The following is a 40510-nucleotide window of genomic DNA, read 5'->3' on the forward strand; positions in this document are numbered from 1 at the left end:
GCTTACCCTCGCTGTTCTCCTGCTCGAGCACGCATTGGGCCGTGTGGATTTCCCACGGGTTGCCGGTGCGCTTCGAGATACCGCTACGGGCGATTACTTGGAGAATGGTCAACTTTTGCTTGCTCATAAACGGCTCCTTTTTAGGACTGCTATTGGTAATGACTAGAGCCACTCAGGCTCGTGACACATGCGCAACGAAGGCGCTAATCAAAAAGGTGGACGCTATGTCAGCCGTCCACAAAACACCGCACTATCCGAGGGCGGAGAGTCGCGCGGCGCACTACAGGGGGAATGGATTACGAGACTGGGAGACTTCCACCGGAACCAGCGTGCAAAAATCCGGCTTGCGGCCTGCCCGCAGCAGTTCGGCGCGGGCCTTTTCGCGAGCACCGTCGGCACTCCGAGCGCTCACATCGATGACCGCAACGCGGTTGTTACCGCACTGCGTGTAGGCATGAACTTGGTATTTCGGCAAGACCTACCCCCGCTTGGTTGCGATCTGACCCCGTCAGCGCGGGGTTTACCTTTCCGGGCAGCCTGATAGACTGCGATCTACACGGCCTAGAATCTACATGGCCTAGATTAATCTACATGCCATAGATCGTCAAGGAGAGACGTATGCGGATCGCAAAATATCTGGACGAACTGCAAAAGGTACTTGGAGTAGAGAACGATAAAGAACTGGCTCAGCGCATGGGATGGTCGCATAGCGTCCCGAGCCATTGGAGAAATGGACGCAGCAGCATGAACAACGAAACCTGTCTGCGAATCGCTGAAGTGCTAGGGATGGAAAATCCGTTGCCAGTCATCATGGCCGCAGATATGGACCGTGCCGAGAAGGCCGGCCAACATTCGCTTTGGGAAAGTTTTTTGCCGAAGCTGGCGGGCGTTAGTCTTGCCACTCTTCTGCTCGCGAGTGTCACAAATTTTATGACACCTACCACCGCGAACGCCGCCACGACAATGGAAAAGGGGACGGCCTTTTTACAATCTATCAATTATCGAACTTTTAGATTGTAGTGGCTAGATTGAAATGTCCGCTTTCGTGCCGCGTAAGCTGTTCGGCCGCCGGGTGTCCGGCGCCGGAGGCTGCGATGGCTGCAACGGAGCGAATCACGATGACGGCGCGCGAGCTGGCGCAGCGGCACGCCGCGCATCATGCAATGGGCAGACGCACCGTAGCCGCGAGCCCGCCGCTGTCGCGCAGCGACAGATCGAGCCGGCCGCCGTGCTGACGTGCGATGCGTTCGGCGATCGCGAGCCCAAGGCCCGTGCCGCCCGATGGACGGTCGGGCCGCTCGACGCGCCGAAACGGTTGCGTAAGAAGCGGCAGCGCGTCTTCCGGCACGCCGGGCCCGGCATCCTCGACGCGGATCACGACCCGCCCGCCCTCCACCGAGGTGCGCACCGACAGCCCGACCCGCCCGTGTATCGCCGCGTTGTGCATCAGGTTCATCAGCAGACGCTGCATGCCGACCGGACGAAACCGCATCGCCGGCAGCGGCGCGAGCCGCATGCCGAACCGATATCCGAGGCCGGTGTAGTCCGCGACGAGCTGCTCGATCAGCGCATTCAGGTCGCCCGGCAACACCGCTTCGCCGTCCCCGCTGCGCGCGAAATCGATGAACTGCTCGACGATCGCGTCGATCTCCGCGACGAAGCGCTCGGCGCTCTCTCGCGGCGAATCGAATGCCTCCGGCGCGGCGATCGCCATCCGCAGCTTCGTGAGCGGCGTGCGGATGTCGTGCGAGATACCCGCCAGCATTTCGGCGCGGGTCGTCTCCATGACGGCGAGCGACGCGACCATCCGGTTGAACGCATCGGCGACCATCGCCAGCTCGACGGGCCCCGAAACGGGCACGGCGTCGGGCCACTTACCACGTTCGATCGTCGCCGCAGCGCGCGACAGGCGTCGCAGCGGCACCGTCGTATCGCGCTGGATCATCCAGGCGCCGAATACCGGAAAGGTCGCGAACGCCAGCAACAGGCACGCGATACTCCACGGTTGCGCACTTCCGATATGCGTCGTGACGGGCAGCGCGACCCAGTAGGTGTCGCGGTCGATCGCGAGCCTGACCCAGAACCGGTGTTGCGGGCCGCCCTCCCACAGCACCAGCGTACCCGGCGTCAGCCGCGCGGCGAGCTGTGTCACGAAGCGGCGGATCTGGTAACCGCGCGGCACGGCGGTCAGATCCCGCTCGGGCGGGCTCTGCAGACCGCCGTTCATCGCGATGACTTCGCGTCGACGCTCCGGCTCCGGCCGCGCGGCCAGCAGCCGTTCGACGGTTTTCGTCTGCGAAGCGACCACCGACGCGATCTCGTCGATCCTCGGCAACTGGATCAGCAGGAAATAGATCACGGCCGTCGTCACATGACTCGCGACGACGATGCAGACCAGCAACAGCAGGTTGCGCCCGAGCAGCGTGCGTGGCCACGGCACTTTCATGATTCCAGCTCCGCGACGAGCATGTAGCCGATACCCCATACCGTCCGGATATGGCGCGGCGCCGACGCGTCGGCTTCGATGATCTGTCGCAGGCGCAGTACCTGCACGTCGACGCTGCGCGTGTTCGCATCGTAGTTCGGACCGCGCGCCCGCTCGATCAGGTTCGCACGGCTCACGGGCCGGTTCGGGGTTTGCGCGAGCGCGCACAGAAGACGCATCTCGGCCGACCCGACCTCGACCGCGACGCCGCTGGGCCCGCCAAGTTCCTGGCGTCCGGTGTCGAGTTGATATCCGCCGAAACGCAGTATCGCCCCCCCGCTTTCCTGCAGCACGCCATCGCGCAGATCGCGCTGACGCAGCGTGACCTGCTGACGGCGCAGCATCGCGCGAATGCGAGCCAGCAGCTCGCGCGGCAGGAACGGTTTCGCCAGATAGTCGTCCGCGCCCAGTTCGAGCCCGACCACACGATCGACCGGATCGCCGCGCGCCGTCAGCATGAGGATCGGGATCGTTTGTCCCTGCGCGCGCAGCCGTCGGCAGACGGCCAGCCCGTCCTCGCCGGGCATCATGATGTCGAGAATCAGCAGATCGTATGGCTCACGCTCGAGAAAGACGTCGAGCTGGGCGCTATTCTTCGCCGACCGAACATCGAAGCCGTGCGACGCCAGAAAGCGCTGCAGTATGTTTCGGATCTCCGCTTCGTCGTCCAGGACGATGATGCGGCCCGGCGGGATGTCATTCGGGCGAGCGGTGGTGTTCGGCATCACGGCCGGGCGATTTCCTGTGCTGAAAAGATGAACGGGCGCCGTCACGCCCGATCAACGCGGGTTGCGCGCGGCGAACTGCTTGAGATCGGCGAGCGTGATGTAACCCTTGTGCGCCGTGTCGATCTGGTCGAAATGCTGTGCGACGCGAGGCATGCCGGCCTGCGCTTCCGCGCGTGTCAGCTTGCCATCGTGATCGACGTCAGCCGCCGTGAAGCGCGCCTCGAGCTTCTGCTGCATGGCAGCATCCTGCTGCGCTATCGCGTTCGACACCAGGACGAAAGACGCGCCAAGAGCGGCTACGAGCATCAGACTAAAACGGTTCATTCTATTCTCCTTGGTAAAGATGGCAAAAAAAGTCGCTTTTCGCCAGTGGCGAATTGCGGAACGCTAAAGTGAGTGGCGATTTCGGTCTGTTACAACTCGATGTCAAGTCATGTCACGGTACGCCGCGACGAGCCCATCAGAAGCGGTAAGCGACCCCCATCGAGCCGAACACGCTTGCCCGCCGCTCGACGATCGGGCTGTCGGCCGCGTCGCCCACGAGCGTGCCTACGCCCACGCTCGCGCGTGCTGACCAGTGCGCGTCGAGCCTGTGCTCGAGCGACACCCGCAGATCCGTGCGCTGGAAGCCCGACGACGGCGTATAAGTCGGCAGATGGGCGGCACTGGCCGCCGCCTGCGCGTCGTCGATGCCGAATTCGGTTTGCGCGGCCGAGCGGTTGGCCCAGACCGTGCTCAGCGACGCGGTCACGCGATCGCGCGGCCCGTCGAAGAGCCGGTATGCGAGCGCCAACGTTACGTGATTGCCGTAGCCTGAATGGGCCGACTGCAGGAAGCGCACGTTGGCGCTCGCCGGGCCCGCTTGCCAGCGAACGAACGCGCCGTAGAGAAAGCTGTTCGCGATGTCGCCGGTGCCGTTCAGGACCGCCGCGTCGTCCTCCTTGCGACCGAGCCCCAGGCCGACGAGCGGACCGATCGAAAGGTTCGGCGTGACCGACCACGCGGCGCCGGCCTCGAGACCGCTCGCGAAGACACTCCAGTTCGACGCGGAACGGCCGGCCAACGCCACCACCGGCAGTGGTACCACGCGATAGCTGCTCGCGCCCGCGTAGCGCGGCACCGCGACCAGGTCCAGGCCGACGCTGCCCGTCGCGGAAGACTGGGCGAATGCGTGAGTATTGCCGACGAGGGCCTGAAGCGCGAGCGCGGCCGCGACGGCGCCGCGACGCGCGGCGACGCGCGCCGGCCCGTCGAATCGAGTCGTACGAGTCAACATCGAATGGTATTCCTTGCAAGGCGTTCGGATGGATTGCCAGCGGTGTCGCGCATGCCCCATGTCCGGGCTCGGACGCGCACCGTATCCGGCGGTAGGAAAGAAAGCGGCGCGACGCTGTCGTGACGGTCGGGGGACGCGTCCGCCTGCCGCGCCGATCGGATCGGCCGATCCGATGCTCAGGACCAGTGTCCCGTGACCCAGACGCCCCCGACCCAATGTTCGGGCACCCAGACGCGCGGACGGACGACAACCGCGGGCGCCGGGGCCGGCACAACCGCAACTGTGGCCGGTGCCGCGACCACGGCGGGCGCCACGACGGTGACAGAAGGCGGTGGCGCGACGACGGCGACGCGCGGAGCGCCCGCGACCACCACACCACCCGTCGCCACTGTCCCGCCGCGCGGTCCCGTCACGCTGGTCGTCGTCGTCACGACGCCGGGCGCGACTCGCGTCGCCGTGTCCGTCCAACTGACGGAATGGCCATTGGGGCCGCTGGCACTCGCCGAATGCGTACACCCGCCGCCAGCGCAATTCGTGCTGGCCGTATGCGTATAGGTGCCGTTCGCCCCCGTGACCGTCTCGGTCGACGAATAGTGGCCGGGCGACGACCGCGTGACGCTGCCGGCCGTGTCGATCGTCTGCCCGTGGGGCGTGGTCACGCTGCCGTCGTGCGTGCAAGTGCCGCCGCCGCAGTTCGTCGTCCCGCTGTGCTCATAGCGGCCGCCGCGCGGACCGACGGTCGTTCCCGTATTGGCGAACTGCCCCGGCCCCGTATGCGTGACCGTGCCGTAATTCGTCGTCAGGCCGCCGCGCGGGCCGACGAACGCGCTACCGTGCGTGCAGCTGCCGCCGCCGCAGGATGCGCCCCGGACCGACGCCTCGCGACCGTATCCGGATACGCCGGCGAGGGCCGGCTCGATGCCGAGCGCGATCAGCAGCGATGCGCAGGCGGCCAGATGGATTTTCTTCATGCGGACTCTCCCGAGACGGATTGGGTGACTCGATGCCTCGCAATGTAGAGAGTCCGGTCCGAAAAAGCTGTTAGCAATTCATGTCAGACAATGTCGTGAATCCGTTGAAACGAGATGACATGGTTTCCCAACAGATTTTCATCGGTATTGCTTCTAGTCTGCCGATGTCGTCCTGGCCGCGGCCAGCCGATCCCTTTCTGATCAAGGAACTGCCATGAAACTGCATGCATCGTTTGCCGCCGCAAGCGGCCTCGCGCTCGCGCTGGTTGCCCCCTCCTCATTCGCCGGTGTCGCCGTCGGCATCACGGTGCCGGTCGCTGTGCCGGTCGCTGTGCCGGTCGTCGCGGCGGCGCCCGCGGTGCCCGTCTACGTCGTGCCGCCCGTGATCGCGCCGCCTCCCGTCGTCGCCCCGCCGTCGGCTGTCGTGGTGACGCCCGCGTATGTCGCGCCCGTGCGGCCGGTGGTCGCGGGCCCCGTCGTCACGGTCCGTACGGGCTATTGGGTGCGCGGCCCGGTCGTCGTACGCTAAAGACATGCGTGCGGCGTTCCTCCCGGCCGCCCTCAGTGCAGCACCGCATGCCGCGCCGCCGGACGTTGCCGCGCTCGCGCAACGATACGGCTGCACAATATTCCTCGATGCGATCTGCGATCCGTCCGCGCAACTGCATGATTCGAGGTTGACGAAAGCGCTGTTATCGAACTCGTGTGCTATTCGCATTGAGTGGTAGCGAATCCTAATCGACGCTGCCCCGCCAGTTCGATCTTTTCCGACTGCGGGGCGTTTCTTGGGTTGTTGTTCAGGCCGTCCATGACCGTGACGATGCCTCGGCGCCATCCCCGCAAACCACAGATTTCAGACCGGCAGTTCGACGTCAGTCGTCTCGGCTTGCCCAAGCCGGTCCCACGGCGGAGTCGGCGTGAAATAGTCGGTCAGTTCTTCGACAACCGCCTGCACCTTCGGCGAAGGTCCGCGCGCGACCGGCCACAGCACGTGAATGGGCATGCAGCCGCCGGTGAAATCGGGCAGCACGATGTCGAGCCTGCCCGCGCGCAGATCGTCGGCAACGAGCCACGTCGGCAGGTACGCGAGCCCGTTGCCCGACAACACCGCGTCGCGCAGCGCATCGCCCTGGCCGATCGAATGCTTCGCCCGGATGTCCGCCGTCACCGCCGCGTTCCGTACGTCGGAAAATACCCAAGGTATCGCCCGTCCGTCGCGCGCGAACACGATGCAATCGTGACCGGTCAATTCGTCGATCGTCGCGGGGCGCCCTCGCACCGCGAGATACGCCGGCGACGCACACAACACCGAACGCTGAATCCCGAGCGGGCGACGAGCCGTGTTCGCGCTGTCGCGAAGCTCGCCGAGCCGCACGACCACGTCGACGCCTTCGTCGATCAGATCGACGAACCGATCCGTGAACGACACGTCGAGTTGCAGCAACGGATGCCGTTCGGCCAAATCGATCAGGACCGGCAACACCCAGCGCCTGCCGAATGAAGTCGACAAGCTCACGCGCAGCGGTCCCGCAACCTCATGGCGCCGCTGCGCGAGCACCGCTTCGACGTGGACGAGCTGATCAAGAATGCGCAGGCAGCTTTCGTAATACAGGCGGCCTTCCGTCGTGAGCGTCAGCGCGCGCGTCGTGCGCTCCAGCAGCCGCACGCCGAGCCGCTGCTCCAGCCGTGCGACGTTCTTGCCGACGGCGGACTTGGACAGGCCCACTCGACAGGCGGCTGCGGTAAAGCTGCCTGCCCCGACCGCGTGCACGAACGCCACCATGGCTTGAAGATGAGTCACTTTGATTCGGTTCATGAAATTGGCGACGAAATGGCGCAGATATGAGGAGCAGATATCGCCACTGCCGAGCGCCGCGCGCTCGTAGAATGAATGACAGGAATTCGCGATGGCGCGGGTTCGTTCTCGGGCGGGACAACAGATGGCGCAGACGATGAAGATCTGGGAACTCGACGCATTCGGCATTGACCGCCTCGCACTGGCGCAAAGACCCGTGCCGAAACCCGGCGCCGGAGAATTGCTCGTGCGCGTGGCAGCTGTGTCATTGAATTATCGAGACAAGCTCGTGATCGAAGGTCAGTTGATGTCGACACCGCCTGCGATGCCCTTCACGCCCGTCTCCGACATGTGCGGCGAAGTCGTCGAGACGGGCGCAAACGTCGAGCGCTTCAAATCGGGCGACCGCGTGATGGGCAATTTCTGGACGCCGTGGATCGGCGGCACGCTGCCTCCCGAGATGCGCACGTCGGAACGTTCGCTCGGCGGGCCGTTGCCCGGCATGCTCGCCGAATACGTCGTGCTGCCCGAATCGGCGGCCGTCATCGCGCCCGCGTCGCTGTCCGACGCCGAGGCATCGACGTTGCCCGTCGCCGGCGTGACCGCTTGGGTTGCGCTCGTCGAACGCGGACAGCTCGCGCCGGGACAGACCGTCGTCGTACAGGGTACCGGCGGCGTCGCACTCTTCGGCCTGCAGATCGCGCGCGCACTCGACGCGAAGGTCGTCGTGCTGTCCCGTCACGATGACAAGCTCGCTCGTGCGCGCACGCTCGGCGCATGGGCGGGCATCAACACGACGCGCACGCCGAAATGGGAGGATGCCGTCCTCGAGCTCACCGCCGGCCGGGGTGCGAACGTCATCGTCGAGCTCATCGGCGGCGACAATGTGTTGCATTCTGTCAGCGCGGTCGCGGATCATGGTCATATCGTCCAAGTCGGCTTTCTGGCGAGCCCGACGGTGCGCATCGACGCGATTTCGCTGATGCTGACGCGCGCGTCGATCCACGGTGTCTCGGTAGGCAGCCGGCAGTCATTCGACGCGCTCGTCCGCGCAATCGATCGGCACGCGATCAAGCCGATCATCGACTCGGTCTATCCGTTCTCCGACGTGCGCGCCGCATTCGAGCACCTCGACCGGGGGCCATTCGGCAAGATTGTCGTCTCCGTTCGCGGCTGACGTCGGCGGCCGCCTGAGCGGCGCGTCGCGTGCGCCGTCAGGTCGTCAGGTCAACGTCGAGAACATGTCCTTGCGATACGGGACGATCCGATCGTACTCGCCCGCCCGCACTTTCGCGGGCCACGCCGGGTCGGCCAGCAAAGCGCGGCCGAGCGCGATGCAATCCGCCCTGCCCGCCTCGACTCGCGCCACCGCACGATCGAGATTCTCGACGCCGACCGACAGCCCTTCCGCGCCGCGCACCTGCGCCGCCGAGAATGCGCTGTCGATCCCGATGCTACCGACCATGATCACCGGCTTGCCGGACAGCTTCCGGACGAGCGACGCGAGATCGGCGTCGCTTTCGGACGGAAACGCGGGCTCCCAGAAGCGGCGCGTGCTGACGTCGAAGATGTCGACACCCGCGGCAACGAGCGCATCGAGCATCGTCTTGAGCTCGCCCGACGATTCGACGATGCGCGCGGTGTAGTCCTGCACCTTCCATTGCGAGAATCTGAAGACGATCGGCACGCTCGCGCCGACTGCCTTGCGCACCGCCGCAGCCACCTCGGTCGACAGCCGCAGGCGGTTCTCGAGCGAGCCGCCGTATGCGTCGGCGCGCCTATTCATGTTCGTCCACAGGAATTGATCGAACAGATAGCCGTGCGCGCCATGCAGCTCGATCGCGTCGAAGCCGGTCTCGACCGCATCGTAGGCGGCGCGCGCGAACGACGCCGCGATATCGCGCGCGTCGGCGTCCGTCATCTTCTCGATCGTGACCACGCCGTCTTCGACGATGCGCTCGGGCCCGATGCCGGGCCATTCCGGATGAGGCGGCGTGCCGCGCCGATGCACGTTGCCGAGGTGCCAGAGCTGCGCCGCGATCGCGCTTCCGGCATCGTGCACGCCTTCCACGACGCGCTTCCAGCCGTCGAGCGCTGGCTGGCCGAAGCAATGCGGCACGTCGGCGAATCCGCTCGCGACCGGATGATCGACGTACGTTCCTTCGGTGATGATGAAGCCGACGCCGCCTTCGGCGCGCTTCGCGTAATAGCGTGCGACTTCGCGGCCGGGAATGCCGTTCGGCGATTGCCGCCGGGTCATCGGCGCCATGACGATACGGTTGGGCACGCGCAGGCCGCCCAGCGAAACCGGTTCAAAAATGATGTCGAAATTCGAGATGTTTGTCGTCGACATGGAGTCCTCGCCGGCTGACTATGTTGGGCGCACGCGACGCACGACGAACCGGCGCATCGCGTACGGCGGATGGATCGCATAGGCAATCGCGCGACCGGTGAGCCGGATCACGCGGCTTCGTCGTGCTGGAGGCTTTCGCGCGGATCGCGCCTGGCCGACAGTTTTTCCGAAACCAGGAACGCGAGCTCGAGCGCCTGCGATCCGTTCAGGCGCGGATCGCAATGCGTGTGATAGCGTTCGCACAACTGATCGTCTCGAATCTGCTGCCCGCCGCCCGTGCATTCCGTCACGTCGGTTCCCGTCATTTCGAGATGCAGGCCGCCCGCATGCGTGCGTTCCGCCTCGTGGACATCGAAGAAGCGCTCGACCTCGAGCAAAATGCTCTCGAAGCGGCGCGTCTTGTATCCGGATGCCGACTTGATCGTGTTGCCGTGCATCGGATCGATCGACCAGATCACTTCGCGCCCTTCGCTCTTCGTCATTCGCACGAGGCGCGGCAGCAACTCGGGAAGCTTTTCGGCGCCCATTCTCGCGATCAGCGTGAGGCGGCCCGGCTCGTTGTCCGGGTTGAGCGCGTCGATCAGCCGCAACAGATCGTCGGGCTCGATCGTCGGGCCGCATTTGAGCCCGATCGGATTCGAGACGCCGCGCAGGAACTCGATGTGCGCGTCGTCGGCGCCGCGCGTGCGCTCGCCGATCCACAGCATGTGCGCGGAGCAGTCGTACCATTCCTCCGTCAGCGCATCCTGTCGAGTCAACGCCTCTTCGTAATGCAGGAGCAGTGCGTCGTGGCTCGTATAGAGATCGGTTTCGCGCAGCGAGCGCACCGACTCCGGCGATACGCGGCACGCGTTCATGAACACGAGCGCCTGTTCGATGCGGCACGCGATCTGCCGATAACGCTGCCCCTGCGGCGCGGACGCGACGAAGCCGGCATTCCATTCCTGCACTTGACGCATGTCGGCGAATCCGCCGTGGCTCAACGCGCGCAGCAGGTTGAGCGTTGCCGCTGCCTGGGAATAGGCCTTGAGCACGCGCTCGGGGTCCGGTCGCCTCGCGGCCGCCGTGAATTCGATGCCATTGATGATGTCGCCGCGATAGCTCGGCAGCGTGACGTCGCCGACCGTTTCGTCGGGCGAACTGCGCGGCTTCGCGAACTGCCCTGCGATGCGGCCTACCTTGACGACGGGAAGCCCGGTGCTGAATGCAAGCACCGTCGACATCTGCAGGAACACGCGGAGCAAATCGCGCACCGCATTCGGATGAAACTCGGCGAACGACTCTGCGCAATCTCCCCCTTGCAGAAGGAAGGCCTTGCCGCGCGCGACGTCCGCGAGTTGCGCCTTGAGATCGCGAATTTCTGATGCGAGCACGAGCGGCGGCAACCGCCTCAGTTGCTCCTCCGACGCCGCGAGCTTCGCCGAGTCGGGATAGCTCGGCACCTGGTGGATCGGCCGATCGCGCCAGGAGGACGGGGACCAGTCAGCATGCGTCATGGCGGCCCTCTTGCGTTCCGGCCGGCTCGACATGCGAACCGCGGTCGCCGCTCGACGTGCCGGAGAAGGATCGGCGGCCCGCTTCGGCGTGCAACTCCGCCTCGGGAGATGTCCGGTTCGCGGGAAGCGTTGCGCCAATCAACACATCGAAATCGTAGTGATCCACAGTCAGGCTCCGACAAAGCAGATGATCTCCCGCAGCACATGCCCGCGGGTCCTTGCCTCACTCCAGCCTACTTAATTTATTGCGACCGCCGTCTTTCTCCGCCGGCGCGGCCGCATTATGTCGGCGCGCCGACGCCGTCATGCGCGTTGGAACGCTTGGCTGACGACTCGCGCGCCGCATTCGCCGCGCGGGACAGCCGCAATCATCGCGTCGCCGTTTCCGGAAAAATCTGATTGACCACCTGGTATGCGAGCGCCGTCCAGTATTCGCTCGCATCGTCCGCGACGAGCTTTGCCTCTTCTTCGGCAAGCCGCACGACGCCGGGATCAAGCAGGAAATCCTCGAGATCGTTGATCGACGTGAACGCGAGGATCGACACACCGTCGATCGTGTGCCCGACCGGATGGAAGAACGGCTGCCCTTCCTGCGTCGGACCGATGTTGTGCAACTGAACGTAGCGCCTGACATAGCGGCTCGTCGCCGGCTGGGCGAGCACCTGCTTCGCGTGCTGGTTCAACCACGCGTCGTGGAAATCGGCGCGAGACAGCGATGCCTTGCGGCCCGCGACCCTGACGAGCAAAAACGACTCGCGCTGCGTTTCGCTCGGCACGATGATGTGCTGCCGAGCGAGCACCGGACACAGCTCGCGGAAAATCGCCTGATCCTCGGGCAAGACCTTTGCCGCGATTTCCGGCTGACTGAATACCGCCTGCAACCCTTCGACGTTCTCGAAGCCGAGGTATGCGATGCCGTCCCATTGCGGACGGCGGTATTCGGGAATATGGCCGATCACGGTATCGAACAGCTTGCCGTTACGGTCGACGGGCGGCTCGTAAGGCAGCGGCGCGCCGCTCGATGGGCCGGCTGGCAACCGGTGAATCTGGTCATAGCGCAGCAAATGCTGGATGCCGTTCGCTTCGGGCGGCTGAGCATAGACGAAGCGCGGTCCGTGCACCTTTCGCCAATATTCGGTCCATTTTTCGAACGCAAGGTTCGGGTTGCGCTCGAAGGCGCTCGTTTCGACGGCGGGATCCTTGATCAGTTCGCCCGTGGGGTTCAGCAGCAGGTTCGGATCTCTGCGGCGCTCGTCGAGCGGCGCGTTATCCGCGCGGGACAGCAGCGAGCAGATGACCGTCAAAGGCTCATCGTACGAACGGTAGGTTTTCAGATAAGGCGAACGAAACTGATTTTCGGCGGAAGTACTGGACACGACGGACTCCTGCTCTCCGGAATGGATGATCGCATTGCAGACGCTCACCCCGCCGCCGTGCGCCGCATGACCCACGGCAAACAGCGAGAACGCACGGGCGAGGTCTCGCAACAACTTTGCATTGCTTATCGTTTAATCAACGTGTTGAGCGAATCGAGCCGGCCGCGAGCGCGGTGCGCCCACGCATCACGACCGACTGCGCCGACCGAACGGCGGCCGCATGCGGCCTCTCGCTCACACCCTCGGGTTCTGGATGCGACGGAAGGATCGGCGAGCCGGGCTCGCGCCGATGGCACGGGCCCGAGCGACAGGGCCGGCCATTTCGCTCTGCCCGGCGAAATCGATCCGTGCGAACAATAATCGCACGAGATTAGATCGCATGCAATCTAATTTGATGGGCCGCTGATGCACCGACGCGCAAGCGGTCCCGCGCATCGGCGTGAGCCGCTCAAGCCGGTGACGCGGGGCGTGGGCGATACCCTTCTTCGTCTTCCGAATCGTCGTCCTGATCGACGCGGCTCGCCGGATGGACGACCGCTCGCGCGGCTCCGGACAGCACGGTCGCTCCATCGAGCTGCCACGCCCTGCCGCTGAAACGTACGACGTCGCCCCGGAGCCCGGCATGCGGTTCGACCGCCTCCACTCGCCACGCAAGCAGGCACGTGCTGCCGGGCTCGGGCGTGCGCCGGCAGTCGACCGTGAACGACAACAGCGAACTCGTGTCGTGCTCCGCCGCGAACATGAAGAACAGCCTGGAGAACGCGGACGCGAGCGCCGCCTGATCGGAGAGGCGATGCATCGACACGTCGTCTTTCGGCGGCCGAATCGCGCTGCGCGCGTCGTGTCGCGCGACTGTGCGCAGCGCAACCCAATCGCTGCGCGTTTCTCCAATCGAGTATCGGAACCGTGCCATTTCTTCTCCCGGAAATGAGGGGTGCATCAGCCGCCGTTTCGACGCAAAATCCACCTCCAAAGTCCCACTTTTACATCGTGGTGATATTAGTCGCTTGAGATGTATAGTGGCGAACATAGCGGAAATCGACAAACAATTTCGCGCTCGAGGAGGTATCCGGATGGGACGCTTTTCCGTCGAACGGTTCGACGTAGTCGGCATGGGGTTCGTGGATGGCTCGACCGCGCGCGCGGCCGGGAAACGCCGCCCCGGAAAAGTCGCAGGATCGGCTTGCGCGGGCGACGCGATCGGCGTGTGCGTTCGCATCCGTGAAGCAGCGCTTGGGCGAAGCCGAGAACGCGTCAACTCGGTGGTTACCAGTACCGGGCCCACACGAATGGCGACGACATATATGCTATATTGGAAAGATTGTTCTACAAGCCGTGCGCATGTTGCAAAGCCCGAGGGCGGCAGCATTCGCGGACGTTGCCCGGCAAGCGCGACGCACTGCGTCCCCCGCTATTCGCGGCGGCCCGCACGCGCCGAATACCGTTTATTTTTGAGTTGGTCACGTTGAATGTCTTCCAGTTTGCTCTCTCTCGCTGAAGATACGTTCTGCCTGCGCCTCCAGCGAGCAGCGCGCATGTGGCGCAAGGTCGCGGACGTCGAACTTAGCAAGCTGAATCTCTCCGAAGCAACCTCCACGCCGCTGTGGCTCATCTACAAGCTCGGGGAAGGTCTGCGCCAGCGCACGCTGGCCGAGCATCTCGGCATCGAAGGCCACTCGCTCGTCCGCTTGCTCGATCAGCTCGAGGAAGCCGGACTCGTCGTGCGCCGCGACGACACGTCGGACCGCCGCGCGAAGACGCTGTATCTGACCGAAGCCGGTCGTCGGGTCGGCGAGCAGGTCGATACGATGGTCAAGCACATCAAGGGCAAGCTGTTGCACGGCGTCGCCGCCGATCAGCTCGCGCTCGTCGATTCGGTGCTGAACACCATCGCGACTTCCGCCGAGGAGTAAGGGGTGCGGCGCTGAGCGCCGGCCTCCGCCTCGTCAGAATCGCTCCGCTTCGCTCTCGCCCCTCTTCTCCCGCCTCTCCCCTCCTGCCGCGCCGACATCGGCGCTCGTATCCGTTCATCGACTTCCATCCAACTGTCCGCCGCCTCGCCGGCGTGATCTTGGCATCGCGTTTTCGTGCTTCGTCGCGCGAGCCGGTCGAGCGCCGGTCACCACGCTGGACGCACTTTTAGGCGAACAAATTATGGTGTATTGCGATTAAATCGCTCATGATTTATTCTCGCTAGCGGATTGTTCCTGTGTTCAATCCGGACTCCCATTTACGCGAGCATCGTCGTTGACTCGTTGCTGCACCGGGCGAAGGACGGCGATTGCGCCATCGAACCATGTTCAGGGCGATTCGATGAGTGATCTTTCCGGTGTAGAAGAACGTTCCCGCGAACGGCAAGCGCAAGCGGCAGAGCCCCCAGCTCATATCCGGCGGATTCGGGAACTGCTGGACCCGGGCTCGTTTCGCGAGCTCGACGCCCTCGCCGAGCACGATTGCACCTGGTTCGGCGCGGATCGCCGAAAGCAGCGAGGCGACGGCATCGCGACAGGCCATGGCACGATCGACCAACGTCCCGTCCTCGTCTACGCGCACGACGGCGGCTTTCTCGGCGGCAGCTCGAGCCGCGTACACGCGCTGAAGATCGGCAAGGTGCTGGATCTCGCGCTGCGCATCGGCGTGCCGGTCGTCGCGCTCAATCATTCGTCAGGCCTGCGCATCCATGAAGGCGTCGACGCCGACTCCCAGTTCAGTCACGTGTTCTACAAGACGGTGCGCGCATCGGGCGTCGTGCCGCAGGTGTCGCTGATTCTCGGCGACTGCGTCGGCGGCGCGGCCTATACGCCCGCGCTCACCGACTTCATCGTGATGGTCGATCAGGAGTCCGCGCTGTTTCTGACGGGCCCCGCGGTGATTCGGCGCGCGACCGGCGAGGAAGTCACGAAGGAGGAAATCGGCGGCGGCCATCTGCACGCGGCCGAGACCGGTCTCGCGCACTTTCTCGCCGAATCCGGCGACGAGGCGCTCGCGCTCGCGCGCGAACTGCTTTCGTATCTGCCGCAGAACAACGCGTCGCCCGTTCCGCCGACGCACGGGCCGGCAACGCTGCCTCGCGCGCTCGACGGCATCGCCGACATCGTTCCCGTGAGCAAGACCGAGCCGTTCGACGTGCGGCAGGTGATCGAGCTGCTCGCCGACGACCGGGCGTTCCTCGAGGTGCACCGGCTCTATGCGCGCAACATCGTGGTGGGCTTTGCTCGCATCGGCGGCCAAAGCGTCGGCATCGTCGCGAACCAGTCGGCGTGGCTTGCCGGCTGCCTCGACATCGACGCATCGGAAAAGGCCGCGCGGTTCGTTCGCACCTGCGATGCGTTCGGCATCCCGATCCTCACGCTCGTCGACGTGCCGGGCTACCTGCCCGGCAAGCAGCAGGAGCGCTCGAACGTGATCGGCGCGGGCGCGAAGCTGATGCACGCGTACTGCGAAGCGGTCGTGCCGAAGGTCGCGGTGGTCTTGCGCAAGGCGTACGGCGGCGCGTATCCGACGCTCGCGAACCGGTCCGCGACGGACATGATCTATGCGTTTCCGTCTGCGGAGATATCGGTGATGGGGCCCGAGGCCGCGGTCGACGTGATCTTCCGCAAGGCGCTCGAGAACGCGCCGGACGCGGCCGAGCATCGCGGCCGCTTGATCGAAGAATATCGCGACGCGCATGCGAGCGCGCGCTATTCGGCGAGCCGCACCTATATCGAGGGACTCGTCGAGCCTGCCGAGCTGCGCAACGCGGTGATATCGACCTTCGCACTGCTTCGCGACAAGATTCCGGGCGCGCCGAGCCGCCGCCATTCGAACATTCAACTTTAAAGAGCGCGCCAATGGGCATTCCGAGGGATTCGCAAAACGACTACGCCGCGGCCCAGATCGAAGCGCGCTTGCGCTGGGTCGAGAATTTGACGGGCCGGCGCTACCCGCATCTCGGCGGCGAGCCCGTCCTGCCCGAAGCCGTCAAAGGCACGTGCGAGAACTTCACGGGCTTCGTCGGCATCCCGCTCGGACTCGCGGGGCCGCTCAAGATCAACGGCGCGCATGCGAGCGGCGAATTCGTCGTGCCGCTCGCGACGACGGAAGGCGCGCTCGTCGCATCCTTTTCCCGCGGCATGAGTCTCATCTCCGACAGCGGCGGTTGCACGACGACGCTGCTCGACAACGCGCTTCCGGACAGCGAGCGGCCCGCATACCGTTTCCTCGGCGATGCGCTCACAAAGGTCTCGGCGATCGTGCTGCGCTCGGCGAGCCACGCGAGCGCGTTCGACGCGTGGCTGCGCGCCCACATCGCGCGGATCGTCGAGGCCGCGAACGCGACGAGCCGGCATGCGCGGCTGCTCGAAGTCACGCCGCTGCTGCAAGGCGATCTGGTCGGCCTCGCGTTCACGTACGAAACGGGCAACGCGATGGGCCTGAACATGGCGACGAAGGCGAACGAGGCGGCCTGCCGATACATCGCCGAGCAATGTCCGCAGTTCGTCGAGGGCTACCTGAATACGCTCGGCGGCGACAAGCGCTTCGTCGCCGATCAGGCGAAGGGCCGCTACGTGTCCGCGAGCGCGCGCATTCCGGCCGAGCTGGTCGAGGCGCGATTGCGCACGACGCCTGCGCGCATGCGCCGCTTCCTGCAGGCGTGCAACACGTTGCTCGCGCAGCGCGGCGCGACCGCGCCGAACATTCACGTCGCCAACGCGTTGACCGCACTGTTCATCGCGTGCGGCCAGGACCCGGCGTTCGTCACCGTGTCGTTCAAGAACGCGTGCACGACGTTCGACGTGCTCGACAACGGCGACCTGCTGGCGGCCGTCACGCTGCCGAACGTGATCGTCGGCGTCGTCGGCGGCGGCACGCGCCTGCCCGCGCAGCAGGAATGCCTGCGCATGCTCGGCTGCGAGGACGACGCGCGCAAGCTCGCGGAAATCGCGGCGGCCGTCGCGCTCGCTGGCGAGGTGTCGGTCGCGGGCGCCGTGAGCGCGGGCGAATTCACGCGCGCGCACACGGTGCTCGGCCGAGGTCTCGAGCAAGCGGCGCGCGCGTCGTCGGAGCGCGCGACATGAGCATCAAGCGCGTGCTGCTGTGCTGCCGCGGCGAAATCGCGCTGCGCTTCGTCCGCACCTGCCGGCTGCTCGATATCGAGACCGTCGCGATCTACACCGACGACGATCGCAACGCCGGCTTCGTGCTCGCGGCCGATTCGTCGTTTCACATCGACGCATGGAATCCGGCGACGCTGATCGACACGGTCGTTTCGATTGCGCAGGCCGTGCGCGCGGACGCGCTCGCGCCCGGCTACGGGCCGCTTGCCGAAAACGCGGAATTCGCGGCCGCGTGCGCGGCGCGGCGGCTCGTGTTCGTCGGACCGCACGCGGAGGCAATCCGCCGCACCGGCGACAAGATCGAGGCGCGCGCCGCCGCGCAGCGGGCGGCGGTGCCTGTCGTGCCGGGTGCGGCCGTGTCGAGCGACGCGCAAGCGGCCGCCGCCGCGGACGAAATCGGCTTTCCGATCCTCATCAAGGCGGCGCTCGGCGGCGGCGGTCGCGGGATCCGCGTCGCCGAGCGCGCCGAGCAGTTCGAGTCGGCGCTCGCCGAGGTTCGCCGCGAAGCCAAGCTCGCGTTCGGCAGCGACGAAATCTACCTGGAGCGCTTCCTCGGCGAGCGGATTCGCCATATCGAAGTGCAGGTGCTCGGCGACCGCCACGGCAACCTGCTGCATCTCGGCACGCGCGAATGCAGCGTGCAGCGCCGGCGGCAGAAGATCGTCGAGGAGGCGCCAGCCCCCTCGCTGCCGGACGCGTTGCGCGAGCGGCTGCACGCGTCCGCGCTCGCCGTCGCGCGCGAGGTCGGCTATGACAGCGCGGGCACGGTCGAATTTCTCGTCGAGGGCGACGAGCGCTTCTACTTCATTGAGATGAACGCGCGGATCCAGGTCGAGCATCCGGTCAGCGAGGCCGTCACCGGCGTCGACATCGTCGAGCAGATGCTGCGCGCCGCGGCGGGCGAGCCGCTCGGGCTGTCGCAGGACGACGTGCGCTTTCGCGGCTGCGCGGTCGAGTTCCGCGTGTGCGCGGAGGACGCGCATGCGGACTTCCTGCCGACGGGCGGCGTAGTCTCGCACTACCGCGTGCCCGAAGGACCGGGCGTTCGCATCGACTCGGGCGTCCATGCCGGCGCACGGCAATCGACGCGCTTCGACAGCCTGTGCCTGAAGCTGATTGTCGACGGCGCGACGCGCGAGATCGCGCTGCGCCGCGCGCAGGACGCGTTGAGCGAACTCGTGATCGCGGGCTTCAGCACGAACCTGCCGTTCCATCGCTGGCTGATCGATCATCCGCCTTTCCGGCTCGGGCGCTACGACCTCTCGGTGACGCGCGATTTCCCGTTCGCGCATGGCGTGCCGGACGGCACGGCGCGCGTGCTGCACGCGCTCGCGGCGCTCGCGGCGCACGTCGGCACGCCGGCGCTTGCGCCGAGCGCGAGCGAGCCGGCGGACCGTGCGTCGGTTCCTTCCGCATGGGCGATCCGCAACGACCGCCGCTCGTGGCTGACGTGACGGCGCCCGTTCGACGAGTCCAGTCAACCACGACGAGGAGCGCTCGTATGAGCATCCCCCTGCTTCGCACAGCTTATACGGGCGCGTTGAGCGACGCGCCGGAAGACGAACCGCCCGTGCGGATCGACGTCCAGACCGTTGAGCCCGACGTCTATCGCGCGGCGTTCGGCGACGGCCACGCGCTGCTGCTTCGCCTGATATCCTGCGAATCGCTGCCGGACGGCGTCGTCAGGCTCGTCGCCGAAGCGGACGGCGCGTATCACGCTATGCTGCTGACGCCCGCCGCGCGAGGCGGCATGACGCTCGACTACGCCGGCATTCATCGGACCATCCGCACGCGCGGCGCACCGCGCGGCTCGAACGGAACGCGCCGCGGGGGCGGACGCGCCGCGCACGCGGCGATCACCGCGCCGATGCCCGCGCGCGTCGCCGAAATCCTGGTCGCCGAATCGGACGTCGTCGACGAAGGCGCGCCGGTCGTCCGCATCGAGGCGATGAAGATGCTGATGACGCTGACTGCGCCGCGTCGCTGCCGAATCGAGACCGTGCACGTCGCGGCGGCGGAGAACGTCGAGGCGGGCGCGTTGCTCGTCAGCGTGGCGGACGCCGATCCCGCCTGACCGCGCTCGCCGAGCGGCCGGACCGTGCGCCATGCCGGCGCGGCCGCTTCAATCGATTTCCTGACCTTCCACCATAGCGGAGTTGCCGTGAGTCTCGAATCCAACATCACGCAGTACTGCGACACCCTCACGTATTCGAAGATCGATCCCGCTGCGATCGAAATCGCGAAGCATTCGCTGATCGACATTCTCGGCGTGTCGATCGCCGGATCGCGCGACGCCGAAGTCGAGCTGCTCGCCGGCGTCATCGAGCATTGGGGCGGCCGGCCCGAAGCGCGCGCGATCGGCCGCGCGAGCCGCCTGCCCGCGCCGTCCGCCGCGCTCCTGAACGGCGCGGCCGCGCGTGCGCTCGATTTCGACGACGTCGCCGATCCGCTCGGCACGCATCCGAGTGTCGCGATTCTTCCGCCGCTGATCGCCGTCGCCGATCTGAAGGCCGACGCAATCGATCACCAGACATTCATCGCCGCCTACGTCGCCGGGCTCGATCTGTCGATCCGGCTGTCGCGCGCGCGCCGCGAGACGCTGCTCGAGAGCGGCCGCTACGATCTGTGCAAGGTGATCGCGGCCACCGCGGCGGCGGGCATCCTGTACGGGCTGAAGGGCGATCGGCTGCGCCACGCGCTCGGGATCGCGTACACGTCGGCGCTCGGCGAGACGCAATGCATGATCGACGGCGCGCCGACCGTGTTCTATCAGCAAGGGCTCGTCGCGGCCAACGCGGTGCGCGCGGTCGTGCTCGCGTCGCACGGCTTCACGGGCGCGCGAGACTTCCTGACGGGCCGCTGGGGCTATTATTCGGCGTTCGAGCCGGGCTCGGCCGTCGGGACGGTCGACGCCGATCTCGGCAAGACGTTCGCGAACGTCGACGGCGTCGCGTTCAAGCCGTTCCCGACTTGCCGCCCGAACACGTCGGCCGCCGCGCTCGCGCTGGCGCTGACGAACGGCGAGCGCTTCGACGCAACGCAGATCGAGCGCGTCGACATCCAGACCAATCAGCAGATCTACGATCTCGTCAGCGTGCCGGTGGCGCGCAAGCAGGCGCCGACGAGCGTCGTCGAGGCGCGCTTCAGCATCGCGTACAACGTCGCGACGGTCCTCGCGACCGGCGATCTGTTCATCGGCGACTTCACCGACGACGCGATCCGCCGCCCCCACGTGATCGCCGTGAGCCGCAAGATTCATCCGACCACCGATCCCGATTGCGAGCGCCGCGAGCTCGGCACGCACGGGAAGATTAAGATCGCGATCCGGCTCGTCGACGGGCGCGTGCTGTCCGGCGAAGTTTCGTACGCGAAAGGCAACCCGAAGAACCCGATGACGCTCGACGAACTGGTCGCCAAATTCGACAAGTGCGTCGCCTATTCGCGTCTTGCGCATGCGCAAGCGAATCGTGCCGGCATCGTCGATTGGGTAGTCGATGCATCGAATCGGAATCCGAAGTACGCGCAACTCGCGTCGCTGCTGCACGCGCCAGCCGCGGCCTGACACCGATCCCGCCCGCTCGCCGGGCGGGGCGGTTTCGCCGCCGCGTGCGAGCATGCGACACGGGACCGACGCGCGGGGCCATGCCGCCCGCGCATCGGTTTCGCGCGCCCTTCGGCTCACTCGACCGTCTCGGCGCCGCTCTCGTCGTGCGCCCGCACGGCGACGGGCGCCGCCGCCGGCTTCGCGTGTCCGCTGAGAATCCGCTCGACGAGCTCGGCTTGCCGTTCGCGCGCCTTCACGATCGCGCCCGCCTTCACGTAGCCGTAGCCGCGAATCGCGTCGGGCGTCTTCGCCCATGCGACGGTGTCGGCGAGCGTGTCGCGCGTGAGCCGTGGCAGCAGGCGATCGAGCGTCTCTTCGTATTCGCGCACGAGACGGCGCTCGTCGCGACGCTCGGCCGTCCAGCCGAACGGATCGAGCGGCGTGTGCCGAAGCACGCGCCCCGCCGCGAGCACGCGGAACGCCGGGACCATCCAGTGCGAGAACGCGCGCTTGCGCGGCGGCTGGCCGCCTTGTTTCGAGCGCGCGTCGAGCGTCGGCGGCGCGAGGTGGAAGGTCAGCTTCGCGCGGCCGGCGAAGCGCGCGCGCAAGTCGTCGAGAAACGCCTTCGACGTATGCAGGCGTGCGACCTCGTACTCGTCCTTGTAGGCCATCAGCTTGAACAGCATGCGCGCGACCGCGTCGACGAGCGTGACATCGCCGAGCGGCGCCGCAGCCGTGCGCACGCGCTCGACCATTCGCCGGTAACGGGCCGCATAACGCGCGTCCTGGTATTGCGTGAGAAACGCCGTGCGGGACGCGATCAATTCGTCGATGGTCTCCTTCTTGCGCCGCACGAAGTCGACGGGACGCCACGCGCCCGGCGGCGTCGTGCCGGCCGTGCCGAGATGGTGCGCGACGAATGCCGGATTCGCCGCCCACAGCCGTCCCCACGAGAACGCGAGATATTTTGCGTCGGCCTGGCCGCCCTGCAGGCCCAGCGCGTGGCGCAGCGACGCGAGCGACACGGGCACCGCGCCGCGCTGCCACGCGTAGCCGAACAGCAGCATGTTGGTCTGCATCGGATCGAGCAGCTCGGTCGCCAGCGCCTTCGCATCGATCGCGTCGTAGCGCTCGACGCCGACGACCTTCTCGATCAGCGACTGGATCGCGTCCGTCTCGATGCGCGCGTCGGCATCGCGCAACATCGCGCCCGTCTGTGTCTGCGCGGTATTCGCAATGACGAGCGTCTTGCCGCGTTCGAGCGACGCCAGCGCGTCGTCCTCGGTGGCGACGAGCAGATCGGCGGCGAGCAGCGCGTCGGCGCCGCCGCGATCGATCCGATATTGATGCAGCACCTCCGCCTCGAGCGCGATCCGGATGTGGCTGAGCACCGCGCCGCCCTTCTGCGCGAAGCCCGTGAAGTCGAGCACGCTGACCGAGCGTCGGTCCAGGTGGGCGGCGAGTCCGATCGCGTTCGCGACGGTGACGACGCCCGTTCCCCCGACGCCCACCAGCATGATCTCGAACGGCTCGTCGAGCGAGCGCGGCTTCGGTTGCGCGAGCGCGTCGGCGCGTGCGATCACGTCAGCGGGATCGGCCTTCGCGGGCCGGCGCTCGCGCAGCTTGCCCGTGACCGTCACGAAACTCGGACAAAAGCCCTTCACGCACGACAGATCGGTGTTGCACGAGTGCGCGTCGATCGTGCGCTTCAGGCCGAACGGCGTGTCGACCGGCACGACGGACAGGCAGTTGGACTTCACCTGGCAATCGCCGCACCCTTCGCACACGGCCTCGTTGATCACGACCCGGGTCTGCACCGCCGGCGGCGGCTGTCGCTTTTTCCTGCGCCGCGCTTCGGTCGCGCAGACTTGATCGAAGATGAGCACGCTCACGCCGCGCGTGTCGCGCAACTGGCGCTGCACGTCGTCGAGCGTGTCGCGATGATGGACTTCGACACCCTTCGGCACGCTGCCGTGCGCCTGGTAGCGGTCGGGATCGTCGGCCACGACGACGACGCGCCGCGCGCCCTCGCTCAGCACGAGCTCGGCCGCCTTGCGGACGGTGAGCTGGCCGTCGACCGGCTGGCCGCCCGTCATCGCGACCGCGTCGTTGTATAGCAGCTTGTACGTGAGGGTCGCGCCCGCGGCGATCGCCTGCCGAATCGCGAGATAGCCCGAATGGAAGAAGGTGCCGTCGCCGATGTTCTGGAAAATGTGCGGCGTATCGACGAAAGGCGCCTGGCCGAGCCAGTCGACGCCCTCGCCGCCCATCTGCACGCTGCCGCTCGTCGCGCGCTCGGGCATCCGCGCCGCCATCGCATGACAGCCGATGCCGAGACGCGCCTCGCTGCCCGCCGGCACGCGCGTCGACGTGTTGTGCGGGCAGCCCGAGCACAGATACGGGGTGCGCCGGATCCACGCCTGCGCGCGGAGCGCGGGCGCCGCGCCCCACGCGTGCGGGATGCGCAGCGGCACATCGAACGCCTTCAGCTGTCGCGCGAGCAGCGGCGCGACGCGCGACGGGCGCAGTTCCTCCAGTTCCGAGACCAGCGGGGCGCCCTTCTCGTCGACTTTCCCGACGATCGCCGCACGGCGGTCGTGCCGCGCGTTGTAGAGACAGTGCTTGAGCTGCTCCTCGACGACAGGCTGCTTTTCCTCGATGACGAACACCTTGCCCGCGCGATGCGCCCACGTTTCCAGCAGCGGCGACAGCGGATAGACGACGTTGATCTTCAGCAGCGCAACGCCTGCCCGCTCGAGCTGGTCGAGCGACACGCCCCCTTGCCGCAGCGCCTCGCGCACGTCGCGATAGGCCTTGCCGACCGCGGCGATCACGAGCACGGGCCGCGCGGGCGTCGTGACGGCCTCGTCGAGCGGATTGGCGCGGATAAACGCGCGCGCCGCCTTGAGCTTGTATGGATGGCGCCGCTCGATCTGCATGCCCGGCAGATCGGGCCATCGCCAATGCAGTCCGTCCGGGCCGGGTTCGACGGGCGGCTGCGTGAAATGCGGCGGCTCGAACGTCGGCACCGACGCCGACGCCTCGACCGTCTCGGTGATCGCCTTGAAGCCGACCCACAGACCCGATGCGCGCGACAGCGCCCAGCCCCATAGTCCGCAGCGCTCGTAGTCGGCGAGTCCCGACGGGTGGATCACGGGCAGGCCCCACGCGATCAGCGTGCGATCCGACTGGTGCGACATCGACGACGACACGCAGCCGTGGTCGTCGCCCGTCACGACGAGCACGCCGCCGTGCGGCGACGAACCGTACGCATTGCCGTGCTTGATCGCGTCGCCCGAGCGATCGACGCCCGGCCCCTTGCCGTACCACATGCCGAATACGCCGTCGTAGCGCCTCGTCGCATCGGTTTCGACGCGCTGCGTGCCGATCAGCGCCGTCGCGGCCAGATCCTCGTTGATCGCCGGCTGGAACCGGATATGCGCGTCCTCGAGTCGCGCTTTCGCGCGCCAGAGCTCGTGGTCGACGCCGCCGAGCGGCGACCCCCGGTATCCGCTCACGAAGCCCGCGGTGTTCAGACCCGCCGCGCGGTCGGCGGCGGCCTGCGCGAGCAGCAGGCGCACCAGCGTCTGCTGGCCGCTCACGAAAATGCGTCCGGGCGGATCGTCGAGTCCCTGGCGATAAATGGAATCGCTCCGGTATTCAGTAGTCTTGAACATGGTTTCGTGCCCTCGATCGCGGAAATCCCACATTGAAGATGTGGCGGCAGCGTCGTCTCGCGCGCTCGCCCGGAAAATCGGCCTCGTGGTGCAGCGGTCGAGGCCGGGCGCCGGATCAGTCGATGCCGGCGCGCGCGATCGCAATGGCGTCGCGCAACACGTCGGAGTCCGCGATGTGATGCATCAGCACGAGCACGAGCTGAGCATGGAACAGATGGCCCTGAGCGTCGTCGAGATCGCGGCATGCATCGGCCAGCATCGCAAAATAGGCATCCGGATCGGCGAGCTCCGGAACGCGCGCCCCCGTCACGGGCGTTGCAAAGCTGTCGCTCACGTTGCCATTCATGATTGCGTCTCTTCGAACGAAAGGGGAATCGGTGCGCCGACGGCTCGATCGAGGATCGCCCACAGCGCTCTCGAATCGACGCGCTCGAACGAGCCGAGCACGTGCTGATCCGGCCGCAGCAGCACCGCGTTGCCCGGCGCGAGGCCGTAGCGCAGCGCGACGAAGCCTTCGTGATCCCACAGCGTCGAGCATCCCGGTGCATCGTGCTCGTGCGCGGGCCGTGTCGGCGACGCAACGACGAGGTCGAGCAGCGCGGCGCGCGGCGCGGCGGTGAGCGCGGAGATCGCCGCGTCGTCGGGATCGCCGTAGACGAGCAGCGTGTATCCCGGCCCGCCCAGGTGCGCGAGCAGCCAGTCGGGCTCGCCGGCGCGCTTGACGGGCGCGTCGACGGCGGGCGAGCCGGGCTTCAGCACGCCGGGGTGCGCGACGGCGCCGACGAACTGCCCGACGCCCGTCAGCACGGCCGGGCGCGACAGCCGCCCGGAATTGACGAGCGCGCGGCCGAACGGCGTCGTGCGCGCGAGCGCGAGCGCCGCGCGCCGCAGCACGTCGACGGCCGGGCTTTCCGGCGAGATGAAGCGCGCGCTGCGCGTCGAGTTGAGGATATTTTCATCGGCGGCGAACACGCGCTCCTCCCCATACGAATCGATCAGCGATGCCGGCGCGCCGTGGCGAACGATCGCGGCGAGCCGCCAGCCGAGATTGTCGATGTCCTGCAGGCCGCCGTTGCCGCCCCGTCCGCCGAACGGACTGACTTCGTGCGCGCTGTCGCCCGCGAACACGATGCGCGAATGGACGAAGCGCGCGAGGCGCCGGCAGCGAAACGTATAGACGCTCACCCAGTCGATCCGGAACGCCACTTCGTCGCCGAACATCGCGCGCAACCGTTGCTCGACGCGTTCGGGCTCCCGTTCGAGTACCGGGTCGGCGTCGGCGCCCAGTTGGAAGTCGACGCGCCACAAGTTGTCGGGCTGCTTGTGCAGCAGCACCGACCGATTCGGATGGAACGGCGGATCGAACCAGAAGCGGCGCTCGGCGCGAAGCGACGCGTCCTTCATCTCGATGTCGACGATCAGGAAGCGATCGGGAAACATCTCCCCGACGAACGGCAGATCGAGCACTTTTCGCACGGTCGAGCGCGCGCCGTCGCACGCGATCAGCCAATCGCAATCGAGCCGGTACTCGCCGTCCGGCGTTTCGACCACGACCGTCGCGCCGTCGGCGCGGCCGATCACGTCGGTGACGCGGCTGCGCCCGCGCAGATCGACAAGGCCGCTCTCGGCGCACGCTTGCGCGAGCCATGCCTCGATATAGGACTGCTGCACGTTGATGAACGGGGGCCACTCGAATCCCGGCTCCGGCTGGAAGTCGAAGCTGAACACTTCCCGGGATTGGTGGTACAGGCGGCCGACCTTCCAGTTGACGCCTTGTTGGCGCAGCCGGGGGCCGAGCTTCATCCGCGCGAGGATTTCGAGACTGCGTTGCGCGAAGACGATCGCGCGCGAGCCGTCGATCGGCGCGTCGCGCGCCTCGAGCACCACGCTCGCCACGCCGCGCTGGGCGAGATCGCAAGCGAGCGCGAGACCGATGAGCCCGGCGCCCACGATCACGACCGGAACGCGCGCGGGCGCGTCGAGGTCGAGTTCGGCGGGCCGGGTGTAGGAAAAACGAGATGGGGGACGCATCCGCAGGCACTCCCGAAACGCCGTGTTAGCAAAGAAACGACTGGATGAGTTGTTTCGATTTCAACGCGATGCTGCGCAATATTAGATCGCACACGGTCAATTCGCAACAGCAATTAATTTGCCGGATGCCGGCGATTTTTTCGCCTAATTTCCCGTAATTTGGACGCAAAATCCGGCAATAACGCAAATTAGAGTCGATTCTCTTTATCGATATGCCCGTGTCGATTGATTGCGACAACGCACAAAATATCGCATAAGATTTATTTGCATGAGATCATATTCGGCCGCCTAATCGGCGAAAGGGCCGCATCGCGATTCGGCTGGTCGAGCCGGAATGCGCGTCGCGACATTCGCCGGCAGGCGTCGGTGCGCGGCGACGTCCGCGCGCCGTTCGCCCATGGGCGTTGTCCATTCATTCCTCGAAGCAAGGAGCACATCTTGACGACACCTGCCGCGTTATCGATGGGTCATGAAGCGCTGTCGCGACGTCTTGTCCTGCTGCTGGCAATCGGGACCGGGATCGGCGTCGCGAACGTGTACTACATCCAGCCGATACTCAGCCTCGTCCAGCGCGACTTCGACGTTCCGCCGCAGCTCATCGGCTGGGCGCCGACGCTCACGCAAATCGGCTACGCGCTCGGCATTCTGCTGCTCGCCCCGCTCGGCGACATGCTGAGCCGCCGCTCGCTGATCGTCTGCAAGGGGCTGCTGCTCGTCCTCGCGCTCGTTGCCGCGGCGCTGTCGCCGAACTATGCGGCGCTCATCCTGACGAGCGCCGCGATCGGACTCTTCAGCAGCGTCGGCCAGGATTTCATTCCGGTGGCGGCGCAGCTCGCGCCCGATGCGCATCGCGGCCGCATCGTCGGCACCGTGACGACGGGCCTGCTGACGGGCGTGCTGCTGTCCCGAACGCTCGGCGGCCTCGTCGCGCAGCAATTCGGCTGGCGCGCGATCTACGCGGTCGCGGCGGCGCTCGAAAGCCTCGTCGTGCTGGCGGTCTGGCGCTTGCTGCCGCCGCTGCCCGTGAGCGCGGCCGGCCGGTATTCGCAACTGATGGCGAGCCTCGTCAAGCTCTGGCGGCAGCATGCGGCGCTGCGCCGGGCGGTGTATACGCAAGGATTCCTCGCGATGTCGCTCGGCGCATTCTGGTCGACGCTCGCGCTCGTGCTTGCCGCGCCGCCCTACCATCAGGGCTCGGGCGTCGCCGGCGCATACGGCGTCGCGGGCGCCGCGGGCGCGCTCGCCGCGCCGCTTTTCGGGCGGTTCGCCGATCGCACGGGGCCGCTGCCCGCGATCCGCCTCGGCTGCCTGCTCGTCATCGGATCGTTTGTCGGCATGTGGATTTTCTCGGGCTCGCTGATTGCGCTCGCGATCGGCGCCGTTCTGTTCGATCTCGGCGTGATGGCCGCGCTCGTGTCGCATCAGACGATCGTCAACACGATCGATCCCATCGCGCGCAGCCGCCTGAACGGCGTCCTCATTACGGGCGCGATGTTCGGCGTCGCCGTCGGCGCGGAAGCCGGCAACGTCGAGCTGATCTATGCAGGCTGGCCCGGTATCTGCGCCGTCGGCGTGATCGTCGGCGGCCTGGCGCTCCTGCTGCGGCTCGGCAACCGATGACCGCGCCGGCGGTACGACTCGCGCCGAGCCGCGCCGCGTCGCCGGTGCGCGCCGTTTCGCCGCGATCCCGCCGCGATCCCGCCGAGGTCGCGCCGGCCGGCGCCCGGACGCGTCGCAATCGCGCGCGTGCGTCGCGCGTCCCGCCGGCTTTCGCGTGCGTCGGTCGTGGGCGGTCGTGGGCGGCATGTCACACGGTCGCTCGCTTCCTTGTCCACCGCATCACAACCGGAACAGGTACTCCATCGTGAATCGAACCTCACTTCGCGCCGGCCGACTGATCGGCGCGCTTGCGCTCGCCGCGCTCTCCTGTGCCAGCATCGCCCAGACCTCGAACGGTCCGGCGAGGACAAGCCCGCTGAAAGCGGCCGACGCGATCGAGATCCAGTACCTCATCGCGCAGTACGCGGCGACGCTCGACGCCGATACCGTCGGAGAACCGGCGCAAAGCCGCGTGGATCGATTTACGCGCCTGTTTACGCCGGACGGCGTATGGACCCAGCATGTGTGGAACGCGGGCAAGCCCGCGGACGACGGTCCGGGCTGCTTCGTGCGCGGCCAGGCGCAGCTCGCGCGATTCGCGCAGGTGCTGTTCGGCAACGTGACGAACCGGCCCGCCGCGACGACTCGACACAATCTCGTGACGCCGCTCATCGACATATCGGGGGATCGCGCTGAGGCGGCCGCCAATTGGATGCAGACGCGCGACGCGACGCTTTCCGAGGGGCGCGTCGAACTGCTCGCGACGGGCCGCTATTACCTGACGCTTCGCCGGCAGTCGTCGGGCTGGGCGATCGAAAAGCTCGATCTGATGAGCGATCATCCGCTGTACGGCACGCCGCTCGGGCCGCCGTGCACGCCGACCGGGCCGCGATAGGCGCGACTCGCGGCGCGCCCGGGCACGCGCGTCGGCGATGGTCGTGGGGCGCGACGCTGTCGATGCAGGCCCTCGCCGGCGACGGTTTCGTATTGGCGGCCGTCGCATGCGAAGCGGTGTTCATCTTGTTGAACCGACGGCTCGCCGCGCCGATCGAGCCGATCGTCCAGTCGACTGCGATGTCGGGACTCGGCTTCGCGCCCGCGCCGGCGGCGTTCGATGTGCGGAAGACGTGTGTGGAATCCGGTCGGGGCGCGCGGTTCGGCTCGCCGCGTTGGCGGATCGCCGACCGTGGGCCTTGGACCGTGGGCCATCCCGGCACGCGCGCATCGTCTGTCAACGACGGCCCGTACCTTCGCGCAACGCGACTCCCGCCGAACGTGTCATGGCGACGCGTTCAGCGTCGCGCGGCCCGCCGACACCGCTCGGCGGCGACAACCGCTCAGCTGACGAGTCCGATGTCGGCGGCCGCGATCAACCGCTCGATGTCGAGCAGAATCAGCATCCGGTCGCCGTCTTCGCCCGCGATCGAACCGAGGTCGGTGATGAACCCGGTGTCGATCGACGCGCCGAATTCGGGCGCCGGCCGCCGATCGGCCGCCGCGAGCTGGAGCACGTCGCTCACCGCGTCGACGACGACGCCCACCGTGCGCGCCGCGACGTTCAGCACGATGACCACCGTCGACGTGTTGTACTCGGCCGAATCGAGCGCGAACTTCAGCCGCAGGTCGACGATCGGCACGATCACGCCGCGCAGGTTGATCACGCCCTTGATGAACGCCGGCGCGTTCGCGATACGCGTCGGCTCTTCGTACGAACGGATCTCCTGCACGCGCAGGATGTCGATCCCGTATTCTTCGGCGCCGAGCCGGAACGTAACGAACTCCTGCGCATCGCGCGCCGCGTCGTGTCCGCCCATGCGCGCCGCGTGCGGCGCTTCCAGAATTGCATTCATTGCCTTCTCCTCCAAGCGCGTGACGCGCGTGTCGCCATCAGAACGTTTGCCAGTCTTCGGTCGCGCCCGCGACCGCCATTGCCGGCGCCGGCTTGCCGAACGTCGGCGCGGCGTGCGTCGGACGCGGCGTCGCCACGCTGCGCTTCGCCGTCGGCTTCGCCGGCGTTTGCGCCGCGTGCTGCGCATGCGGCGTCGCGACGCCCGCGTTCCCGCGGAAGAACGCGACGGCCTGCGTGAGCTGCCGCCCCTGCTCTTCGAGCGACTTCGACGCGGCCGCCGCCTCTTCGACGAGCGCGGCGTTCTGCTGCGTGACTTCGTCCATCTGCGAGATCGCCTGATTGACCTGCTCGATGCCACGGCTTTGCTCGCCGGACGCGGCCGCGATCTCGCCCATGATGTCCGTCACGCGCGCGACGGCCTGCGTTACCTCGGTCATCGTCTTGCCCGCTTCGCCCGCGAGCGTCGAACCGTCGTGGATCTTCTGCACCGACGCGCTGATCAGATCCTTGATTTCCTTCGCCGCGCTCGACGAGCGCTGCGCGAGGCTGCGGACTTCGCTCGCGACCACCGCGAAGCCGCGTCCCTGCTCGCCCGCCCGCGCCGCTTCGACGGCCGCGTTCAGCGCGAGGATGTTGGTCTGGAACGCGATCCCTTCGATGATTCCGGTGATCTCCGCGACCTTCTCGGAGCTCTGGCTGATGTCGGTCATCGTGTCGACGACCTGCCCGACCACCGTGCTGCCCTTTTGCGCGACTTCCGATGCGTTCGCGGCCAGCGCGCTCGCCTGCTGCGCGTTCTCCGCGTTCTGCCGGACGGTCGACGTCAGCTCTTCCATGCTGGACGCCGTTTCCTGCAGCGACGAAGCCTGGTGCTCGGTGCGCGACGACAGATCCTGGTTGCCCGACGCGATCTGGCTCGAGCCGGTCGCGATGCTGTCCGCCGCCGTTCTCACCTGCCCGATCAGCCGCACGAGACTCGCCTGCATCTCGCCCATCGAGGCGAGCACGCTGCCCGACGGCGCCGACTGCACGCCCGCGACCGGGCTCAGATCGCCGTTGGCGACGCGCCGCGTGACGTCGCCGAGCGTCGCGGGCTCGGCGCCCAGCGCCCGCATGAGGCCGCGCGCGATGAGGAGCGCCGCGAGCACCGCCGCGCCGATCGAAGCCGCGCAGAGGCCGACCAGCAACAGGCGCTGACTCGAGTAATGATCGGCGGATTCACGCACCATTTCCTGCGCACGGGTGCGCGTGTAGTCGCTGTACGCGTCCGTCGCCTTGATCAATTGGGCGAGAAGCGGCCGGCACTGGTCGTTCATCATCGTGATCGCTTCGTCGTGCCGATTGCTCAGCGCGGCGTTGACGATCGCGAGCGCGACCGGTCCGTATTGCGCCTCGACGCGATCGATATCGGCGACGAGGCTGCGCGCCTTGTCGCTCGAATCCGATCCACTCGTGACCAGCGCCTTCAGTTGGCGCAGATGCGCCTGCACGTCATCCTCCGCCTGCGTCACGGCGGCTTTCTCGAGCTCGACGTCGGCCGGCTTCGTCACGAGCACGAGATTGCGCGCGGCGATCGCGCGCCGGTCCACCGCCGTGCGCACTTGTTCGGCCGCCTCCGCGCGCGCGCTGATGCCGCCCACGTAGCTCGCGAAGCGGTCGTTCGCGTCGCCTAGCGCGTGCAGCGCGAGAACGGACACGATCAGCACCAGGCCGACCAGCGTGCCGAACGCGATCATCAGTTTCGCGCTCACAGTCATTTTCTGAAAATTCATTGTTTCACCTCGATTGATCCGACATCGGAACTCGCGTCGCGCCGCGCGACGCATTGCCGTCTTCTAACGGCCGCGATGAGGAATGCTTGAGATGCCGTTCGGCACAAAAATCGTTTGCATCAGGGTTTACGGCTCCGAAAAATCGCTTCGACCACCGAAGTGTCAGCCAATCGTTAACCAATCGGTGAGAATCTGTCACAAAACGGATCGCGGGCGGCGGTCAAACGGGGCTTGATCGATTCGCACAACAGATCGAGGCGAAGGGGGCGATTGCGTGGGAGCCGGGTCGCCGGGGAGCCGGCGAACGCGCTGTGGCGGCATCATTCGAGGCCAAAGGGCTCGATCGATGCGCCGCCGCGGATGACCGCGCAGATGACCGCGCAGGTGTCGGCGGAAGAGCGGGTCGGCGGGAGAGCGGCGCGGATCGGTCGACCCGTAAGACAAATGCAACCCGACGGCCAGCCGGGCGCCTTCCATCGCTGAAAGGGCACCGCGCTCGGGTGATATGTCAGGTTGTCGAAGCCGGATTTTCGTTTCAGTTTCAGATACACCGGCGGCATCGGCCAGCCGATAGCCTCACGGGTTTCGATGACGGCACCGTGTCAGGCACGGGAGCGCTGCCCGCGGCGCGTCGCTCGGCATTGCCGCCTTGCTGTCGTGCGGCCGCCGCTACGTGCTGTCGCACGCTCGTGCCGACACGTTCGCTGTACGACGGATTTTCGCCGCCGACCGGCAGTTGCCGCGCCCGCATCCGGCGCGGCGCCGATGCTCAATGCGTTCGATTGCGCAGCGTCTCCCTCACCCGCTTCGCGACGAGAACGGCCAGATAATCGCGTATCCGCGCGCCATCGCTGTATTCGGCCAGCGTTTCTTCATATAGCCGGGACACCGCCTCGGCAGGCGTGTGGGTTTCGGACGCGATCGCCTGGACGATCTCGTCGACGCGGTTCTGGACCATGTTTGCTCTCCACTGGGTGGGAAACGGACAAAACGGCTTGCACGCGGACGCCTATTGAATGACATCAAAAGCGCCGACGCAAATTGAATCCCTCTATGAATGCTTTGTTCACGCGACCCCATCTCTATTCGGACAAATCCGGATGCGAAGGGGCGGGCCGGCGCGCCGCCGAGCGGGCGCTGCGATGCCATGGAGGGTCGGATGCCGGTTGCCGGCGATTCGGGGCGCGACACGTTACACTCTCGTCGCATTCGCGACGTTGCGTCCCGGCGTCGCCCGAACGAACCGCGTCCGCGCGCAACATCGCCCGCGTACGGTTCGCCTCCTTTACTCGACTTTCGCAGTCCGACAGGAGTTCATCCATGGCGGTTCGCGACATCCACGACATCGAGCAGATCGAGCGCGTGCCGCTTCACGCGCGCGCGCTGCCCGCCAACACGCTGCAGATCTTCGACGAGCGCGCGGCCAAGACGCCCGACGCGCCCGCCCTCACCTTCTTTCTCGATGCCGACCGGCACGATCGGTCGCACACGTGGACCTTCGCCGAGTTGCGCGCCGACATCGTCAGGACCGCGAACGTACTCGCGAGTCTCGGCGTCGGCGCGGGCGACGTCGCCGCGTTCGTGCTGCCGAACCTGCCCGAGACGCACTTCGCGATCTGGGGCGGCGAGGCGGCCGGCATCGCGATGGCGATCAATCCGCTCCTCGACGGCGCGCAGATCGCCGAGCTCGTCGACGCGGCGCGCGCGAAGGTGCTGCTCTGCGTCGCGCCGACGCCCGGCGTCGACATCTGGCCGAAGCTCGCGCCGCATCTGGACGCGATGCCGACCGTCGAGACCGTCGTGTGGGTCGACCTGCGGCCTTACGTATCGCTGACGAAGCGCGCGGCGCTCACGTGGATCGAGCGGCGCGAGAAGGCGCGCGCGCCCCGCGCGCGGCGCCGGATCGTCAATTTGCATGCCGAAATGCGTCGGCAGCCGGGCGACCGGCTGATCAAGCCGCGCACGATCGCGCCCGACGAGCCGTCGTCGTACTTCTGCACGGGCGGCACGACGGGGCGCCCGAAGATCGCGGTGCGCACGCACGGCTGCGAGGTGTTCGACGTGTGGTCGGCAAGCGAGACGCAGGTGCGCGACGGTGACGACGCGCGAACGGTTTTCTGCGGGCTGCCGCTCTTTCACGTGAACGGCCAGCTCGTGACGGGCCTGATGGCGTGGCTGCGCGGCCATCACGTCGTGCTCGGCACGCCGCAAGGCTATCGCGGCAAGAACGTGATCGCGCGGTTCTGGGAGATCGTCGAGGCGTATCGAATCAACGCGTTCTCCGGCGTGCCGACGCTGTACGCGGCGCTCTTGCAGCAGCCGGTCGGCCGGCACGACATCGGCTCGCTCGAATACGCGGCGTGCGGCGCGGCGCCGATGCCCGTCGAGCTCGCGCGCAGCTTCGAGCGGACGACCGGCGTGAAGATCGTCGAAGGCTACGGGCTCACCGAGAGCGCGTGCGTCGCGTCGCTGAATCCGCTCGACGGCGAGCGGCGCATCGGCTCGATCGGCCTGCGCCTGCCGTATCAGCGGATGCGCGCGGTGATCGTCGACGACACGGGCCGCTACGTGCGCGATGCGCTCGCCGACGAGGTCGGACTGATCGCGCTGTCCGGGCCGAACGTGTTTCGCGGCTATCTCGATCCGGCCCACGAGCGCGGACTGTGGATCGACGTCGCGGGCGAACGCTGGCTGAACACGGGCGACCTCGGCCGCCGCGACGCGGACGGCTATTTCTGGCTCGTCGGCCGCAAGAAGGAGCTGATCATCCGCGGCGGGCACAACATCGATCCGCGCGTCATCGAGGACGCGCTCGCCGCGCACCCGGCCGTCGCGCTCGCGGCGGCGATCGGCCGGCCGGACGCGCACGCGGGAGAACTGCCCGTCGCGTATGTGCAGCTGAAGTCGGGCGCGAGCGCCGACGCCGACGCGCTGCTCGCGTTCGCCGCGGGCGCGATCCCCGAGCGCGCGGCGGTGCCGAAGCACGTGCGAATCCTCGATGCCGTGCCGACCACGGCGGTCGGCAAGATCTTCAAGCCGGAATTGCAGCGGCTCGAGATCGCGGACGTCGTCGCCGCATGCGCGCGCGACACGCAGGCGGCGCTCGAGCGGATCGACGTCGTGCAGGACGCGCGGCGCGGGCTCGTCGCGAAGGTCGCCGTGCGCGGACCGCGCGACGCGCTCGCCGAGCAACTCGCCCGCTATGCGTTCCCGGTCGATTGGGTCGACGGCGGCGAGCGGGCCGGCGGCCACGTGCTCGCCGCAGCCGCCTTCGACGCGGCCGCGAGGCGTGAGCCCACGTCGTGACCGCCCCCCCTTTTCCGTCGTCCGCTCCATCGCCCATCCGTCGATCCGTCATGCCGGCCGAATCTTGAAGCGTTCCGATAATTTCCGCGTGACGGCGGCCGTCGTCGCGAGCGCGCTCTTCATGCAGAACCTCGACAGCACGGTCGTCGCGACCGCGCTGCCGAGCATGGCGCGCGACCTCCACGTGAACGTCGTGTTCCTGAGCAGCGCGATCACGTCGTACCTCGTCGCGCTGACCGTGTTCATCCCGGTCAGCGGCTGGATCGCGGACCGCTTCGGCGCGAAGCGCGTATTCATCGCGGCGATCGCGATCTTCACCGCGGCGTCGGTGATGTGCGCGGCGGCATCGGCGGACGCGAGCACGCGAGCCAGACGGATTTCGCGTGGGCGTTCGTCGCGATCGCGCTCGTCGTGCTCGCATCGGTGCCGATGTTCGCGGCGCTGCCGGCCGATGCCGGCGAAGGGCTCGCGGGGCAGGCGCGGCGATCGTGGGAGTGACGGCGACTCGTTGCACGAACCACCGCGCGAACGCGGCAAGCCGCGGCGTCGAGCGCCGACGAACCGTCGAATCGTCGAATCGTCGGCGCATGCGTGCGCGGCGGCGCTTTGTCCGGCTTTCCCTGCGGATCGGATGACGGCGCGGTCTGATGCAATGGGTATTGACGAGGGTCGATCGGCGACCGTCAATCGGCGCGCGCAACGGCGTCGGCTCGAATCCGAGCGGCCCGAGCAGCGATGGGCCGACGACCGAGCCGCATGACTTCGTTGAATGGCCGCGTCCATGCGGTCATTTCATCGGATGCCGAACGATCAACGATCGTCCGCCATTTTGGCGAATCGGCCCGCCGGATGTCGGTCAGGTAGCGCTCGTGATGCTTGCCCGGCCGGTGCGCGCGACCGCCATTCCGCGCTCACGGCCGCGCTCCGAGGCCGCCACGGCCGCTCAACTCGCCGCGCGCGTCGCCGCGAGGAGCAGCACCGGCGGCCGCCGGCAGTCCGCTTCGAGGTCCGGCCGCACCGCGAGCGCATCGGGAATCGGCGCGGGCTCGCCGAGGTGCGTGAGCGTGAAGCCCGCCTTCAGCAGCGTGTTCACATAGGTCTCGACCGTCCGGTGGTACTTGACGACGCCGTCGACGAACCAGCGCGTATCGCGCCGCCCCTCCTGCCGGTAGCGATCGACGGGCCAGTGCTGCTTGTGGCCGTCGTCGTCGCGCACCCAGCCCGTCGGATACGCGGTGCAGATCGGATGCTCGACCGAGAACACGAAGCGGCCGTTCGAGCGCAGCGAGTCGTAGATTCGCGCGACCACGCCCGTGTAATCCTCGACGTAGTGCAGCGCGAGCGACGACACGACGAGATCGAACGCGCGCGTCGCCGCGTGGTAGGTCTCGATCGACCGCTGCAGATAGGTGATCGCGCCGTCTTCGGTGCGCGCGCGCGCCTCGGCGAGCATCCGCGACGACACGTCGATGGCCGTCACCGACACGGCGCCGTGCGCGCGCGCGTAGCGGGCGAAATCGCCGAAGCCGCAGCCGAGGTCGAGCACGTGCAGGCCCGCGAGATTGGGCAAGAGGCGCTCGAGTGCGGGAAATTCGAGTGCGCCGTTCAGGCCGGTGTCGCCTTGCCGAAGCGTACGGTAGCCTTCGAAGAACGATGCGTCGTCGTAGATGTTCTGCGGCGTGGACTGTGGCGCCGTGTTGGGATCGCTGCTCACGATGGACGCTCCTTGACGTAGACGGCAATCGGCGGAAAAGCGGCTCAAAGCGACGAATGACGGTGCAGTGCAATATCCGTTTGGAATGCTGCCTCGCCCGTCGCATTGTATCGCCACGGTGTGGAAATGCGCAGTCCAAAACAACCGTTTCCGCCGCGCCTGAATGCGCGCTCGTTTGCCAAAGCGCGCCTGCTCAAGTACCTTGAACCCCTGCCGCTTGCGATCGGCCCCCGCTTCGCCCCCGGCCGAATCCCGCCGGCCGGGCGCACGAACGCTATCGCATCCGTTCCTCCGCTGTCTGACAGGAGTGCCAGCCCCGATGAAAATTCCCCGTTTCAGCCGCACCCTGCGCGCGGCCGCCGCCGCGGTGGCCGTCTCGCTCGTTTGCGCCGCGCCCGGCGCGCGCGCCGCCGACGCGGTGACGGTCGCGTCGAAGATCGACACCGAAGGCAACCTGCTCGGCAACGTGATCGCGCAGGTACTGAAGGCGCACGGCATCGCCGTCGTCGACAAGATCGGGCTCGGCGCGACGCCGATCGTCCGCCGGGCGCTGACGACGGGCGAAATCGACATCTATCCGGAATACACCGGCAACGCCGCATTCTTCTTCAACAAGGCCGACGATCCCGCGTGGAAGAACGCCGCGCAAGGCTACGCGCTCGCGAAGCGGCTCGACTACTCGGCGAACCGGATCGTCTGGCTCGCGCCCGCGCCCGCGAACAATACGTGGGGCGTCGCGGTGCTGAGTTCGGTCGCGCAATCGCAGCACCTGAAGACGTTCAGCGACTTCGGCAAGTGGGTCGGCGCGGGCGGCACGGTGAAGCTCGCCGCATCGGCCGAGTTCGTCAACAGCGCGTCCGCACTGCCGTCGTTCGAGAAGGCGTATGGCTTCAAGCTGAAGCCGGAGCAGATGCTCGTGCTGTCGGGCGGCGACACCGCCGCGACGATCAAGGCCGCCGCGCAGCAGACGGACGGCGTGAACGCCGCGATGGTCTACGGCACCGACGGCGGCATCGCGGCGACGGGGCTCACGGTCCTCGACGACGACAAGCACGTGCAGCCCGTCTACGCGCCGACGCCGATCATCCGCGAGGCGGTGCTGAAAGCGCATCCGCAGATCGCCGATTACCTGAAACCCGTGTTCGCGAGCCTCGATCTGAAGACGCTGCAGACGCTCAACGCGCGAATCCAGATCAACGGCGAGCCGGCCGCGAGCGTCGCGGCGAGCTATCTGAAAGCGAAGGGCTTCGTCAAATGACGGCGCGCACGGCGGGCGGGGCGGGTGCGCCCGCCCCCGCGCCGCGTCCGGACGCGGCGCCGGCGTGGATCGCGCGCGTCGACAAGGTCGGCGTGCTGATCGCCGCGCTCGTCGCGTACGCGGCATTTTTCGAGCCGTTCGTCACGCTGCGCGCGAACCGGATCGCGGGCGGATCGGGGCTTGCGCTCGACGCGGTGTTTCCCGCGCGGCACGCGCATGCGCTCGCCGCGCTGTGGGCGGCGGGCGCGCTGTTCGCGCTCGTCCGCAGCCGCGCCGCTTTGCGCGCCGCCGTCGGCGTCGCGCTCGTCGTCGCGCTGTGCATCGCCGCCGGCGCCGCGCCCGCGCACCTCGTTACGCCCGACACGCCGCTCGCGCGCGTGTCGCCCGCGTCCGGCGCGTGGCTGCTGCTGTTCGCGTTCGCGGTGCTGATCGCCGATGCGCTCGCCCGCGTCGCGCTCGCGCCGGGCACCCGTCTGGCCGCGCTCGCCGCCGTGGTCGCGGCGCTCGCGGCATTCATTCACGGCGGCTTCTGGGACGGCCTGTCGGTGATGCAGGAATATGCGGTGCGCGCCGACACGTTCCGCAACGAGGCGATCCGCCATCTTGCGCTCGTCACCGCCTCGGTCGCCGCGGCGACCGCGCTCGGCGTGCCGCTCGGCATCGGCTGCACGCGCTCGGCCGCGCTGCGGGGCGCGCTGCTGCCGCTCCTGAACGTCGTGCAGACGATCCCGAGCATCGCGCTGTACGGCCTGCTGATGGCGCCGCTCGCGATCCTCGCCGCGCGCGTGCCGCTCGCCGCCGCGATCGGCGTGAGCGGGATCGGCGTCGCGCCCGCGCTGATCGCCCTCTTCCTGTATGCGCTGCTGCCGATCGTGTCGAGCGTTGTCGTCGGCTTCGCGCAGGTGCCGGCCGCCGTCATCGAGGCCGCGCAGGCAATGGGGATGACGGGCCGCGAGCGGCTCGTCGCGGTCGAGTTGCCGCTCGCGCTGCCCGTCGTGCTGTCCGGCGTGCGCATCGTGCTCGTGCAGAACATCGGCCTCGCCGCGGTCGCCGCGCTGATCGGCGGCGGCGGCTTCGGCACGTTCATCTTCCAGGGAATCGGGCAGTCGGCGACCGACCTGGTGCTGCTCGGCGCGCTGCCGACGATCGCGCTCGCGCTCGTCACGGCCGTGCTGTTCGAGGCCGCAACCGAGATCGCGAAAGGAGCGCGCCGATGATCGAGATCGAACGCGTGAGCCGGCATTTCGGCGATCTCGTCCCACAGGGACTTCCTCCCGTCATCGCGGTCGACGACGTGTCGCTCGCGGTCGCGCGCGGCACGGTGACGGCGCTCGTCGGCGCATCGGGCAGCGGCAAGTCGACGCTGTTGCGGATGATCAACCGGCTGATCGCGCCGACGAGCGGGACGATTCGCGTCGACGGCGTCGACACCGCGAGCGTGCCCGCCGAGACGCTGCGGCGCGGGATCGGCTACGTGATCCAGGGGCACGGCCTCTTCCCGCACTGGACGGTCGCGCGCAACATCGCGACGGTGCCGCGCCTCCTCGGCTGGCGCGCGGCGCGCATCGACGCGCGGGTGCGCGAGTTGCTCGAGCTGTTCGAGCTCGATTACGCGACGTACGCGCGCAAGCTGCCGCATCAACTGTCGGGCGGCCAGCAGCAGCGCGTCGGCGTCGCGCGCGCGCTCGCGGCCGAGCCGGCGATCCTGCTGATGGACGAGCCGTTCGGCGCGCTCGATCCGATCATCCGCGGCAAGGCGCAGGACGATCTCGTCGCGCTGCAGCGTCGGCTCAAGATCACAATCGTGATCGTCACGCACGATATCGACGAGGCGCTGCGGCTCGGCGATCAGATCGCGGTGATGGACGCGGGGCGCATCCTGCAGGCGGGCTCGCCCGCCGAGATTCTCGGACGGCCGCAGCCGGGCGTCGTCGAGCGGCTCGTCGCGGGTCTCGACAGGCCGCTGCGGCTGCTGTCGCTCATGCGCGTCGACGCGCTCGCCGAGCCGGGCGTCGCGCCCGGCGAGCCGATCCCGGGCGCGCTCACGCTGCGCGACGCGATCTCCGAGTTGCTGTGGCGCGGCGTCCCCGCGCTGCCCGTGTCGAGCGCCGACGGCGCCGTGACGACCCGCATCACGCTCGCGGCGATCGTCGCGCAAGCGAAGCAGCCGGCATGACGGGC

The 40510-nt window shown here is 67.5% G+C and carries 34 protein-coding genes and 3 pseudogenes; 18 read left to right on the forward strand and 19 right to left on the reverse strand.

Features of this window, described 5'->3' with window-relative positions; genetic code table 11:
• Positions 1 to 127, reverse strand: a pseudogene (locus WS62_RS38225) (cellulose synthase); the annotation flags it as partial.
• Between the two features lie 491 nt (positions 128 to 618).
• On the opposite strand from WS62_RS38225, the gene WS62_RS17345 reads away from it, so the two are divergent.
• Positions 619 to 1020 carry a Cro/Cl family transcriptional regulator gene (locus WS62_RS17345; protein WP_066573064.1) on the forward strand — a complete coding sequence of 134 codons (402 nt, stop codon included), beginning with the start codon at positions 619 to 621 and terminating at the stop codon, positions 1018 to 1020.
• A 136-nt stretch (positions 1021 to 1156) separates the two neighbouring features.
• Here WS62_RS17345 and WS62_RS17350 read toward each other — a convergent pair whose 3' ends face one another.
• The 5 genes from WS62_RS17350 to WS62_RS17370 all read right to left on the reverse strand — a co-directional run bounded on the left by WS62_RS17350 (position 1157) and on the right by WS62_RS17370 (position 5460).
• Positions 1157 to 2446 carry an ATP-binding protein gene (locus WS62_RS17350; RefSeq protein ID WP_066573067.1) on the reverse strand — a complete coding sequence of 430 codons (1290 nt, stop codon included), beginning with the start codon at positions 2444 to 2446 and terminating at the stop codon, positions 1157 to 1159.
• Positions 2443 to 3210: a response regulator gene (locus tag WS62_RS17355; protein WP_066573070.1), complete on the reverse strand. Its 768-nt coding sequence runs from the start codon at positions 3208 to 3210 to the stop codon at positions 2443 to 2445. Before WS62_RS17355 ends, WS62_RS17350 begins: the two co-directional genes overlap by 4 nt.
• Before the next feature lie 54 nt (positions 3211 to 3264).
• Complete coding sequence (locus WS62_RS17360; RefSeq protein ID WP_066573073.1) at positions 3265 to 3537, reverse strand: EF-hand domain-containing protein; 273 nt, start codon at positions 3535 to 3537, stop codon at positions 3265 to 3267.
• Between the two features lie 136 nt (positions 3538 to 3673).
• Positions 3674 to 4489 (reverse strand): MipA/OmpV family protein, encoded by an 816-nt coding sequence (locus tag WS62_RS17365; protein ID WP_066573075.1) that lies wholly within the window; start codon positions 4487 to 4489, stop codon positions 3674 to 3676.
• Between the two features lie 176 nt (positions 4490 to 4665).
• On the reverse strand, positions 4666 to 5460 hold the full coding sequence (locus tag WS62_RS17370; RefSeq protein WP_066573078.1) for a heme utilization protein: 795 nt from the start codon (positions 5458 to 5460) through the stop codon (positions 4666 to 4668).
• A gap of 214 nt (positions 5461 to 5674) precedes the next feature.
• Between WS62_RS17370 and WS62_RS17375 the strand changes: the two genes are divergently transcribed.
• The gene (locus WS62_RS17375) at positions 5675 to 5989 is read left to right on the forward strand and encodes a hypothetical protein (RefSeq protein ID WP_066573081.1); all 315 of its coding nucleotides are present in this window, start codon (positions 5675 to 5677) and stop codon (positions 5987 to 5989) included.
• A 324-nt stretch (positions 5990 to 6313) separates the two neighbouring features.
• On the opposite strand, the gene WS62_RS17380 is transcribed toward WS62_RS17375, so the two are convergent.
• Entirely contained in the window at positions 6314 to 7261 is a 948-nt protein-coding gene (locus WS62_RS17380) for a LysR family transcriptional regulator (protein ID WP_231748325.1), read from the reverse strand.
• Between the two features lie 151 nt (positions 7262 to 7412).
• On the opposite strand from WS62_RS17380, the gene WS62_RS17385 reads away from it, so the two are divergent.
• On the forward strand, positions 7413 to 8432 hold the full coding sequence (locus WS62_RS17385; RefSeq protein WP_231748326.1) for a zinc-dependent alcohol dehydrogenase family protein: 1020 nt from the start codon (positions 7413 to 7415) through the stop codon (positions 8430 to 8432).
• A 45-nt stretch (positions 8433 to 8477) separates the two neighbouring features.
• On the opposite strand, the gene WS62_RS17390 is transcribed toward WS62_RS17385, so the two are convergent.
• From WS62_RS17390 to WS62_RS17405, 4 genes are all read right to left on the reverse strand, one after another.
• Positions 8478 to 9608, reverse strand: a complete 1131-nt coding sequence (locus tag WS62_RS17390) for an oxidoreductase (RefSeq protein ID WP_066573091.1) — start codon at positions 9606 to 9608, stop codon at positions 8478 to 8480.
• Positions 9609 to 9715: 107 nt separating this feature from the next.
• On the reverse strand, positions 9716 to 11104 hold the full coding sequence (locus WS62_RS17395) for a class II 3-deoxy-7-phosphoheptulonate synthase (protein ID WP_066573094.1): 1389 nt from the start codon (positions 11102 to 11104) through the stop codon (positions 9716 to 9718).
• A 368-nt stretch (positions 11105 to 11472) separates the two neighbouring features.
• A complete protein-coding gene (locus tag WS62_RS17400; protein ID WP_231748327.1) occupies positions 11473 to 12480 on the reverse strand; it encodes an EthD domain-containing protein in 1008 nt (335 codons plus the stop codon).
• Positions 12481 to 12928: 448 nt separating this feature from the next.
• The gene (locus WS62_RS17405; RefSeq protein ID WP_231748328.1) at positions 12929 to 13279 is read right to left on the reverse strand and encodes a hypothetical protein; all 351 of its coding nucleotides are present in this window, start codon (positions 13277 to 13279) and stop codon (positions 12929 to 12931) included.
• A 736-nt stretch (positions 13280 to 14015) separates the two neighbouring features.
• Between WS62_RS17405 and WS62_RS17410 the strand changes: the two genes are divergently transcribed.
• The 6 genes from WS62_RS17410 (at position 14016) to WS62_RS17435 (ending at position 21141) form a co-directional block, all read left to right on the forward strand.
• Positions 14016 to 14393 (forward strand): MarR family transcriptional regulator, encoded by a 378-nt coding sequence (locus WS62_RS17410; protein ID WP_059470039.1) that lies wholly within the window; start codon positions 14016 to 14018, stop codon positions 14391 to 14393.
• A gap of 400 nt (positions 14394 to 14793) precedes the next feature.
• Positions 14794 to 16302: an acyl-CoA carboxylase subunit beta gene (locus tag WS62_RS17415; protein WP_066573100.1), complete on the forward strand. Its 1509-nt coding sequence runs from the start codon at positions 14794 to 14796 to the stop codon at positions 16300 to 16302.
• Between the two features lie 11 nt (positions 16303 to 16313).
• Positions 16314 to 17540 carry a hydroxymethylglutaryl-CoA reductase gene (locus WS62_RS17420; protein WP_066573110.1) on the forward strand — a complete coding sequence of 409 codons (1227 nt, stop codon included), beginning with the start codon at positions 16314 to 16316 and terminating at the stop codon, positions 17538 to 17540.
• Positions 17537 to 19033 carry an acetyl-CoA carboxylase biotin carboxylase subunit gene (locus tag WS62_RS17425; RefSeq protein WP_066573113.1) on the forward strand — a complete coding sequence of 499 codons (1497 nt, stop codon included), beginning with the start codon at positions 17537 to 17539 and terminating at the stop codon, positions 19031 to 19033. Before WS62_RS17420 ends, WS62_RS17425 begins: the two co-directional genes overlap by 4 nt.
• Positions 19034 to 19080: 47 nt before the next feature.
• Positions 19081 to 19653, forward strand: a complete 573-nt coding sequence (locus tag WS62_RS38675) for an acetyl-CoA carboxylase biotin carboxyl carrier protein subunit (RefSeq protein WP_269435285.1) — start codon at positions 19081 to 19083, stop codon at positions 19651 to 19653.
• Positions 19654 to 19740: 87 nt separating this feature from the next.
• Positions 19741 to 21141 (forward strand): MmgE/PrpD family protein, encoded by a 1401-nt coding sequence (locus WS62_RS17435; protein ID WP_066573119.1) that lies wholly within the window; start codon positions 19741 to 19743, stop codon positions 21139 to 21141.
• A 116-nt stretch (positions 21142 to 21257) separates the two neighbouring features.
• On the opposite strand, the gene WS62_RS17440 is transcribed toward WS62_RS17435, so the two are convergent.
• From WS62_RS17440 to WS62_RS17450, 3 genes are all read right to left on the reverse strand, one after another.
• Positions 21258 to 24800: an indolepyruvate ferredoxin oxidoreductase family protein gene (locus WS62_RS17440; protein ID WP_066573121.1), complete on the reverse strand. Its 3543-nt coding sequence runs from the start codon at positions 24798 to 24800 to the stop codon at positions 21258 to 21260.
• Between the two features lie 115 nt (positions 24801 to 24915).
• Positions 24916 to 25146 carry a DUF2783 domain-containing protein gene (locus WS62_RS17445; protein ID WP_066573123.1) on the reverse strand — a complete coding sequence of 77 codons (231 nt, stop codon included), beginning with the start codon at positions 25144 to 25146 and terminating at the stop codon, positions 24916 to 24918.
• Positions 25143 to 26831 (reverse strand): FAD-dependent monooxygenase, encoded by a 1689-nt coding sequence (locus tag WS62_RS17450; RefSeq protein WP_082721053.1) that lies wholly within the window; start codon positions 26829 to 26831, stop codon positions 25143 to 25145. Before WS62_RS17450 ends, WS62_RS17445 begins: the two co-directional genes overlap by 4 nt.
• 495 nt (positions 26832 to 27326) lie before the next feature.
• Here WS62_RS17450 and WS62_RS17455 point away from each other — a divergent pair, with 495 nt between their 5' ends.
• The 3 genes and pseudogenes from WS62_RS17455 to WS62_RS38235 form a co-directional block, all read left to right on the forward strand.
• The gene (locus WS62_RS17455) at positions 27327 to 28451 is read left to right on the forward strand and encodes an MFS transporter (protein ID WP_066573161.1); all 1125 of its coding nucleotides are present in this window, start codon (positions 27327 to 27329) and stop codon (positions 28449 to 28451) included.
• Positions 28452 to 28695: 244 nt separating this feature from the next.
• Positions 28696 to 29325, forward strand: a complete 630-nt coding sequence (locus tag WS62_RS17460; RefSeq protein ID WP_231748330.1) for a nuclear transport factor 2 family protein — start codon at positions 28696 to 28698, stop codon at positions 29323 to 29325.
• Positions 29326 to 29375: 50 nt separating this feature from the next.
• Positions 29376 to 29552, forward strand: a pseudogene (locus WS62_RS38235) (EamA/RhaT family transporter); the annotation flags it as partial.
• Between the two features lie 215 nt (positions 29553 to 29767).
• Here WS62_RS38235 and WS62_RS17465 read toward each other — a convergent pair.
• From WS62_RS17465 to WS62_RS17480, 4 genes are all read right to left on the reverse strand, one after another.
• Positions 29768 to 30280: a chemotaxis protein CheW gene (locus tag WS62_RS17465; protein WP_066490196.1), complete on the reverse strand. Its 513-nt coding sequence runs from the start codon at positions 30278 to 30280 to the stop codon at positions 29768 to 29770.
• A gap of 37 nt (positions 30281 to 30317) precedes the next feature.
• On the reverse strand, positions 30318 to 32051 hold the full coding sequence (locus WS62_RS17470; protein WP_066573125.1) for a methyl-accepting chemotaxis protein: 1734 nt from the start codon (positions 32049 to 32051) through the stop codon (positions 30318 to 30320).
• Between the two features lie 320 nt (positions 32052 to 32371).
• On the reverse strand, positions 32372 to 32602 hold the full coding sequence (locus tag WS62_RS17475; RefSeq protein WP_156441027.1) for a hypothetical protein: 231 nt from the start codon (positions 32600 to 32602) through the stop codon (positions 32372 to 32374).
• A 218-nt stretch (positions 32603 to 32820) separates the two neighbouring features.
• A complete protein-coding gene (locus WS62_RS17480) occupies positions 32821 to 33009 on the reverse strand; it encodes a DUF3562 domain-containing protein (RefSeq protein ID WP_066490052.1) in 189 nt (62 codons plus the stop codon).
• Positions 33010 to 33371: 362 nt separating this feature from the next.
• On the opposite strand from WS62_RS17480, the gene WS62_RS17485 reads away from it, so the two are divergent.
• From WS62_RS17485 to WS62_RS17495, 3 genes and pseudogenes are all read left to right on the forward strand, one after another.
• Entirely contained in the window at positions 33372 to 35357 is a 1986-nt protein-coding gene (locus tag WS62_RS17485; protein WP_066573132.1) for an acyl-CoA synthetase, read from the forward strand.
• A 121-nt stretch (positions 35358 to 35478) separates the two neighbouring features.
• Positions 35479 to 35745, forward strand: a pseudogene (locus tag WS62_RS33995) (MFS transporter); the annotation flags it as partial.
• Positions 35691 to 35855 (forward strand): hypothetical protein, encoded by a 165-nt coding sequence (locus tag WS62_RS17495; protein ID WP_231748331.1) that lies wholly within the window; start codon positions 35691 to 35693, stop codon positions 35853 to 35855. The pseudogene WS62_RS33995 and the gene WS62_RS17495, both read left to right, overlap by 55 nt.
• A gap of 445 nt (positions 35856 to 36300) precedes the next feature.
• On the opposite strand, the gene WS62_RS17500 is transcribed toward WS62_RS17495, so the two are convergent.
• Positions 36301 to 37071, reverse strand: coding sequence for a class I SAM-dependent methyltransferase (locus WS62_RS17500; RefSeq protein WP_066573138.1), 771 nt, complete (start codon positions 37069 to 37071; stop codon positions 36301 to 36303).
• Positions 37072 to 37390: 319 nt separating this feature from the next.
• Here WS62_RS17500 and osmF point away from each other — a divergent pair, with 319 nt between their 5' ends.
• Genes osmF through WS62_RS17515 form a run of 3 tightly spaced genes read left to right on the forward strand, consistent with a single transcriptional unit; the run spans position 37391 to position 40505 of the window.
• A complete protein-coding gene (osmF, locus tag WS62_RS17505) occupies positions 37391 to 38329 on the forward strand; it encodes a glycine betaine ABC transporter substrate-binding protein OsmF (RefSeq protein ID WP_066573140.1) in 939 nt (312 codons plus the stop codon).
• A complete protein-coding gene (locus WS62_RS17510) occupies positions 38326 to 39546 on the forward strand; it encodes an ABC transporter permease (RefSeq protein WP_066573142.1) in 1221 nt (406 codons plus the stop codon). The genes osmF and WS62_RS17510 overlap by 4 nt, the downstream gene beginning before the upstream one ends.
• The gene (locus WS62_RS17515; RefSeq protein ID WP_066573150.1) at positions 39543 to 40505 is read left to right on the forward strand and encodes an ABC transporter ATP-binding protein; all 963 of its coding nucleotides are present in this window, start codon (positions 39543 to 39545) and stop codon (positions 40503 to 40505) included. The genes WS62_RS17510 and WS62_RS17515 overlap by 4 nt, the downstream gene beginning before the upstream one ends.
• Positions 40506 to 40510: the final 5 nt, after the last annotated feature.

Source organism: Burkholderia sp. ABCPW 14 (assembly GCF_001523835.1).
Lineage (GTDB): Bacteria > Pseudomonadota > Gammaproteobacteria > Burkholderiales > Burkholderiaceae > Burkholderia > Burkholderia mayonis.

Coding starts and splice junctions, on each gene's coding strand:
- WS62_RS17345 (WP_066573064.1), top strand. CDS start 619: ATGCGGATCGCAAAATATCTGGACGAACTGCAAAAGGTACTTGGAGTA.
- WS62_RS17350 (WP_066573067.1), bottom strand. CDS start 2,446: ATGAAAGTGCCGTGGCCACGCACGCTGCTCGGGCGCAACCTGCTGTTG.
- WS62_RS17355 (WP_066573070.1), bottom strand. CDS start 3,210: ATGCCGAACACCACCGCTCGCCCGAATGACATCCCGCCGGGCCGCATC.
- WS62_RS17360 (WP_066573073.1), bottom strand. CDS start 3,537: ATGAACCGTTTTAGTCTGATGCTCGTAGCCGCTCTTGGCGCGTCTTTC.
- WS62_RS17365 (WP_066573075.1), bottom strand. CDS start 4,489: ATGTTGACTCGTACGACTCGATTCGACGGGCCGGCGCGCGTCGCCGCG.
- WS62_RS17370 (WP_066573078.1), bottom strand. CDS start 5,460: ATGAAGAAAATCCATCTGGCCGCCTGCGCATCGCTGCTGATCGCGCTC.
- WS62_RS17375 (WP_066573081.1), top strand. CDS start 5,675: ATGAAACTGCATGCATCGTTTGCCGCCGCAAGCGGCCTCGCGCTCGCG.
- WS62_RS17385 (WP_231748326.1), top strand. CDS start 7,413: ATGAAGATCTGGGAACTCGACGCATTCGGCATTGACCGCCTCGCACTG.
- WS62_RS17390 (WP_066573091.1), bottom strand. CDS start 9,608: ATGTCGACGACAAACATCTCGAATTTCGACATCATTTTTGAACCGGTT.
- WS62_RS17395 (WP_066573094.1), bottom strand. CDS start 11,104: ATGACGCATGCTGACTGGTCCCCGTCCTCCTGGCGCGATCGGCCGATC.
- WS62_RS17405 (WP_231748328.1), bottom strand. CDS start 13,279: ATGCATCGCCTCTCCGATCAGGCGGCGCTCGCGTCCGCGTTCTCCAGG.
- WS62_RS17410 (WP_059470039.1), top strand. CDS start 14,016: ATGTGGCGCAAGGTCGCGGACGTCGAACTTAGCAAGCTGAATCTCTCC.
- WS62_RS17415 (WP_066573100.1), top strand. CDS start 14,794: ATGAGTGATCTTTCCGGTGTAGAAGAACGTTCCCGCGAACGGCAAGCG.
- WS62_RS17420 (WP_066573110.1), top strand. CDS start 16,314: ATGGGCATTCCGAGGGATTCGCAAAACGACTACGCCGCGGCCCAGATC.
- WS62_RS17425 (WP_066573113.1), top strand. CDS start 17,537: ATGAGCATCAAGCGCGTGCTGCTGTGCTGCCGCGGCGAAATCGCGCTG.
- WS62_RS38675 (WP_269435285.1), top strand. CDS start 19,081: ATGAGCATCCCCCTGCTTCGCACAGCTTATACGGGCGCGTTGAGCGAC.
- WS62_RS17440 (WP_066573121.1), bottom strand. CDS start 24,800: ATGTTCAAGACTACTGAATACCGGAGCGATTCCATTTATCGCCAGGGA.
- WS62_RS17445 (WP_066573123.1), bottom strand. CDS start 25,146: ATGAATGGCAACGTGAGCGACAGCTTTGCAACGCCCGTGACGGGGGCG.
- WS62_RS17450 (WP_082721053.1), bottom strand. CDS start 26,831: ATGCGTCCCCCATCTCGTTTTTCCTACACCCGGCCCGCCGAACTCGAC.
- WS62_RS17465 (WP_066490196.1), bottom strand. CDS start 30,280: ATGAATGCAATTCTGGAAGCGCCGCACGCGGCGCGCATGGGCGGACAC.
- WS62_RS17470 (WP_066573125.1), bottom strand. CDS start 32,051: ATGAATTTTCAGAAAATGACTGTGAGCGCGAAACTGATGATCGCGTTC.
- WS62_RS17480 (WP_066490052.1), bottom strand. CDS start 33,009: ATGGTCCAGAACCGCGTCGACGAGATCGTCCAGGCGATCGCGTCCGAA.
- WS62_RS17485 (WP_066573132.1), top strand. CDS start 33,372: ATGGCGGTTCGCGACATCCACGACATCGAGCAGATCGAGCGCGTGCCG.
- osmF (WP_066573140.1), top strand. CDS start 37,391: ATGAAAATTCCCCGTTTCAGCCGCACCCTGCGCGCGGCCGCCGCCGCG.
- WS62_RS17510 (WP_066573142.1), top strand. CDS start 38,326: ATGACGGCGCGCACGGCGGGCGGGGCGGGTGCGCCCGCCCCCGCGCCG.
- WS62_RS17515 (WP_066573150.1), top strand. CDS start 39,543: ATGATCGAGATCGAACGCGTGAGCCGGCATTTCGGCGATCTCGTCCCA.